Source organism: Hymenobacter aerilatus, from assembly GCF_022921095.1.
Taxonomy (GTDB): Bacteria; Bacteroidota; Bacteroidia; order Cytophagales; family Hymenobacteraceae; genus Hymenobacter; species Hymenobacter aerilatus.
Map to the genome: position 1 here is coordinate 4350998 of NZ_CP095053.1, position 57671 is coordinate 4408668.

Annotated in this window: 51 protein-coding genes, 3 rRNA genes and 1 pseudogene (2 of these 55 running past the window's edge); 33 read left to right on the top strand and 22 right to left on the bottom strand. The window is 53.6% G+C overall.

Translation table 11 applies throughout. The features are described 5' to 3' along the window. The 4 genes from MUN82_RS18210 to MUN82_RS18225 all read right to left on the bottom strand — a co-directional run. A protein-coding gene (locus MUN82_RS18210; protein WP_245092720.1) for a DUF4175 family protein crosses the window boundary here: on the bottom strand, positions 1–164 show its 5' portion. It extends 3235 nt beyond the left edge of the window; the window shows 164 of its 3399 coding nt (coding positions 1–164); the start codon lies at positions 162–164; the stop codon falls past the left edge of the window. Positions 165–261: 97 nt separating this feature from the next. After that, positions 262–1026, bottom strand: coding sequence for an exodeoxyribonuclease III (locus tag MUN82_RS18215; RefSeq protein WP_245092721.1), 765 nt, complete (start codon positions 1024–1026; stop codon positions 262–264). Positions 1027–1156: 130 nt separating this feature from the next. Further along, entirely contained in the window at positions 1157–1510 is a 354-nt protein-coding gene (locus MUN82_RS18220; protein WP_245092723.1) for a hypothetical protein, read from the bottom strand. Then, entirely contained in the window at positions 1510–1872 is a 363-nt protein-coding gene (locus MUN82_RS18225; RefSeq protein ID WP_245092725.1) for a carboxymuconolactone decarboxylase family protein, read from the bottom strand. Before MUN82_RS18225 ends, MUN82_RS18220 begins: the two co-directional genes overlap by 1 nt. A gap of 85 nt (positions 1873–1957) precedes the next feature. Here MUN82_RS18225 and MUN82_RS18230 point away from each other — a divergent pair, with 85 nt between their 5' ends. Both MUN82_RS18230 and MUN82_RS18235 read left to right on the top strand, forming a co-directional pair. Continuing rightward, complete coding sequence (locus MUN82_RS18230; RefSeq protein ID WP_245092727.1) at positions 1958–2659, top strand: ComF family protein; 702 nt, start codon at positions 1958–1960, stop codon at positions 2657–2659. Positions 2660–2709: 50 nt separating this feature from the next. Next, on the top strand, positions 2710–3747 hold the full coding sequence (locus MUN82_RS18235) for a hypothetical protein (RefSeq protein WP_245092728.1): 1038 nt from the start codon (positions 2710–2712) through the stop codon (positions 3745–3747). Here the strand turns inward: MUN82_RS18235 and MUN82_RS18240 are convergent. Then, positions 3740–4270: an RlpA-like double-psi beta-barrel domain-containing protein gene (locus tag MUN82_RS18240; protein ID WP_245092729.1), complete on the bottom strand. Its 531-nt coding sequence runs from the start codon at positions 4268–4270 to the stop codon at positions 3740–3742. The two genes, MUN82_RS18235 and MUN82_RS18240, sit on opposite strands and share 8 nt — an antisense overlap. Before the next feature lie 496 nt (positions 4271–4766). Here MUN82_RS18240 and MUN82_RS18245 point away from each other — a divergent pair, with 496 nt between their 5' ends. From MUN82_RS18245 to odhB, 3 genes are all read left to right on the top strand, one after another. After that, positions 4767–5969 (top strand): SMP-30/gluconolactonase/LRE family protein, encoded by a 1203-nt coding sequence (locus MUN82_RS18245; protein ID WP_245092730.1) that lies wholly within the window; start codon positions 4767–4769, stop codon positions 5967–5969. A gap of 228 nt (positions 5970–6197) precedes the next feature. Further along, positions 6198–9125, top strand: coding sequence for a 2-oxoglutarate dehydrogenase E1 component (locus MUN82_RS18250; RefSeq protein ID WP_245092731.1), 2928 nt, complete (start codon positions 6198–6200; stop codon positions 9123–9125). Between the two features lie 89 nt (positions 9126–9214). Further along, a complete protein-coding gene (odhB, locus tag MUN82_RS18255; RefSeq protein ID WP_245092732.1) occupies positions 9215–10876 on the top strand; it encodes a 2-oxoglutarate dehydrogenase complex dihydrolipoyllysine-residue succinyltransferase in 1662 nt (553 codons plus the stop codon). An 81-nt stretch (positions 10877–10957) separates the two neighbouring features. On the opposite strand, the gene MUN82_RS18260 is transcribed toward odhB, so the two are convergent. After that, the gene (locus tag MUN82_RS18260) at positions 10958–11314 is read right to left on the bottom strand and encodes a group III truncated hemoglobin (protein WP_245092733.1); all 357 of its coding nucleotides are present in this window, start codon (positions 11312–11314) and stop codon (positions 10958–10960) included. A 450-nt stretch (positions 11315–11764) separates the two neighbouring features. On the opposite strand from MUN82_RS18260, the gene MUN82_RS18265 reads away from it, so the two are divergent. From MUN82_RS18265 to lpdA, 7 genes are all read left to right on the top strand, one after another. After that, on the top strand, positions 11765–13429 hold the full coding sequence (locus MUN82_RS18265) for a M1 family metallopeptidase (protein ID WP_245092734.1): 1665 nt from the start codon (positions 11765–11767) through the stop codon (positions 13427–13429). A gap of 129 nt (positions 13430–13558) precedes the next feature. Then, complete coding sequence (locus MUN82_RS18270) at positions 13559–14272, top strand: Crp/Fnr family transcriptional regulator (protein ID WP_245092736.1); 714 nt, start codon at positions 13559–13561, stop codon at positions 14270–14272. A 418-nt stretch (positions 14273–14690) separates the two neighbouring features. Then, positions 14691–15071, top strand: coding sequence for a hypothetical protein (locus MUN82_RS18275; RefSeq protein WP_245092738.1), 381 nt, complete (start codon positions 14691–14693; stop codon positions 15069–15071). Positions 15072–15215: 144 nt separating this feature from the next. Further along, a complete protein-coding gene (locus MUN82_RS18280) occupies positions 15216–15656 on the top strand; it encodes a hypothetical protein (protein WP_245092740.1) in 441 nt (146 codons plus the stop codon). A 90-nt stretch (positions 15657–15746) separates the two neighbouring features. After that, positions 15747–16451 (top strand): carboxypeptidase-like regulatory domain-containing protein, encoded by a 705-nt coding sequence (locus MUN82_RS18285; protein ID WP_245092742.1) that lies wholly within the window; start codon positions 15747–15749, stop codon positions 16449–16451. Positions 16452–16642: 191 nt separating this feature from the next. Further along, positions 16643–16945, top strand: coding sequence for a hypothetical protein (locus tag MUN82_RS18290; protein ID WP_245092744.1), 303 nt, complete (start codon positions 16643–16645; stop codon positions 16943–16945). Between the two features lie 225 nt (positions 16946–17170). Beyond that, a complete protein-coding gene (gene lpdA / locus MUN82_RS18295; protein WP_245092745.1) occupies positions 17171–18577 on the top strand; it encodes a dihydrolipoyl dehydrogenase in 1407 nt (468 codons plus the stop codon). Positions 18578–18691: 114 nt separating this feature from the next. On the opposite strand, the gene MUN82_RS18300 is transcribed toward lpdA, so the two are convergent. The 9 genes from MUN82_RS18300 to MUN82_RS18340 all read right to left on the bottom strand — a co-directional run bounded on the left by MUN82_RS18300 (position 18692) and on the right by MUN82_RS18340 (position 28513). Further along, positions 18692–20398 (bottom strand): UvrD-helicase domain-containing protein, encoded by a 1707-nt coding sequence (locus MUN82_RS18300; protein ID WP_245092747.1) that lies wholly within the window; start codon positions 20396–20398, stop codon positions 18692–18694. Then, positions 20386–22440, bottom strand: coding sequence for an AAA family ATPase (locus MUN82_RS18305; protein WP_245092748.1), 2055 nt, complete (start codon positions 22438–22440; stop codon positions 20386–20388). Before MUN82_RS18305 ends, MUN82_RS18300 begins: the two co-directional genes overlap by 13 nt. Positions 22441–22601: 161 nt before the next feature. Then, complete coding sequence (locus MUN82_RS18310) at positions 22602–22775, bottom strand: hypothetical protein (RefSeq protein ID WP_245092749.1); 174 nt, start codon at positions 22773–22775, stop codon at positions 22602–22604. After that, positions 22772–23317 carry an SMI1/KNR4 family protein gene (locus MUN82_RS18315; RefSeq protein WP_245092750.1) on the bottom strand — a complete coding sequence of 182 codons (546 nt, stop codon included), beginning with the start codon at positions 23315–23317 and terminating at the stop codon, positions 22772–22774. Before MUN82_RS18315 ends, MUN82_RS18310 begins: the two co-directional genes overlap by 4 nt. A 55-nt stretch (positions 23318–23372) precedes the next feature. Beyond that, positions 23373–25019 (bottom strand): hypothetical protein, encoded by a 1647-nt coding sequence (locus MUN82_RS18320; protein WP_245092751.1) that lies wholly within the window; start codon positions 25017–25019, stop codon positions 23373–23375. A 113-nt stretch (positions 25020–25132) separates the two neighbouring features. Beyond that, complete coding sequence (rlmF, locus tag MUN82_RS18325; protein WP_245092752.1) at positions 25133–26119, bottom strand: 23S rRNA (adenine(1618)-N(6))-methyltransferase RlmF; 987 nt, start codon at positions 26117–26119, stop codon at positions 25133–25135. Between the two features lie 86 nt (positions 26120–26205). Further along, the gene (locus MUN82_RS18330; RefSeq protein ID WP_187320512.1) at positions 26206–26667 is read right to left on the bottom strand and encodes a cold-shock protein; all 462 of its coding nucleotides are present in this window, start codon (positions 26665–26667) and stop codon (positions 26206–26208) included. Between the two features lie 163 nt (positions 26668–26830). Next, positions 26831–27427, bottom strand: coding sequence for a pseudouridine synthase (locus MUN82_RS18335; RefSeq protein WP_245092753.1), 597 nt, complete (start codon positions 27425–27427; stop codon positions 26831–26833). Positions 27428–27553: 126 nt separating this feature from the next. Next, on the bottom strand, positions 27554–28513 hold the full coding sequence (locus MUN82_RS18340) for an MBL fold metallo-hydrolase (protein WP_245092754.1): 960 nt from the start codon (positions 28511–28513) through the stop codon (positions 27554–27556). Between the two features lie 829 nt (positions 28514–29342). On the opposite strand from MUN82_RS18340, the gene MUN82_RS18345 reads away from it, so the two are divergent. The 6 genes from MUN82_RS18345 to MUN82_RS22560 all read left to right on the top strand — a co-directional run bounded on the left by MUN82_RS18345 (position 29343) and on the right by MUN82_RS22560 (position 36916). Beyond that, a 16S ribosomal RNA gene (locus tag MUN82_RS18345) occupies positions 29343–30857 on the top strand. Positions 30858–31097: 240 nt separating this feature from the next. Then, positions 31098–34004, top strand: a 23S ribosomal RNA gene (locus MUN82_RS18350). An 87-nt stretch (positions 34005–34091) separates the two neighbouring features. Further along, positions 34092–34203: ribosomal RNA gene (gene rrf, locus MUN82_RS18355) — 5S ribosomal RNA — on the top strand. The 16S, 23S and 5S rRNA genes sit together here, the layout of an rRNA operon. A 260-nt stretch (positions 34204–34463) precedes the next feature. Next, complete coding sequence (locus MUN82_RS18360) at positions 34464–34892, top strand: DUF4890 domain-containing protein (protein ID WP_245092755.1); 429 nt, start codon at positions 34464–34466, stop codon at positions 34890–34892. An 82-nt stretch (positions 34893–34974) separates the two neighbouring features. Next, positions 34975–35616 carry an RNA polymerase sigma factor gene (locus MUN82_RS18365; RefSeq protein ID WP_245092757.1) on the top strand — a complete coding sequence of 214 codons (642 nt, stop codon included), beginning with the start codon at positions 34975–34977 and terminating at the stop codon, positions 35614–35616. 10 nt (positions 35617–35626) lie between these two features. Further along, complete coding sequence (locus MUN82_RS22560; RefSeq protein WP_511184979.1) at positions 35627–36916, top strand: TonB family protein; 1290 nt, start codon at positions 35627–35629, stop codon at positions 36914–36916. Between the two features lie 57 nt (positions 36917–36973). On the opposite strand, the gene MUN82_RS18375 is transcribed toward MUN82_RS22560, so the two are convergent. Continuing rightward, positions 36974–37198, bottom strand: a complete 225-nt coding sequence (locus MUN82_RS18375; RefSeq protein WP_245092760.1) for a hypothetical protein — start codon at positions 37196–37198, stop codon at positions 36974–36976. Between the two features lie 290 nt (positions 37199–37488). On the opposite strand from MUN82_RS18375, the gene fumC reads away from it, so the two are divergent. The 6 genes from fumC (at position 37489) to MUN82_RS18405 (ending at position 41909) form a co-directional block, all read left to right on the top strand. After that, positions 37489–38892 (top strand): class II fumarate hydratase, encoded by a 1404-nt coding sequence (fumC, locus tag MUN82_RS18380; protein WP_245092762.1) that lies wholly within the window; start codon positions 37489–37491, stop codon positions 38890–38892. A gap of 105 nt (positions 38893–38997) precedes the next feature. Continuing rightward, on the top strand, positions 38998–39594 hold the full coding sequence (locus MUN82_RS18385; RefSeq protein ID WP_245092764.1) for a GNAT family N-acetyltransferase: 597 nt from the start codon (positions 38998–39000) through the stop codon (positions 39592–39594). Beyond that, positions 39587–39982: a diacylglycerol kinase family protein gene (locus tag MUN82_RS18390; protein ID WP_245092766.1), complete on the top strand. Its 396-nt coding sequence runs from the start codon at positions 39587–39589 to the stop codon at positions 39980–39982. The genes MUN82_RS18385 and MUN82_RS18390 overlap by 8 nt, the downstream gene beginning before the upstream one ends. 108 nt (positions 39983–40090) lie before the next feature. Further along, the gene (locus tag MUN82_RS18395; RefSeq protein WP_245092768.1) at positions 40091–40552 is read left to right on the top strand and encodes a DUF6970 domain-containing protein; all 462 of its coding nucleotides are present in this window, start codon (positions 40091–40093) and stop codon (positions 40550–40552) included. 128 nt (positions 40553–40680) lie between these two features. Next, on the top strand, positions 40681–41175 hold the full coding sequence (locus MUN82_RS18400; RefSeq protein ID WP_245092769.1) for a DinB family protein: 495 nt from the start codon (positions 40681–40683) through the stop codon (positions 41173–41175). Between the two features lie 101 nt (positions 41176–41276). Then, positions 41277–41909 (top strand): thioredoxin family protein, encoded by a 633-nt coding sequence (locus MUN82_RS18405; protein ID WP_245092771.1) that lies wholly within the window; start codon positions 41277–41279, stop codon positions 41907–41909. A 56-nt stretch (positions 41910–41965) separates the two neighbouring features. Here MUN82_RS18405 and MUN82_RS18410 read toward each other — a convergent pair whose 3' ends face one another. Together MUN82_RS18410 and MUN82_RS18415 are read right to left on the bottom strand one after the other, a co-directional pair. Further along, positions 41966–42775 (bottom strand): DUF4382 domain-containing protein, encoded by an 810-nt coding sequence (locus MUN82_RS18410; RefSeq protein ID WP_245092773.1) that lies wholly within the window; start codon positions 42773–42775, stop codon positions 41966–41968. Between the two features lie 122 nt (positions 42776–42897). Continuing rightward, positions 42898–45981, bottom strand: a complete 3084-nt coding sequence (locus MUN82_RS18415) for an AsmA family protein (protein ID WP_245092775.1) — start codon at positions 45979–45981, stop codon at positions 42898–42900. 243 nt (positions 45982–46224) lie between these two features. Here MUN82_RS18415 and MUN82_RS22305 point away from each other — a divergent pair. The 3 genes and pseudogenes from MUN82_RS22305 to MUN82_RS18425 all read left to right on the top strand — a co-directional run. Next, positions 46225–46536 (top strand): annotated as a pseudogene (locus MUN82_RS22305) (type IX secretion system membrane protein PorP/SprF); the annotation flags it as partial. A 62-nt stretch (positions 46537–46598) separates the two neighbouring features. Then, a complete protein-coding gene (locus MUN82_RS22310; RefSeq protein ID WP_262922827.1) occupies positions 46599–47279 on the top strand; it encodes a PorP/SprF family type IX secretion system membrane protein in 681 nt (226 codons plus the stop codon). A gap of 66 nt (positions 47280–47345) precedes the next feature. Then, a complete protein-coding gene (locus tag MUN82_RS18425; protein ID WP_245092777.1) occupies positions 47346–48593 on the top strand; it encodes an SUMF1/EgtB/PvdO family nonheme iron enzyme in 1248 nt (415 codons plus the stop codon). A gap of 113 nt (positions 48594–48706) precedes the next feature. Here the strand turns inward: MUN82_RS18425 and MUN82_RS18430 are convergent, their stop codons facing one another. Continuing rightward, a complete protein-coding gene (locus MUN82_RS18430) occupies positions 48707–49111 on the bottom strand; it encodes a hypothetical protein (protein WP_245092779.1) in 405 nt (134 codons plus the stop codon). 164 nt (positions 49112–49275) lie between these two features. On the opposite strand from MUN82_RS18430, the gene MUN82_RS18435 reads away from it, so the two are divergent. After that, a complete protein-coding gene (locus tag MUN82_RS18435) occupies positions 49276–49611 on the top strand; it encodes a hypothetical protein (protein WP_245092780.1) in 336 nt (111 codons plus the stop codon). 77 nt (positions 49612–49688) lie between these two features. On the opposite strand, the gene MUN82_RS18440 is transcribed toward MUN82_RS18435, so the two are convergent. Further along, positions 49689–51236, bottom strand: a complete 1548-nt coding sequence (locus MUN82_RS18440; RefSeq protein WP_245092782.1) for a hypothetical protein — start codon at positions 51234–51236, stop codon at positions 49689–49691. A 249-nt stretch (positions 51237–51485) separates the two neighbouring features. Here MUN82_RS18440 and MUN82_RS18445 point away from each other — a divergent pair, with 249 nt between their 5' ends. Continuing rightward, entirely contained in the window at positions 51486–51704 is a 219-nt protein-coding gene (locus MUN82_RS18445; protein WP_245092784.1) for a CsbD family protein, read from the top strand. A gap of 239 nt (positions 51705–51943) precedes the next feature. Then, positions 51944–52774, top strand: a complete 831-nt coding sequence (locus MUN82_RS18450) for a DUF1206 domain-containing protein (RefSeq protein WP_245092786.1) — start codon at positions 51944–51946, stop codon at positions 52772–52774. A 92-nt stretch (positions 52775–52866) separates the two neighbouring features. Here the strand turns inward: MUN82_RS18450 and MUN82_RS18455 are convergent, their stop codons facing one another. Then, the gene (locus MUN82_RS18455; RefSeq protein ID WP_245092787.1) at positions 52867–54081 is read right to left on the bottom strand and encodes an NAD(P)-dependent oxidoreductase; all 1215 of its coding nucleotides are present in this window, start codon (positions 54079–54081) and stop codon (positions 52867–52869) included. A 212-nt stretch (positions 54082–54293) separates the two neighbouring features. Between MUN82_RS18455 and MUN82_RS18460 the strand changes: the two genes are divergently transcribed. The 3 genes from MUN82_RS18460 to MUN82_RS18470 all read left to right on the top strand — a co-directional run bounded on the left by MUN82_RS18460 (position 54294) and on the right by MUN82_RS18470 (position 56411). Next, a complete protein-coding gene (locus MUN82_RS18460; protein ID WP_245092789.1) occupies positions 54294–55256 on the top strand; it encodes a helix-turn-helix transcriptional regulator in 963 nt (320 codons plus the stop codon). Between the two features lie 91 nt (positions 55257–55347). Beyond that, positions 55348–55740, top strand: a complete 393-nt coding sequence (locus MUN82_RS18465; protein WP_245092791.1) for a RidA family protein — start codon at positions 55348–55350, stop codon at positions 55738–55740. 74 nt (positions 55741–55814) lie between these two features. Beyond that, complete coding sequence (locus MUN82_RS18470; RefSeq protein WP_245092792.1) at positions 55815–56411, top strand: YdeI/OmpD-associated family protein; 597 nt, start codon at positions 55815–55817, stop codon at positions 56409–56411. A 64-nt stretch (positions 56412–56475) separates the two neighbouring features. Here the strand turns inward: MUN82_RS18470 and MUN82_RS18475 are convergent, their stop codons facing one another. Then, positions 56476–57671: the 3' portion of a S9 family peptidase gene (locus MUN82_RS18475; protein ID WP_245092794.1), read on the bottom strand. 1024 nt of this gene lie beyond the right edge of the window; the window shows 1196 of its 2220 coding nt (coding positions 1025–2220); its start codon lies off the right edge, out of view; it ends in the stop codon at positions 56476–56478.

A 57671-nucleotide genomic window follows, 5' to 3' on the forward strand; every position in this document is an offset into this window, starting at 1 on the left:
TCGAGCAGGTTGAAGACCACGAATAAGGTCAGCAACAGGCCCAGGGCTACCAGCCCACCGCGCACTAGCAGGCTCAGGTAAAACTTGCGCTTAAAAGCTTCCAGCTGAGCCAGCACCCGTTGTAGAGCTGGCAGCGGCGGCGTTGTAGTATCTCTGTTTTCCACTAGCGATAGGCTCAGTTCGGCTCAGGCAAGATACGGATTTGCCCGCCGGTATGAGAACGACAACAATGGGTAGGAAAATTGTTCCGGTTGGGCTCCTCTACAGCACCACGAAGGCCGGGCAGTGGTCAGAGTGCACTACGTCGGGTAGGAGGCCGGCTTCCAAAATGCGTGGCTCCAGCTGCTTGTCTACTAATAAGTGGTCGAGGCGCCAGCCCACGTTGCGGGCGCGGGCGCCGGCCCGGTAGGTCCACCAGGAGTACTGGCCGGTGGCGCTGCCGTGGTGGTGACGGAAAGAATCGGTGAAGCCGTCAGCCAGGAAATCCCGGAACCACTGGCGCTCTTCGGGCGTGAAGCCAGGACTCTGCTGATTGGCCTTGGGATTATATAGGTCGATATCAGTCTGACAGCAGTTGAAGTCGCCGCCGATAATGAGCGGAGGCACGCTAGCTGCTTGCAGTTCGCGCACGTAGCGTCGGAAAAAGTGCAGCCACTCCACCTTAAACGCCTGCCGCTCCGGCCCACTCGTACCCGACGGCATATAGGTGTTCAACACCGAAAAGTCGTCGAAGTCCAGCCGCAGTACCCTGCCCTCCGAGTCGTAGTCGGCGGTGCCGCAGCCAACGGCTACATTGTTGGGTAGGGTTTTGGTGAACGTAGCCACGCCACTGTAGCCCGGTTTTTCGGCCGGGTGTAGGTAGGCATGGTAGCCCAAGTCGGTGAAACCGGCCACGTTCAGTGCTTCCCTACCCGCCTTTATTTCTTGCAGGCATAGCACGTCGGGCTGAGCCTGGGCTACCCAGTTAAGTAGGCCTTTAGATAGGGCCGAGCGTAGACCGTTGACGTTGTAGGTGATGATGTTCATGTAAAGCAAAATAAACGCTTGTCATCCTGAGCTTGCGAAGGACCTTATCACACGAGAACGACAAGCATATAAACGACTTGTTCTTACGTGATAAGGTCCTTCGCAAGCTCAGGATGACAGGTCGTAATGGTTAGTCGTCTTCCAGCGAATCAAAATACTCCACAATATGCCATTGCAGCATGCGCTCCTGCTCCTTCAAGTTGGCGAAGGGCACGGGGCGTACCAGGCGGTAGTGCGGCCAGCCGTCTTCGTCCACACGGTCCAGCTCGTAGTAGCCCGAGATACTGAAGACCCGGCAGGTAGCAATGTGCATGAGGTCTTGCTTTTGCTCTTTGGTGAAAGGCCCCGCTCCTTGTCCTAGTTCTTGCACGCCAATGAGCAAGAGCATGGCGTTCAGATCGGGCTTCTTGCCGAAGCGGGCTTTCATCTCATTGCGCAGCTTCAGCCACCGGTATTCGAAATCTTCCTCAGATTCGTGCTCCATCAGGCGTTGGCAGCCTTAGCGGCTTCTTCTTTCAGCACTTCCCAATACTCCACGGCGCGGCGGAAGTGTGGAATCACGATGCTGCCGCCGATGAGGTTGGCGATGGCGAAAACCTCATAAATCTCAGTATCAGTGAGGCCTTCTTCGTGGCACTTGCCTAGGTGGTACTTAATGCAGTCGTCGCAGCGCAGCACCATGGAGCAGGCCAAGCCAATCATTTCCTTGGTCTTCACATCCACGGCACCTTCCTGGTAGGTGTTGGTATCGAGGTTGAAAAAGCGCTTAATAACCTTATTGTCAGCCGCCATGATCTTGTCGTTCATCTGCTGGCGGTAGTCGTTGAATTCGGTAACGAGTGACATATGGTGAAGTGTGAATTTGTGAAGTGGTGAGTTTTTTGAAGATGGAGGATATATAACCCAAAAGTACTTCCAAACTCCCGCACCCATGCTGCTGGCCCCGCTTGCCGACTTCGTTTCTCTGCTTTTTCCGCGTGTGTGCCTAGCCTGCGAGGAGCCCTTGGCGCGGGGTGAAGACCATATTTGCACCGGCTGCCGCGCCCAACTGCCCTACACCGACTACCACCTCTTACCCCCCGCAGAAAACCCATTGGCTCGGCGCTTCTGGGGCAAAGTACCCGTGACACATGCATTTAGTTATCTGCGGTTTCTGCGGCGCGGCCGGGTGCAGCATCTGCTGCACCAGCTCAAATACCGCGGCCAGCGACAGGTAGGCGTGGTGCTAGGTGAGTGGTACGGCGCCGAGCTGCGCCAGCACGGCCTACACGAGGCCTTCGATCTGATTGTGCCCGTGCCGCTGCACGCCCGCAAGCTGGCTCAGCGTGGCTATAACCAATCCGATTGCGTGGCAGAGGGTTTCGCCAATGGCTTGCAGCTCCCGTGGCATGCCCACGCGCTGCGCCGCACCGAGCATACCAGTTCTCAGACCCGCAAAACACGCCTGGAGCGGTGGCAAAACGTGGCTACCGTATTTGAGGTAGCCGCGCCCGAACTACTAGCCAGCCAGCGCGTGCTGCTAATAGACGACGTGCTAACCACCGGCGCGACTCTCGAAGCCTGCGCCGCTGTGTTGCTAGCCGCCGGCGCCAGCAGCGTCAGTATTGCTACCCTGGCTTGCGCCGATAGGTAGGGCCATGCCGATGAGCGCCGTACTTTTGCGGTTTCGCTTGTTACAGCACTATGGCACTTTCTGATCTGACCCTTTATGACCCTTTCGAGGGCATGCGCTTTGGCCCCGAGCAATGCTTCTTGTGCGGCACACCCACCACGCCCCCTACCGACACAGTGCCGGTATTTGCGCCGTGGCTGATGAAACGTTACCAGTTAGCTGATCGACCTATTCGACTGCTCGATCAAAGCATCACTACCTATCAAAACCTTACCATTTCGTGCTGCGCCCGCTGCCGCACTCAGTACGTAGAGCCGTTGGAGACGCAGGTAGCTGAAGCGGCTGCAGCCGGACTGGACGGCCTGCGGGCGTTGCCCGAGAAAACGCTGTTTCTTTGGCTGGGCAAAATGTTCTACGGGGTGCTAGTCACGGAGCTGCTCACGGAGTTGAATCCTCTGATCAAGCCGCGCTACCCGCTGGCCGAAAACGCGCAGATGTTCCGCCGCTTCCAAGCGTATTTTCAGACGCTGCAAGCCCTGCGCGTGCCCATCGAGTTTGATGATTTTGCGCCGGCTTCAGTATTCATCGTAGAAACCGATGCCGCCCAGCCCGCCCTACCCTTCGAGTACGACGATGACCTGACCACCATGGTGTTCAGCATCAAACTTGATAATGCGGTGATTACGAGCTGCCTGGTAGATAACGGTATCATCCGGCAAGCTATGCGGGGTATCTACCAGCAAGCCCAACGGCCGCTACACCCGGCCCAGATTGCTGAGTTTAAAGCGCGCGTATACTACGCAGCCTACCTGTTCAATGTAGTGCCTGATTACTACACGCGTCCCGTGCAAGCCGGCGACGACCACGTGGTGATGGATACCCTGATAGATGATGTGACGGGGCCAGTGTTTAACCCCTGGGACAACAGCGGCTATGGTCAGGCGCTGCTGGAAATGTGGAAGCCGTGGCATATTCCACTGGCCGAAATCATGCAAGATCCGGCGCAGCCACGTAGCTTTCTGTACGATGAGGCGGGCAATCCGCAGTCGGTGGAGGCCGTAGCCGAGTTACTGGCGCAGCGCCCCGAAGATAAAAGCCGACTTAACTAGCCTGCCACTCGGGTAGGGGCGGCGGGGTATCGTCTACCTTTTTGATGGTCACGTCGTCCCACTTGCCGTAGATTTTTTCGTGGCGGCCCACCAGCAGGTCTATGGTGCGGTGCAGGCGCCGGTTCATGGTGTCGTGGATGACGTATACACCGTCCAACTTCGGTGAAATGCCTTTCACCTGTACCGAATCACCGTACTCAAACTTGCCACCCCACTGCTTCAGCATGTCCCGGGAAAGGGCCATCCAGCGTCGTTTACTAGTGTGATGACGAGAGATGCGAGAGTTATCGGCCGTAATGAACGGGTGATTATCCGTTTGGCTTTTTCGGGCAGAGTACACGGTGGCTGTTACTCGGTACGACGCAATGCGCCGCGGGGCGTGGTACGTAAGGGGTTCGGGCCGGGGCAGCAGTAAGGCTACCGGCCGTGGGCTCAGCTGGGCTACCGTAGAGGGTAGGGCCGCCGGTTGCATCACAACACGGGGTGGAAACAAAAACGTGAGCAGGAATAAAGCAATGGACATCAACGTAGCTTTAGTGGACTCTTGCTTAGCCTGAAGAGGATAGGCAGCCGACCAATTTCGGCTAACAGGAAAGGCATTCTGCACTGTAAGGTGCGTGCAATGCCAGTGTTTTCAGAAGAGAATTGGAAGCCTGGATACAGTAGTTGAGCAGGAAAAGAGGCGGTTTTGCTGCTTGTTGCTGACAATAAACAAGGTGTTTATCGCCTGATTGCTGGCAAAGATACAACTATTTATTAATTGAATCCTGTGACGCTGCCTAACAGGCCTTTGTCACAATGCGAGATGAGGACGGTGAATGACATGCTAAAATAGTTAGTAGCAAAGCATCGCCAGCATTTGTTTCCTTCAAGGTGCCATAGTACGAAGCATAGGCCATAGGGTTGCTGAGCAAGGGCAGAAAATTGCCGCAATCCTATCATAACGCCACTTGCTGCGCACCGTATGAAGAGAAATTCCTGCTCTATCAATCTCTCCCCTTCACCTCCATTTTCTGTCTATGCTTTCGTGCTTTCTCATTACCCGCCGCGTAGGTGCGCCGGTTGGAGTATTGGCCATATTGGCCGCTAGTTGCTCTTCTCCTGCCCCCAATGGTACTGCGGCAGAAGATGCTGCTACCCGCGACACTACAGAACTGGTAGGCCGGGCGGCAGCTCCTAAAGGCTCTGCCAACTCCCCGCTACAGATAGTGGCCACTTTCCGTGAGCCCCAAATCGTGGGGGTAGCCGTGTTGCCTGATGGCCGCGTATTTGGAGATTTTCCGCGCTGGGATAATAACCCGATATACCCCATTGCTGAGGTAGGGGCAAATAATACATTAAAGCCGTACCCCGACGCGGCGTGGTGCACCTGGAACGAAACAGTGCGCAACGAGCCGCAAAAGCATTGGATTTGCCCGCAAAGCGTATACGCCGACCGCGCCGGGTCGCTGTGGGTGCTTGATCCAGCCTCACCCGGCCTGAAAGCCACGGTACCCGGCGGCCCGAAGCTGGTAAAAATTGACCCCAAGACCAATACGGTGGTGCAGAACGTTGCCTTCCCCGAGAGCGTGGCTCCGCGTAAGTCCTACCTCAACGATGTGCGCGTAGACACGCAGAAGAATTATGCCTATATCACGGAGTCGGGCGAGGGCAGCTTGGTGGTGGTGGACTTGAGCTCGGGCAAGGCGCGCCGGCTACTGGTGAAGCATCCATCGATGGTGGGCGATACCACGCTGAATATCAAGGCCGATGGTAAGCTACTGGTAGATCCTACTGGTAAACAAGGCCAGTTCAATGCCGATGGTATTGCCCTCAGCCACGACGGTCAGTACCTCTATTGGAAGCCGCTGACCAGCTACGGTCTGTACCGCATTAAAACGGAAGCGCTACGCAACGCCAGCCTAAGCGATGCGCAGCTAGCCGTCCAAATTGAAGACCTAGGCAAGGTCCCCGCCTGCGACGGTATGATTCTAGACGCGCAGAACAACCTGTACCTGACAGCTTTTGAAGACCATTCTATCAAACGTCGTACGCCAGCAGGCAAGATCGAAACCATCGTGCAGGACCCACGCCTGGAATGGCCGGATACGTTTGCATTCTCAGCCGATGGTACCACGTTATACGTCACTAATTCTGCTATTCACAAAACGCCTACCTGGAGCAAAGGCATTGGCCAGCAAGACCAGCCGTATCACATCTTCAAAATGAGATTACCAAAATAAAGACAGCTGGATGCCTGCGTTTTTTAAGGGCCTTTTCCGTCAGGAAAAGGCTTTTTTTTATTACTTATAGCCTATAACCCCGTAAGAAGATATGATCTGTGGCATGAATTCAGGATAATTATTTGGTAGATAGGCTAATTTGAAAATGCGAATATGAGTTTTTGACTTCTATTCAAGTACTTTACTTTTGCTTTCCACTTACATAGCGCCCTTACCTCACCCCCACCTATGGATGCTTACTCCTATATCGCCAATGCACACGGCGAGTATATCGATCAGCTGTACCAGGCGTACAAGCAGAACCCCGATTCGGTAGATTTCGGCTGGCGAAAGTTCTTCGAGGGTTTCGACTTCTCGCAGCAGTATCCCGCCGACGGCGAAACGCCTGTTGCAACCACCGGAACGGCTACTTCTTCCACGCCGCCTGCTCCTGCTGCGCCTAACCTGGAAGCCATTCCTGAGCAACGCCCAGGATACGGTGTGCTGAACACCAGCGCTTCTACCGATAGCGCCGGCGCCTTGCGCAACAGCAATGAGGCTGCTCCGGACAAGGAGACTGCCGTACGCAACCTGATTTACGCCTACCGCAGCCGCGGCCACCTATTGGCCAAAACCAACCCGGTGCGCCAGCGCAAAGACCGCAAAGCTCGCCTCGACTTGGCTACTTTTGGTTTGAGTGAGGCTGATTTGGATACGTCTTTCCGCAACGGCTCTATCTTGGGGCTGGGGGATGCGCCTACCCTGCGCGAAATCATAGCTGGCTTGCAGTCCATCTATACGGGTACGGTGGGCTTCGAATACATGTACATCCGCGACCCGCAGGTACTGGACTGGTTCCGGACCAAGGCGGAGCACGACGCACTGAACTTCAACCCCTCTGCTGACTACAAAAAACGGATTCTGCGCAAGCTGAACGAGGCGGTGGTGTTTGAGAACTTCCTGCATACCAAATTTCTGGGGCAGAAGCGCTTCTCGTTGGAAGGCGGCGAAACGGCTATTCCGGCCCTCGATGCTATCATCGAGAAGGGTGCCGAGCTGGGCGTGCGTGAGGTGGTGATTGGCATGGCGCACCGCGGCCGCTTGAACGTGCTGGCCAACATCATGGGCAAAACTTACGAGCAGATTTTCTCGGAGTTCGAAGGCACCGCCAAGCCTGACCTGACTATGGGCGACGGCGATGTGAAGTATCATATGGGTTACTCGTCGGAGGTAGATACCGAGTCGGGTCACCGCGTGAACCTGAAGCTGGCACCCAACCCCTCACACCTTGAAGCGGTAAACCCCGTGGTAGAAGGCTTAGTGCGCGCCAAGATTGAGCACGAGTACCAGGACGACTATCATAAGATCCTACCCATCCTCATCCACGGCGACGCCGCTTTAGCTGGCCAGGGTATTGGCTATGAGGTAACGCAGATGTCACAGCTGGAAGGCTACAAGACAGGCGGTACCATCCACTTCGTTATCAACAACCAGGTAGGCTTCACGACTGATTTCGAGGACGCTCGTTCGTCTATCTACAGCACCGATCTGGCGAAGATTATCGACGCGCCGGTGATTCACGTAAACGGCGACGACCCCGAAGCAGTGGTATTTGCCGTGCGTCTGGCTACGGAGTACCGCCAGCAGTTCCACGCTGATATCTTCATAGATATGGTGTGCTACCGCCGCCACGGCCACAACGAGTCGGACGAGCCGAAGTTCACGCAGCCTACCCTCTACAACATCATCTCGAAGCACAAAAACCCGCGCGAGATTTATAACGCTCGCTTAGTGGAGCGCGGTGATGTAGATGAAGAACTGGCGAAGCAGATGGACCGTGAGTTCCGTGACCTGCTGCAGGCCCGCCTCGACCAAGTAAAGCAACAGCCCCTACCCTATAAGTATCAGACGCTAGAGAACCAATGGCGCAACCTGCGTCGCGCTACTGCCCAGGACTTCGAGCAGTCGCCGGAAACGGGCGTGAGCGAAGAGACAGTGCAGAAGGTAGGCGAGGCGCTAACGAATTTGCCCGAAGGCTTTAAGCCACTCAAGCAGATTGATAACCTGCTGAAGGAGCGCCGCAAGATGTTCTTCGAAACGCGGCAGCTGAACTGGGCCGCCGGCGAATTGCTGGCCTACGGCTCGTTGCTGGCCGAGAATCACATTGTGCGCGTGAGTGGCCAAGACTGCCAGCGCGGCACGTTCTCCCACCGCCATGCCGTACTACACGACGCCGAAACCTCGGCCCCTTACAATTCGCTCAACCATCTAAAGGGCGACCACGAAAACCTGCGCATCTACAACTCGCTACTGAGTGAGTATGCAGTGCTGGGCTTCGAGTTTGGCTACGCCATGGCTAACCCTACCGCGCTGGTAGTATGGGAAGCCCAGTTCGGTGACTTTGCCAACGGCGCCCAAACGATGATTGACCAATTTGTGGTGTCGTCGGAAAGCAAGTGGCAGCGCATGAACGGCGTAGTAATGCTCCTACCCCACGGCTACGAAGGTCAGGGACCAGAGCACTCCAACGCCCGTCCTGAGCGCTTCCTGCAATTGGCCGCCGAGAACAACATCGTAGTAGCCAATATCACCACGCCTGCTAACTTCTTCCACGCCCTGCGCCGTCAGCTGACCTGGGAGTTCCGCAAGCCCTTGGTAGTCATGTCGCCTAAGTCGATGCTGCGCCACCCGCTGTGTGTGTCGCCGGTGGAGGATTTCACGTCGGGTCGCTTCGAAGAGGTACTCGGTGATGACTACGCTGACGCCAAGAAGGTGAAACGCGTGTTGCTGTGCTCGGGCAAGGTGTACTACGATCTGCTGGAGGAGCAGCAACAGTCGGGTCGTACCGACGTAGCTATCATTCGGATGGAACAGCTGCACCCCTTCCCCAAAAAGCAGCTGGACGCCGAACTGGCGAAGTATCCGAAAGCGAAAATCTACTGGGTACAAGAGGAACCCGAAAATATGGGCTACTGGAACTACCTGCTACGCTTCATGCGCCGTGAGTTGGAAGATGTGGTGGCCCGCAAAGCCTCGGCCTCGCCGGCTACCGGCTACAATAAAGTGCACGTGAAGGAGCAAAAAGATCTGATAGCCAGAGCTTTCGATAAACCTCGTGAGGCCGTAGCCGATGAGAACATCAAGGAAACAGTAGAAGAAGCCAAGAAGGTCGATTAATTCAACTGCCTACCGGGTAGCTAGTATGCAACTGGCAGCCCGGTAGGTAGGCTTATCCCACCAAGCCATAACCCTTAACTCTCCCACCTATGGGTCTGGAAATCAAAATACCCGCCGTTGGCGAATCCATTACGGAAGTAACCATTGCCAAATGGTTGAAAAAAGACGGTGAAGCCGTAAAGCGCGACGAGATTATTGCCGAGCTGGAATCGGACAAAGCCACCTTTGAGCTACCTGCCGAAGCCGATGGCACGTTGAGCATTCAAGTAGCCGAAGGCGAAACGATTGGTATCGGAACAACGATTGCTGAAATCGGTGGGGCTGATGCCCCGGCAGCAGACGCTACCTCAGAAGCTGCAAAACCAACAGAAGCCGCTGCACCTGCCAACGACCCCATCTCCAAAGGCGAGGAAAATCCCACAGCCAGCAACCAGGCCGGCTACGGTGGCACCCCTGAAAATGGCGCGCCGTCTGCCGAGTCTGCTTCGGCAGAGGCTCCCGCTGGTGGTGCCACCGAAATGAAGATTCCGGCAGTGGGCGAGTCCATCACGGAAGTAACCGTATCGAAGTGGTTGAAGCCCGACGGTGCTCAGGTAGAGCGCGACGAGGTAATTGCTGAGTTAGAGTCGGATAAGGCCACGTTTGAGTTGCCCGCCGAAGCGGCAGGCACACTGCGTCACGCCGTAGGCGAGGGCGAAACCATTGCCATTGGCACTATAGTAGCCCGCATCGAAGGTGGCGGTGGTAGCGCGCCAGCCACTCCAGCCGCGGCTCCGGCCGCCGCGCAGGCGGCACCTGCTGCATCACAGCCTGCTACCAGCAACGGAACTACTTCCTACGCCACAGGCACACCTTCGCCGGCTGCTGGCAAGATTCTAGGTGAGAAAGGCATCGACGCTGCCAATGTGCAAGGCACCGGCCGCGACGGCCGCATCACCAAGGAAGATGCTCAGAATGCGCAGGCCAAGCCTGCTGCTCCTGCCCCGCAGGCCGCTCCTGCGCCAGCAGCATCTGCGCCTACCCCAGCTACCACCGAAACCGCCGCTGGCAACCGCAACTCGCGCCGCGAGCGGATGAGCAACCTGCGCAAGACGGTGGCCCGCCGCTTGGTATCAGTGAAGAACGAAACGGCTATGCTCACCACTTTCAACGAGGTGAACATGCAACCCATCATGGACTTGCGCAACAAGTTCAAAGACAAGTTCAAGGAGAAGCACTCGGTGGGCCTCGGCTTCATGTCGTTCTTCACCAAAGCAGTATGTGTAGCCCTGAAAGAGTGGCCTGCTGTGAATGCGCAAATCGACGGCGGTGACATCGTATACAACGATTTCTGCGACATCAGCATTGCAGTATCTGCCCCTAAAGGTCTGGTGGTGCCTGTGATTCGCAACGCAGAGGAGTTGTCGTTCGATGGTATCGAAAAGGAAATTGTGCGCCTCGCTGGCCTAGCTCGCGACAACAAGCTGACCATCGAGCAGATGACCGGTGGCACGTTCACCATCACCAACGGCGGTGTATTCGGCTCTATGATGAGCACGCCCATTATCAACGCGCCGCAGTCGGCCATTCTGGGTATGCACAACATTATTCAGCGTCCTGTAGCCGAAAACGGACAAGTAGTGATTCGTCCCATGATGTACCTGGCGCTGAGCTACGACCACCGCATCATCGACGGCCGCGAGTCGGTATCGTTCCTGGTGCGCGTAAAGGAGCTACTCGAAGACCCCACGCGCTTGCTGCTGGGAGTGTAGGGTAGGAAGCGCTGTAACAAAACGGCCCCGCATCTAATAGGTGCGGGGCCGTTTCATTTATAATGAAAAGACTAAAGCAAACTAGGCACGCGATGCCATGCTCATCATTTTCAGTTTGGCTTCCTCCGCTTTTGAGCCGGAAAAATGTTCGGCTACTGTACCATAGAATAAATTCACCCAACGCTGAAAATGCGGGCTAGTGACGGGTAGAACCAAATTGTGAGGAATAGCTTCACTGTTAACATCCGTTCTGCCACTCAGCAACGTGCTGCTCCAGTACTGATACATGGAGGTAAGGTGGTAGGGCCAGTGAATGCGTGCCATGGCGTTGAAAGCCGGGGCTAGTACCTCATCATTGTAGAGGTGCTGGCAAAACGAGTCGACCAGGGTCTTGATGTCCCCTTCCGTACGGATGTCGGGCAAAGTGGTAGTAGCCATAGCTTTCAGGGAAGGTTAATTATGGATGATTGTACTTCTGAGATACGTGATTAAGAGGCGGAAGTTGCGGTATCGAAGATACAAATGATTTGACTTAAAAGTTATATATATTATTAATAAAGTTTTATTGATGAAATTATCTGTAAAGTTAAACTCGTTGGGTAATTGTTTGCTCAACAGTTTATTATAGATATAAGTCCCTTTTTGTGGCTGCAAGCAACCGAGGTAGGTTTCTATTTTCTCGTAGTACTACTTTATCCAGTCTCACGTGCCTTTTTCTGTTCCTTTCTAAACGGAGCATCTTAGGCTAGGCAGTGACAGTTTTCGAGTGTAATTATTGAGCCTAAAACAGGGAAACGTAAACTGTATACTGCACAAACGACAAGTGTAGGAAAAGGGCCTGTTATACCATTGATGCGCGGAAACTAGCTTTCTGCCTACCTTGCTCCTATGCGTCCCTTCCTAAGTGTTCTAATAATTGCTGCCCTAGGTCTGTCCGGCTCGGCATCGGCCCAGCTATTGCAACCCAAGCCCTCGGCTTTTACTCGTGCCGATTCTCTGCGCGGCAACATCGACAGCCCCCTGCGCACCTGCTACGACCTGAACTACTACCACCTCGACGTGCGCGTAGACCCCGCCAAACGTTTCCTGAGCGGTAGCAACCTGTTTCGGTTTACGGCCACGCGTGACTTCACGCGTCTGCAATTCGATCTGTTTGCCAACCTGGCGGTGGAGAAAGTAGAGTATAAAGGCAAGGTGGTGCCATTCACGCGCGAGGCAAATGCAGTGTTTGTCACCTTTCCGCAGCCTATCAAGCAGGGTAGCCGGGAAGAGTTTACAGTATACTACTCTGGACAACCTACTGTGGCCGAGCATGCGCCTTGGGATGGCGGCCTGGTATACGCACAGGATGCCGCCGGCAAACCCTGGGTAGCCTCGGCTTGCCAAGGGGTAGGGGCTAGTATCTGGTGGCCTACTAAAGACCAGCAGGCTGATGAGGTAGATAGCATGCTCATTAGCGTGACGGTGCCGAAGGGGCTAAAAGACATATCCAACGGCCGCCTGCGCAAAGTCACTACCCTAAAGGACGGCGCTACCCGCTTCGACTGGGCCGTGCGCAACCCCATCAACAACTACGATGTGGCCCTGAATGTGGGCGACTTCCAGCACTTCGGCGACACCTACCAGGGTGAGAAGGGCAAGCTGACGCTCGATTATTGGGTGCTGCCCGAAAACCTAACAAAGGCTAAAAAACAGTTTGCGGCCAATGTCAAGCCCATGCTGAAATCGATGGAAAGCTGGTTTGGCCCCTACCCTTTCTACGAAGACGGATATAAGCTCGTCGATGCGCCGCACCTGGGTATGGAGCACCAGAGCGCCGTGGCTTATGGCAACAAATACCTCAACGGCTACCTTGGCCAAGACCGCTCGGGTACGGGCTGGGGAAGCAAGTGGGATTTTATCATCATCCACGAAAGTGGGCACGAGTGGTTCGGCAACAACATCACCACCAAGGACATTGCCGACATGTGGGTGCACGAGTCATTCACTACCTATTCTGAGTCATTGTTTGTGGAAAGCCTGTTTGGCAAGCAAGCGGGGCAGGAATACCTGCATGGCCAGCGCCGCAACATTCAGAACGACAAGCCCATTATCGGTCCCTATGGTGTGAATACGGAAGGCTCCAGCGACATGTATGATAAGGGCGCCAACATGCTGAACATGCTGCGTACCATCCTCAACGATGACGCCAAATGGCGGCAATTGCTGCGTGGTTTGGGGCAGACGTTTTATCACCAAACCGTTACGACTCCACAAATCGTCAGTTATTTCAATCAGCAAATGGGCCGCGACCTCACGCCCGTTTTTGACCAATACCTGCGCCACGCCACCTTACCTGTGCTGGAACTGCGGATGACCGAAAATCAACTGTTGGCTCGCTGGATTGCCGATGCCCCTGATTTTACTATGCCTGTGCGAATCCGTACCAAGGGTAGTGAGTACCAATTCATCACGCCTACTACCCGTATGCAACCCGTGGCCCTACCCGGCGCCACCCGCGACAACCTAGAGGTAGACACATTCAATCACTATGTAGGCGTGCTGATCGAATAAGGGAAAAGTAGTAGGATGCTTTCTATTGATTATGAAATAGTTACATGGGTGGTATCATTTTAGCTGTTTAGCTTCTGCGGATAGCCCTGGTACGGGCGATGTATGAAGTTTTGCACAACGTGATTTCCTATGGCAGCACCCTATAAAACAGCTCCTACCAGCTGTCAGAATTGCCCGTATCTGAGTCAGTCCTTAATGGGCACGTGCCAGAAGGAAGAGCTGGAATTAATTTCTACCAGCAAAATATCACAGTGCTATAAGAAGGGCCAGACTATTTTTCAGACTAATAATCGTTTGTCTGGTCTGTACTGCATTCATCAGGGTAAGGTGAAAGTGTCTCGCATCAGCAGCGACGGCAAGGAACAGATTATGCGTCTGGCACAGGAGGGCGATGCTTTGGGCTACCGTTCTCTGATGGTCGGAAACGTGGCCACTACTTCCGCCATTGCCCTCAACGACTGTGTAGTTTGCCTTATCCCACGGCCCGATTTTTTCAGCGTTATCAAGCAAAATTCGCAGTTCTCAGCGGCGCTCACTACGTTGTTAGCCAAAGACTTGGGTAGGTTGGAAGAACGAATGATGCATGCCGCGTTCAAGCCTGTACGTGGTCGACTGGCCGAGGCATTACTACTGCTATACGAGCTGTTTCGGCCTGCTACCGACACGCGTTTCAGTATTCCCATCACGCGCGAAGACTTGGCTGCCCTAACGAGTACTGCCAAAGAAACGGCTAGCCGGCTCCTGTCGGAATTTAGAGAAGAAGGTCTAGTAGCAACCCGGGGTAGCCGCATCACCGTGTTGAACTTGGAAAAGCTCATGCACCTATCTTCACTCTACGAATAAGAATATTTTTTAATTTTTCTGATTTCACGAAACTATATCCCGTTTCTTCTCGTAAGTGTCCCCGGTAAACATAGTTGCCGGGGATTTTTTGTCTAAAGGAGTAGGCAAATAGTGGAGTTCTGACACCTTTTTCCCATATTGGTGTCCCATAATCGAACGGGCGGGAAAAAGATGATAACAATCATTTCTTAAGCTGATAACTATCATTTTTTAGGCAACAGAATCGGGGGAGTTTTGTAGAGCAAGTCAGTCTGCTTTTTTGGTGTTCAACATCATACAGACAGTTCTTCGGCTACTTTCCTTCTGCTTCTGATTATCAGCAACTAGGCCAACGCGTGGGCCTGATCAGGATGTTCGAACTAGGGTGGAGGTTGACCGAAGTGGATTGTTTCCCTTCCCCTCTTATCCGTTTGTTTCAATGGCTTACTCAGTCAATAATCCCGCAGGAAAAGTAATACAAGACGTTATCGATGATTTGCCCTCCCTACTGGCCGTAGCCGTGGTGGACGTAAACTCGGGTATGAGCTTGGCCTCGCACTCCAACGTGCAAAACATCAACCCCGATACGGCCGCCGCTTATAATACGGAGGTGGTGAAGCAGAAGCAGAAGGCTATGGCTGCGCTGAAGCTGAACGGTGAGAAAATAGAAGATATTCTCATCTCCCTCACCAACCAGTTGCACTTGCTGAAGCTGACAGAAGCCGGCAATAAGTTTATCTACTTGGTTGTAAACGCCCGCGACACCAACCTAGCTATTGCCCGCGAAGTACTACGCCAGCACGCCGCACAGCTCAATTAGTTTTCCTCCTCCTGCTGGCGGCATGGGAAGCGCACAGCCACGTATGTGCTCAGACCAACTCTTCAGCTGCGATAAGCCAGCAGTGACCTGTGTACAAGTTGTTCGTATATAGAACGACAACACAGTGAGTTTTCGCAGGCCATCATGCAAATTCCTTTCCTTAATCGTCTTCAGTCTCTTTCCGGCGCAACCATCAACAAAGTAGTACCGGCCGGCAACAACCCAGAGCACCAGGAAGCCGCCCAGATACTGCAGCGCGTACTGGAAGGCCTACCCGAACTGGTAGCGGCGGCCGTGGTGCAGATAGAAACGGGCCAGGCCATGGCAACCTACATGACCTCCCGGGACTTCAATCCCACCAAGGTTGCAGGGTACAACGCATCGTTGGTGCGCGAGCAGTATAAAGTATTGACTGCTTTGCAACCTGGCTCTGACGAACAACTGGAGGAAATCGTGATTACCCTGCCTACTCAGTTGCACTTGCTGCGCATACTAACCAATCAGCAACAGTTTCTCTACGTGGCTGTCGAAAGCCGCGACACCAACCTGGGTATTGCCCGCGAGGTTATGCGTTCCTGCGAGTAATAGCCCCTCCGCCTACACCTTTATTCTATTTCTTATCCTTTTTCTAACGATTTCAATTTCCCTATTTCTCACCCTAATACATTTTATGGTATGAAACTTACCGCATCTCCCTTCGACCCCCAAACCGGTGAGCTGCTGCCGGTATATCGGGATGCTTATCTGAACGGCGACCTGAGCCGCTCTTCTGCCCGGGCCGTAGAAAACTATCTGCGTCGGGATGCCGACGTGGCGCACGATACCATTACGCGTTGGCAGGAACTGCAAGCCACCGACGAGGTGGAAGTTGCCCCTACCTGGGTACAAAAACAGATTCAATACATCCGGGCCGAGCCCGTACGTTTCCGGCGCCGTGCCACCTCTATGGTAGCTTCCGCCGTGCTAGTAGGCTCCATGGTGTTTGCCGGTACCAGCTTACCCGGTGTACGCACCAGCAACTCTACCTTTTCGGCTGTGAATGAAACAGCTACCGCCGGAGCCACTGCCGAGGCGCTGGCCAGCAACACTGCTTCTATGGCGGCCGCAGCATCGTCCAAGCGGATGATTATGGTACAGGGCCGTATCCTGAACGAAAACGGCAAGCCCCTACCCGGTGCTACCGTGATGCAGCCTGGCAGCCGCCAGATTGCCGTTACCAATGCCGCTGGCGAATATGTGCTGCACGTGCCAGTCGGCACCAGCTCGCTGAAATATGGCTACGGTGGCTACCAGGACGAAGAGATAAAAGTATCCGACGCCAGCGCCGACGTAACGCTGCTACCCAGCGAGAAAACCAAGCGCCACTGGTGGTCTTTCTAAGCGCTGCCCAACGTCAATTCTGCGGGAGCTAGTAGTATCTTGTTCGAGTGAAACCCAAGAATTACCGCAGAAAAGCTTCCCGTCAATCCGGGCTATCGAAAATAAACAAACTAGCTGCTCCGCCTGATTTTCTGGCGGAGCAGTTAGTGCATCAGGTCCTGGCGGCCTTGCCATCATTGCGGTTAGCAGCCGTGGCTGACATAGCCGATGGCCGTTGCCGGGCTGGCTGGTCAGGTCTCGACGATGTTGTGCCACAGGTAGCTGCTTCGCATGGTGCTACCCTGTTTCGGTACCAACAATTGGCCGTGCACCACTTAGAGGAGGAAGCAGTGGAAGAAATTTCTTTTCTGCTAACCACACAATTACACTTGGTGCGAATGCTACCCGGTCGGCAACAATTTTTATATCTGGTAGGAGAAAAAGATTCTATTAACCTGGGCCTCGTGCGCGAACAACTGCGCGGGCAATTACAGCCATCGGTGTTGTCGAATTGATAGGCTCTATTCAACTACTGATTATAGTTAAGCGCCTCTCCCACCAACGGGAGAGGCGCTTGTATTAGGAGGGCCTACTTCAAGTGCAACAATTATCAACTGACTGTAAATGATAGCGGCTTGCCCTACCCTGCGCAATTGGTGCGTTTCCGGTAGGCAGCTGTTTCTGCCTCCGGTTTCTTCCGTACCTTCGCCTCTGTTGACTACCAACGAATTCACCGCATCATGAATCAATACGACGTTACCGTTATCGGCTCCGGACCGGGGGGCTACGTGGCTGCCATCCGTTGCGCTCAGCTAGGGATGAAAACCGCCCTCATCGAGAAGTACCCTACCCTAGGCGGTACCTGCCTGAACGTGGGCTGTATTCCCAGCAAAGCCCTGCTCGATTCGACGGAACATTACCACAATGCCCATACCACCTTCAAGGAACATGGTATTGAGCTGAGTGACTTGCAGATCAACATGAACCAGTTGATTGACCGCAAGAACGGCGTGGTGAAAGCCAACACCGACGGCATTCAGTTCCTGATGAAGAAGAACAAAATCGACGTTATAAAGGGCGTCGGTTCATTTGTCGACAAAACCCACATCAAGATTACGCCGACGGAAGGCGGCGAGGAGCAGCAGATTGAAACCAAAAAGGTGATTATTGCCTCGGGTTCCAAGCCTACCGTCCTACCCTTCATCAAGCAGGATAAGCAACGCATCATCACCAGCACCGAGGCCCTGAACATCCGCGAGGTGCCCAAGCACATGATTGTGATTGGCGGCGGCGTAATCGGGCTGGAAATGGCTTCTGTATATGCTCGTCTGGGTGCCAAAGTATCGGTAGTAGAGTTCCTAGACTCGCTGATTCCGACCATGGACCGCGCCCTCGGCAAGGAGCTGAAGCGTATCCTGGGCAAAATTGGCATCGAGTTCTACCTCAGCCACAAAGTAACCGGCGCTACCCGCGAGGGCGACGCCGTGACCGTAACTGCCACCAACCCCAAGGGTGAGGAAATTAAGCTGGAAGGCGACTATTGCCTGGTAGCCGTGGGCCGTGCACCCTACACCGAGGGCCTGAACCTGGAAGCCGCTGGCGTGCAACTTGAGGAACGCGGCCGCATTAAGGTAGATGAGCACATGCAAACCACCACGCCCGGCATCTACGCCATCGGCGACGTGGTGCGCGGTGCTATGCTAGCCCACAAGGCCGAGGAAGAAGGCGTGTTCGTGGCCGAAACCATGGCCGGCCAGAAGCCTCACGTCAACTACCTTCTCATTCCGGGGGTAGTATATACCTGGCCCGAAGTGGCTGGGGTAGGCTATACGGAGGAGCAACTAAAGGAGCAGGGCAAGGCCTACAAAACCGGCAATTTCCCCTTCCGTGCCTCGGGCCGCGCCCGTGCCTCCATGGACCTCGACGGCTTCGTGAAAGTGCTGGCCGACAAGGAAACCGACGAAATCCTGGGTGTGCACATGATTGGCCCCCGCATCGCCGACCTGATTGCCGAAGCCGTAACGGCCATGGAGTTCCGCGCCTCCGCCGAAGACGTAGCCCGCATGAGCCACGCCCACCCCACCTACGCCGAAGCCATGAAGGAAGCCTGCCTAGCTGCTACGGAGAACCGGGCTATCCACATGTAATCCTGCGCTTGCGATAGAAACTCAAAAGAGGCTGCAGCTCCTAGGAGTTACAGCCTCTTTTGGTTTTATAAGATAAGGAAAATAGGGCATGTAGTGTTGCGTTTAATATTAAGTTTAAGTGAGTGTTTCAATATCAAGTCCCATTTTGGATAATATTAAACTGTTTTCTTCTGATAATGTAGGCACTGTAATAAAAAGTCTGTTTTTAGCTCTGCTGACTGCTACGTATCTGACACGGTGTTGCTCCTTCGTTAAATCTGGATTTGTTATAAATGTTAAATTGCTTTCAGTGTCGAGGATTAGTAATACATTGTCGAATTCTGCGCCTTTAGACTTATGTATTGTTCTAAATAATCCATTGTCATCTGGAATATTAACACATAGTGCTAAATCCTTATATGTATGACCATCATAGAAGTCTCTTGCAATTCCGCCTTCTCGTAAATTAGACATATTAATTCCTATTTCATTTTTTATAAAAAGATAATATTCGTATAAGGTTTTGTTTTTAAATTCTTCGTATCTATTTAGTAGATGTATTATATGGATTATATTATTGCCTGTGGCTTCTAGATCTGGCTTTGCTTTGAACGCTTTTTCTAATATTCTAATGCTATCTTTAAATCGACCTTCAATGGCTAATTCTGTTGCTTTAATGAGGGCTGTAATTGACGAACTTCTATACTTGTTGCTCGAACTTGGCCTGTCTATTTCCATGAGCTTATCAAGGAGCTCTTTGTCGACTGTGGTTTCGTTAGCCTGTTTTTTTATAGTGTTTGCTACTATATTTCGATAAGTTAATGAGTGAATCAATTCATTGCTGCAAATGGCTTGTGCACGTGTCAAAGCTGATTTCATGCTGCCAACTAAAATAACTGGTACTGGTCCGCTTTGGTTTTTGAATTTTGATTGGTTTATGTCTTTTCTAATAGTGTTGAGTAAATCAATAATCTGGTTAGTGCTTCTTCTATTTGTAAGTATTTGATAGTTGACAATTCCATTCAAATCAAAAGAGTCAAAGGTGTCGTAATTTGCTCCCTGAAAGCCATAAATTGACTGTGACTTGTCGCCAATAACTCCTATTATTGATTCTTTGTTACCTATGAGTTTTAATATTTTAGTTTGAATAGGATTTGTGTCTTGAAATTCATCAATAAAAAAATAGGGGAATTTTGCTCTTAGTACATCTAAAATGAACGGATGTTTGATAACTAGGTCATAACTAAAGAATAATACATCATCGTGATGTAATACGCCTTTGGCCCACGCCATTGTTTTGTAATCATAATATGATGAAGTTTTAAGATAATGAGTTCCAACTTTTTGTTGAGAAGCGCTTATCACCAGTTCGCCGTTAGTGTTTAACTTCCATTGAGCTTTTTGAAGAGCATATATTAACTCAAGGTTATCTTTTGGGGGTATTCTGGTTTGCTTCGTTTTTATTTTCCATTTATCTAAAAATCCATAATTACGTATTATCTCGTCGTCATGGCCTCTGACTCTTTCAATGCATAAACCATGAGCAGTATCAATAAAACTGAGATATGGTTTTAGGACATGTTCATATAGGAAACTGTGTATAGTATCTACTTCTACTTGTATAGATGCTATTCCAAGCCGTGCTTTAATAGTTTCAGCACCAATATTAGTATAAGTAATGCATGCTATCTTTCTAGTCTTTTGGAGCCTTTTTGACTCATGTAATACGTTCTTTATATGGTTGATTAACCAGTGCGTCTTTCCTGCGCCGGGACCCGCACTCACACGGAAATGTTGTTCGATGTCAATCGAACTATTTGAATCAATTGTTATGGTTGGCATATCCAGTCAATAGCATCTTTTATGTACGTGGGAACAACAAATGCTTCAGGTGTGCTCTGTTGAAAGTTTTTATCTAGGATGTGCGCCAATTCAAGAGCATTCTCACCTTTGCCAATAGAGTTTAAATATCTAGTAGCAATTATTGCCTTTTTCTTCTGGTCGTCATTCCAATTCATGTTTGATGCTACGCCATCTTCTAATCTCTTATTTTCTACACTGCTTCTTAAACAGGATATGTAATCGGCTAATGGTTTGTTTTGCTTATAGCATTGCATTAAATTGATGAGCTCTCCTTTATTGTTTGTTGAATCAGTTATTAACAACTGTAGGCTTGGATTGTGTAAAATTAAATCATATTCAAATGTTTTTCCGATATTAGCGTCTTGGCTAAAAAAACGAATATTAGCATGAGATTGGTATTTGGTTAGGCTTTGAGACGAATGTTCTCTGTATTCGTACTTGGTATTATCAACGTTGAATTCAATAGGGTAGCATGCGGTGAAAGTAGATTTGGTTTTATCCTTTCTTATAGGATCTCTATCTGTTAAACATGCAATCTTCTTATTGATTGTGGCTGTATTTAAGCTATTAAACATAGTTAGGAAGTGCTCAAAATACCTGCCTCCTACATTGATAACAGCTACGTGGTTGTCCTCTAATGACTTGCCTAAGTAATCTGCTAATATGGACAAAATAAGCTGTTCTGCAATTCCTTCGACTAAAATCACCTTGTTTGCAAATAGCATGTCTGATTTAGTTGCATCAAAAAATCTTTGTACATAAGCTTTAGATTTGTTGCCTTCACTGTTATTGGGAAATGCTTTTCCTGGATAACCTATTTTTGTTTCATTACCATGGCTGTATATACAAATTATTTCATCTAATGAAATAGCCGATGCTATTTGTGTGGAATGCGTTGTAATGAATATTTGTCTAGCTTTTTTAGTGTCTTTTAAATTATTTTTCAGAAATTTTAAAAATTTGTATTGCATGGCTGGGTGTAGATGTGCTTCAGGTTCTTCTATTGCCAAAACAGGAAAAATCTTTGCATTACTTCCTAAATAATTTCCATCAGAATTAATTTGCATTTTTGCTAATAAGAGAGAAATATAAATCAAATTGTTGTATCCTAATCCATTGTGAGTTGCTGGTATTTTGAGCCCTGTGTCATGTTCTATAATTAGCTTCAATGCGGTAAATAATTCGATATCTGATATGCTTCCATCAAAGTTGGGCTTTGATTTGTTAAAAGATGCTCCCGTTTCTTCTGCGTAGGAAAGCATGTGTTGCTTTCCTGCAACCATTCTGTCTTGCAGCTCTAGTATTAGTGCAGCTGCTTTTGTAGAAAAGTCCTTTTTGCGTTGTTTTATTTCGCCTTTTTTGTTATCATCGGTTTTGTTAATATCATTCTTAATATCATAGTCAATAAAAAATGCTAATACTTCTCGTAAAAGCGCGCTTTTACCTGTTAACATATCTCTTTCTACATCTCTAATAGCGTCTAGAAAATGAAAATCAAATTTTTGCAGTGATTCGTTATCTGCGACAGTATTGAGTCGTGGATCACCACAAAATATCTTTGCAGTGTAAAGTCTAAGAAAATCATGTCTTATTATCTGCCAAACTGTTTCAATGTCAGTTGCGCTAGATACTTCGTTAATGTAATTTGCTCTCTCTTTCTCGGGTAGAAAAAATTTGTATGTTAGCTGAGCTTCATATGGGCTATTAATGTTTGTGAGCCATTTCGATACTGTCACTAAGTCGTCTGAGTTTAAGGTCTCGTCTTGACTCTGTGATATAGTCAATGATATAATTATTTCAGGTGGACTAGTTTTTAAATCAGATAGACTGCTGTTATTATAAAAATCGTCAAGCTCTAATCTTTTACTGCTTTGACAGTCTAGTACCAAGAATAAGGCTTTTAGTAAGTTGGTTTTTCCTGCATTATTATGTCCAATTATTATATTGAACCCGTCTTTGAATTGGACTTCTGTTTGATTAAAATTTCTGAAGCCTTTTATGTTGATCTTAGAAATAAACATGGGTTTTATCTTGAAGTTTAATGTGAGTTGTTAAAAGTGAGTGCTGCTAGTTTAGTGTAGAATTTATTAGAGCCAGCTTAGAGAGGTTACTCCCAGCAAGCGCTGATTCTCCACAAAAAAGAGCCACCCCGAAAGGCAATTTTGTTAGGTAGTGCGAGTTTCTACGTCTTCTGCACGAGCTTAAAGCCATCTTTGGTCACTTGGTATTGCTGGCCCTGGATGGTGATGGTTTCGCCTTCCAGCAGCTTGCTTAGGTTCTCGATGTCGCCCTCGATGGTGTGCAGGGTGAAGCCGTGCTGGCGGGCATTAGGTCTACCGCTGACTTTAAGGCTCACACTAAGGCAGAGGGTTCGAAAATTGGCGGTAAGGGCGAGTAACCTGTTCCCAGCACCTGCTTCACTTTTTGCTCGCTCAGGCAATTGTCAACAAACTCATCCAGATTGGCCCCTCCATAACTTATTCCCGCTAGGCGCGACGCAAGGACATAGATGGGCAGTTCCTCATCCGGTCCGCGCTTGCTCATGTCCCAGGCTAAGTATTCGCCGTTCTCACTCATGGCAAAAGGCAGCAGCGATTTCTCCAGGCCAACGTAACCGTCGGGCTCTAATTCGAATGGGTCGTCATATTCTATTTCTGCGTAGAACTCATCCATTCCTTTCTTAATCCAGGGGCTGCGCACCTGCCAAGAGTCGGGGTAGTCGCCCAGAGGTACGTAGATGAGGAATAGCTCCCCCAAGCGGCCCCAGCCAAACTCCTTGGCGAACGTTTGGTAGGAGGGCGGAAACCCCAGGCTGTCCGGCAACCGGTGGGTGGCGAGGTATATGAGGTCGGCGGCCACCGGCGAAACGGGCCGGGGCAGGTGTTGGAAAAGCGGCATGTGGGTTAATCCGGGGTTAGGTAAGCTTATAATATATACCAGCTAAAAATAATGCTTACGTCTTCTGTACCAGCTTAAACCCATCCTTGGTCACTTGGTACTGTTGGCCCTGGATGGTGATGGTTTCGCCTTCCAGCAGCTTGCTTAGGTTCTCGATGTCGCCCTCGATGGTGTGCAGGGTGAAGCCGTGCTGGCGGGCCAGGGCAAGGTACTTGGGGTTGATGTAGTCGCGCACGCCGCAGAGGATGATGCGGACGTGGGCCGAGGTGTTTTTGAGGAGCTTGGCGTCGCGGGGGAAGGTGTAGTTGTCGGCAATCAGGATGAGGTCGGGGGAGGAGTCAGGTCCAGTGAGGTGCTGGGCGTAGAGCAGGGCTTCGGCGTCGTTTTCGGGTGCGTCGCCGCCCCCGCCGGCCTTCATGGTTTCAATGAGCTTGTTTTTGATGGCCTCGTAGCTGTCGGTGCGCACGTGGAAGAGGCCGCCGGTTTTGCCCACGCGCTTGTCTTTGTCGGGCTGGTCGTTGCCATCGTTGAAGAACACGAAAGTTTTCTCGTCTTCGAGCGCGCTGAGCTGCAGCCAGGCCAGCAGGTCGTAGGTGTAGGGGAACATGCTGCCGGTGGCATCGGTCACCACCACTTCCTTGCTCCACTCAGGGTGGCGCTGCATCACGCGGGTAACCACGTTGGCATCGGGCGGCAGGGGAAGCTCTTCGGCGGTGGTATCCGCGGCGGCCAGCAGCCCGCCTTTCTTGGTGATGCGCGCTTCGCAGTAGTCGTTTTTGTGCTGCTTGTTCTTCTTTTTCAGGAAGACGCGGTAGAGTCGGGCCGCCGAATCGGGGAGGGCGAAGTTGGTGAAGCCCATATCGGCTTCGCCCAGCAGCTGGAAGGGCCCGATGGGCAGCCGTATCACGCCTTTGGCACTAAAGGGAAACATCTTCCGATCAATAGGAAAGCCGGAGTTGAACGCCACGCTCTGCCGGATGGCCTCTTCCAGCTCGGCGGTGCAGACTGGCCTAGCGGTAGGCAGCACCTTCACCGTCTGGATGGTGCCATTGGCGGCTACCGTCAGCTCAAACTTCACCACCTGGGCGTCGCGCTGGGGGCAGTGGTAGAGGCGGCGCAGGCTGCGAGCCATCTGGCGGTTGCTGAAGCGGCTGGCGGGCAGGTTGCAGGCCACCTTTTTGCCGGGAGCTTTCTTGCCGGCTTTGGGGCGCTTCTTTTCCAGAATGCGCAGCTTGCGCGTGAGGCTGTCGAGGTCGGCGCGGCTGGTGGCAGTGGTGGCGTGCCGGGCCACGTACACCACAAACCCATGGAAAAACGGCTGGCACTCGGCGGGGCTGTTGCAGCCGGTTTGCTCCACCAGCGTCCAGGTCACGGACTCGTCCTGCAGCAGGCCCGGCACCCCTGCCGCCAAGTTGCGGATGCGGCTGAGGTTGAGCTGGCGCTGGTTAAAGGTGGGGTTGAGGCGGAAGGCTGTGTACACCAGATCAACCCGCACAATGTGGCGGTCCGTGAGGTGCAGGGCTTGTAGGTCGGCGCCCGAGAAGGTAGAGGGTAGTCGCAGGGCCTCTAGGTCGGGAAGGGGCTGGTAGCGGGCAGTGCGGTAGGCGTTGAACTGGTCGTAGAAGATATTCAACTCCGCTTCAGAAGGGGAAGCCTGGGCACAGGCGCTACGGACAATCAGCAACAGAATAATACTACACAATAGGGCCCGAAGAGATAAGCAAAACATAGAAACTCGTATAAGCACAATACAATGCAAAATACGAGTTTGCTTCAAAGCATTGCTTCCTTCGAGTATAGCTACAACCCAAAATGTTAGCTATGCTTGTTTGTATGGTTTTCCTGTCCCCGCTTTTCCCGCCACGCCTGTTGCTGCGCCGCGTCCAGAAACGTCCAAGCCACGATGCGGCTCACCTTGTGCCCTTGCGCCATTGGGATGGTGCGCACCTCCACAGCCCCCAGCTTCTGCAGCGACTTGTACAAGCCCGGCAAGGTTTCCTTCTTCGATACGAGGGTAGTAAACCAGTAGCAAGACTCCCGGAACAACGCGCTTTCCTCAGCCATGCGCCACAAAAACGTAGCCTCGCCACCGGGGTACCACAGCTCACGGTCCTGCCCACCGAAGTTTGGGGTAGGCTGAGCACCACGACTAGTGCCCAGGTTGCGCTCTTTGCGGCGCGTGCTGGTTTCGGCTTCGGCCGCCGAGCTATGGAAGGGTGGGTTGCACATCGTCGCATCAAAGACCTCACGCGGTTTTAGGACACCACTGAATATAGCATTGTGGTCGGGTTGGTGCCGTAGCTCCAAGGCGCCTGTGAGGGTAGGGTTGCTGGCCACCAGCTGCTTGCCTACACGCAAGGCTGTAATATCTACATCGGTACCCACAAAGCGCCATCCATACTCGTGGTGCCCGATGATGGGGTAGATGCAATTGGCGCCCACCCCCACATCCAGCACGCGGATACTTTTACCCGTAGGCACCACGCCGGTGTGGGGGTCGACCAGCAGGTCGGCGAGGTAGTGCAGGTAGTCAGCGCGGCCAGGAATAGGCGGACACAGATAACCAGCTGGAATATCCCACTGCCGGATGCCGTAGAATTGCTTGAGCAACGCCCGGTTCAGCGCCTTCACGGCAGCTGGATCGGCAAAATTCAAGCTAGCATCACCCGACGGGGTAGGGACTACAAAAGCCGCTAACTCCGGCGAAACCTGCACGAGCTGTACAAAATCATAGCGGCCGTGGTGGCGGTTGCGCGGGTGTAGCGTGGTGGGAACAGTGGCAGAGTGGGATGGCTGTGGCATACGTAGTGTGTAGAGGGTAGGGGCCAGAAACAGAAAGCGGCTGAAGCTACGGGAGCTTCAGCCGCTTGGGCTTATCGAGAGTAAATTTACGCAACGGCGGCCGCTTTCACGTCGGTAGCGCTGGGGCCTTTGGGTCCCATTTCCACTTCAAAGGTCACACGGTCATTCTCCTTGATTGGATTGCGCAAGTTGTTGGCGTGCACAAACACGCTTTCCTGCGTCTCCGAATCCTTAATGAAACCGTAGCCCTTTGACTCATTGAAGAACGTCACGGTACCAGTACGAATTAAGTCGGCCGGATCCATATCTTCCCGGCGCACCACGCCAATCTGAATGTCCTCGGTCTTGATTTCTTTCTTCTTCTTCGGATCTGGCGGAGTATCTACAATATTGCCATTCTCGTCCACGTAGGCCATCATCTCGTCCAGGCTTTGGCCTTTCTGGGCATTAGCTTGGCGCTCCTCCTTTTTCTCGGCTTTGTCTTGCCGCTTCTTCAGGCGTTTTTTCTCGTTTTCTTTCTTTCCAAATGTTGCTTGGGATCTACCCATGTTTTTTACCAGCTTTATAGGGTGGATGCATTGGCCGAAAAGCCAAGCATTAGTAATCGTGAATACAATAGTACAGGTAACTTTCCGGTAAAGTTCAGCGGAACCCTACAGAAACTACTTGCTAGCCTGCTGACTAGATATGAAAAGCCGAAACGGGCCTATTTCACCCGTTATTCAGTTCTGACTCCTGATAATCTAGCGCAAAGGAAATCACTTCTCGCACCTCACCCGCCGCTAAATCCCCCAACCATATATCCCCTACCCGCACGCGCACCAAGCGCAGGGTAGGAAACCCCGCCGCCGCCGTCATCTTCCGAATCTGCCGGAACTTGCCCTCCGTTACTGTAATCGACACCCAGCTGGTAGGGCCATGCCGGTCGTCGCGGATTTTGCGGGTACGAGGCGGAAAGTCTGGGGCAGTTTCCAAGCGGCGCACCGCGCAAGGCAGCGTTTGGTACCGCACATCCCGGATGCCAATTTCCACGCCTTGTTCTAGTTGAGTTACCGCTTCATCGGTAATCAGACCGTCTACCTGAGCGTAATACTCCTTTTCTACCTTCCGGCCGCGCACCTGCTCACTCACACGACCGTCGGTAGTTAGCAATAAGAGTCCTTCACTGTGCTCGTCGAGGCGCCCAATGGCCATGGTGCCCTCCGGAAAATCGTACAGTTCGCCAAGCAATTTCTTCTTCTTTAGCTCGCATACAAACTGGCTGAGGTAGCCAAACGGCTTATGAAGTAGAAAATGCTGATGCGCCATATATTATACAAGTAAAGTAGGAGCAACAACATTCGATGCTCTCTGCGCAATAGCTCCTACATAAAAAACGGCCAAAGCTACGAAGGCTTCGACCGTTTTTAAAGATAGAGCGACAGAGCAGAGCTATTACGCCTGCTTACGTCGGAGTAAGGTAAATAGAAGACCGACTACACCGACTACGGCCAAGCCTTTTACCCACGGGCTTACAACGGGTGGCGGTACTGATACTACCCCCGAAGCATCGGCCACTGCGGGTTGTTTCACATACCGACCATGTGCTGGTACCGCTTGCGTTTGAAAATTATCTACTAATCCCTGGAGTTGCTGGCGCAACTCATCTCCCATCATGGCAATACCATGCCCTGTAGCTGCCACTTCCGGCTCCAGCTTCGCCAAACGCTCTACCGAAAGGCGCGACGCTTCCCAATCGGGGGTGAAGTAAGCCGGCGGGCCGTGTACTTCCTGCTTCTGCGTCCAGGTAGCTAGCATCGATTCCCCTTTTACCGTCGTAAAAGCGTCGCCTGCTAGAAGGACGCGGTCATTTTCGCGAAAGAATGACACATGACCAGGTGTATGGCCTGGGGTATGGAACCATTGCCAGCCTGGTAGACCTGGTACTGTACCATCGTCTGGCAACGCTTCTACCCGGCTGCCTAAATCAAGTGGCTTTTTAGGGTAGAGGAAAGACAAGGTGGCCATGCCACCACCTCCCACAGTTGGGTCAGGCGCGGGATAAGAAGAGCGACCCGTAAGATAAGGCAGCTCCAAGCGGTGGGCGTACACCTGTACCTTAGGCCAAGCCTTCAGCAAATCAGGCAGAGCACTTACGTGGTCAAAGTGACCATGCGTAAGCACAATAGCCTGTGGTGGATTGTCCGAGCCGAATAGTTCCGCTGCGTATTGAAGGATATAATCAGCTGAGGCTGGTAGGCCGGCATCTACCAATACCCAAGATGCTCCCATACCCTCTTGTTCTTGTGGCCATACATAGTATAGATTCACAAATACGTTGCGCCAGCCCGTTACGCCTGGCACTATTGCTTGTAGAGCAGGAGTGGTCGATCTAGTTGCGTCGTTAGAAAGCATACCTAATAAGTTAGAGTGAACAAAAGGATTAAGTCGTAATGCCTTTACGCACATGTGAACCAGCCGTTCTCGACAGTAGCAGATTAACTCTACAGTACAGGCTGTTCACAAGCACTACCATCTACTCTACTTAGGATCTTATATCTATAACAGCAGGCCATACTATGCACCTAACCACTTCTACTACCTGTGTTTACGGATATAGAAGCTAATCTCTGGATTTTTCAGTCAGATTATCAGCGTGTTATTCCAAAGAATAAAGTTTTTTATTCTCTTCTCATTGCGCAGCAAAAAAGCTTTTATACTTTTGCAACCCACTTCAGAAGGAAGGGGCGAAAACAACTTGAGTAATACGGATTAGCAGAAAAAAAGTTTACCACCGTATTTTGTATTTCGAAAAACATTTCTTACTTTTGCACCCCGCTTCACCCGGAAGCGGTTGCTACGAGGACACTGAAAAAAAAGTTTTCACCGAGTAGTTGCAACGAGAGAAAAGTTGCTTACCTTTGCAGCCCGCTTCAACCGGAAGGGGTGACGAAGAAAGCCGGCCAGAAAAAAAGTTTTGCAAAAAGCTTGCTTCTAGCGAAAAGCTGCTTACCTTTGCAGCCCGCTTCGAGAGAAACGGAAAACAGGAGCCACGGTTTAGGTGGCACACGGTTTCACCAACAGGGTGAGGCACACGTTCTTTGAATGACAGGAAAAGACAAATGGTAAGGGCCGCTTTCGAGCGGCTCACGACAAGCGTAACAGACGAAAGACAACTCGTCACAAAGCGAGTCGGATCAGCACTTGACATCGGTTTACCTGCGGGTAAGCTTAAAGTATTTATACAATGGAGAGTTTGATCCTGGCTCAGGATGAACGCTAGCGGCAGGCCTAATACATGCAAGTCGAACGGACGGTAGCAATACCGTTAGTGGCGCACGGGTGCGTAACGCGTAACCAACCTACCCGAAACTGGGGGATAGCCCGCCGAAAGGCGGATTAATACCGCATAAGACCATAAGCTGGCATCGGCTAGTGGTTAAAGATTTATTGGTTTCGGATGGGGTTGCGTGTCATTAGCTAGATGGCGAGGTAACGGCTCACCATGGCGACGATGACTAGGGGAGCTGAGAGGCTGATCCCCCACACTGGCACTGAGATACGGGCCAGACTCCTACGGGAGGCAGCAGTAGGGAATATTGGGCAATGGCCGAGAGGCTGACCCAGCCATGCCGCGTGCCGGATGAAGGCCTTCTGGGTTGTAAACGGCTTTTCTCAGGGAAGAAAAAGGGGATGCGTCCTCAACTGACGGTACCTGAGGAATAAGCACCGGCTAACTCCGTGCCAGCAGCCGCGGTAATACGGAGGGTGCGAGCGTTGTCCGGATTTATTGGGTTTAAAGGGTGCGTAGGCGGCCCGTTAAGTCCGGGGTGAAAGCCCACTGCTCAACAGTGGAACTGCCCTGGATACTGGCGGGCTTGAGTCCAGACGAGGTTGGCGGAATAGATGCTGTAGCGGTGAAATGCATAGATAGCATCTAGAACCCCGATTGCGTAGGCAGCTGACTAGGCTGGCACTGACGCTGAGGCACGAAAGCGTGGGGAGCGAACAGGATTAGATACCCTGGTAGTCCACGCCGTAAACGATGGATACTCGCTGGTAGCGATAGAGTGTTACTGGCTTAGCGAAAGCGTTAAGTATCCCACCTGGGGAGTACGCTCGCAAGAGTGAAACTCAAAGGAATTGACGGGGGCCCGCACAAGTGGTGGAGCATGTGGTTTAATTCGATGATACGCGAGGAACCTTACCTAGGCTAGAATGCGCGTGACCGGTTCAGAGATGAGCCTTTCCTTCGGGACACAAAGCAAGGTGCTGCATGGCCGTCGTCAGCTCGTGCCGTGAGGTGTTGGGTTAAGTCCCGCAACGAGCGCAACCCCTATGTTTAGTTGCCAGCGGATTATGCCGGGGACTCTAAACAGACTGCCTGCGCAAGCAGTGAGGAAGGCGGGGACGACGTCAGGTCATCATGGCCCTTACGCCTAGGGCTACACACGTGCTACAATGGGCGGTACAACGGGTTGCTACATAGCGATATGATGCCAATCTCGAAAAACCGTTCTCAGTTCGGATCGGAGTCTGCAACTCGACTCCGTGAAGCTGGAATCACTAGTAATCGCGTATCAGCAATGACGCGGTGAATACGTTCCCGGGCCTTGTACACACCGCCCGTCAAGCCATGGAAGTTTGGTAGACCTGAAGCTGGTGCTCGTCACAGAAGCCAGTTAGGGTAGAACAAGTAACTGGGGCTAAGTCGTAACAAGGTAGCCGTACCGGAAGGTGCGGCTGGATCACCTCCTTTCTGGAGCAGATCTGACTCGGTGACTGAGTTACTACGCGTCTGGTGCGCTTGTACACACCATTTGTCTTTCCTGCCGTTCAATGGTCTTAGAAAATAGCTTCGATAACGAGCTGTTTTCCCTTTGATCTCAAACGCGAGATCAGACGTTCTTTGACGTAGTGTAACGAGTAAGAAGAAAAAGAAAGTCAATGTGCCAAGTGCATATCTGACCGGAGCTCAACTACCTTTTAGGTAGTTGTTACAGAAGTAACAAAGGGCACACGGGGGATGCCTAGGCTCTCAGAGGCGATGAAGGACGTGATAAGCTGCGATAAGCTACGGGGATGGGCACATACCAATTGATCCGTGGATTTCCGAATGGGGCAACCCACTAGCATGCAGTGCTAGGGCCTATACTTTTAGTAGTATAGGGGCAAACGCGGGGAACTGAAACATCTAAGTACCCGCAGGAACAGAAAATAACATATGATTCCCCTAGTAGTGGCGAGCGAACGGGGAGGAGCCCAAACCGGGTTGGTTACGGCCAGCGCGGGGTTGTAGGACTTCAACATCCGATTGAGTTACTTTAGCCGAACGACGTGGGAAAGTCGATCAGAGAGGGTGAGAATCCCGTAGGCGAGCTGGTAATTCACGGTAGAAGATTCCTGAGTAGGGCGGGGCCGGAGAAACCCTGTCTGAATCCAGCGGCACCATCCGCTAAGGCTACATACTCCTGAGAGACCGATAGTGAACTAGTACCGTGAGGGAAAGGTGAAAAGAACCGGGAATACCGGAGTGAAAAGAACCTGAAACCGTGTGCTTACAAGCAGTTAGAGGGGATTCGTTCCCTGATAGCGTGCCTTTTGCATAATGAGCCTACGAGTTACTCCTCTCTGGCAAGGTTAAGTGTCTGAAGGCACGGAGCCGCAGCGAAAGCGAGTCTGAATAGGGCGCAGAGTCAGAGGGGGTAGACGCGAAACTTTGTGATCTACCCTTGGGCAGGTTGAAGGTTGGGTAACACCAACTGGAGGACCGAACCAGTTTCCGTTGAAAAGGATTTGGATGACCTGAGGGTAGGGGTGAAAGGCCAATCAAACTGAGAAATAGCTCGTACTCCCCGAAATGTATTTAGGTACAGCGTCGGTGTAGAGTTACGTGGAGGTAGAGCTACCGATAGGACTAGGGGGTGTCACAGCCTACCGAATCCTGACGAACTCCGAATGCCACGTAATATAACCGGCAGTGAGGCCTGGGGTGCTAAGGTCCCCGGCCGAGAGGGAAAGAACCCAGACCATCCGCTAAGGTCCCTAAATTCGGACTAAGTTGAACAAAGGAGGTCCACTTGCTTTGACAGCCAGGAGGTTGGCTTGGAAGCAGCCATTCCTTTAAAGAGTGCGTAACAGCTCACTGGTCGAGCGAGAGGGCATCGATAATACGCGGGCATCAAGTCCGGTACCGAAGCGATGGATTTGCATTATGTGCAAGTGGTAGGGGAGCATTCTAGCCGCGGTGAAGGTGACCTGTCAGGGTTGCTGGAGCAGCTAGAAAAGCAAATGTAGGCATGAGTAACGATAAGGCGGGTGCGAAACCCGCCCCCCGATAGACTAAGGTTTCCTGCTCAACGCTAATCGGAGCAGGGTTAGTCGGGACCTAAGGCTACGCCGAGAGGCTACGTCGATGGACAGCTGGTTGATATTCCAGCACTTATTTTATGGAGTGATGTAGTGACGCAGGAGTGAAAGATGCGCGGGCGGACGGAAGTGCCCGTTAAAGTGCGTAGGTATAGGGTTGGTAGGTAAATCCGCCGACTTTGCCGAAACATGATAGTACCTGGCGGCTTCGGCCAACGGGATAGTCATCCTAATCAGACTGCCAAGAAAACCTACTAAGCGTTTACTGTAAGATAACCCGTACCGCAAACCGACACAGGTAGTCAAGGAGAGCATCCTGAGGGGCTCGAGTGAATCACGGCCAAGGAACTCGGCAAAATGGTCCTGTAACTTCGGGAGAAGGGACGCTTCCTTGCAGCAATGCAAGAAGCCGCAGTGAAAAGGCCCAGGCGACTGTTTAACAAAAACACATGGCTTTGCGAACGCGTAAGCGGAAGTATAAGGCCTGACACCTGCCCGGTGCCGGAAGGTTAAGAGGGGGACTTAGTCGCAAGGCGAAGGTCTGAATCGAAGCCCCGGTAAACGGCGGCCGTAACTATAACGGTCCTAAGGTAGCGAAATTCCTTGTCGGGTAAGTTCCGACCTGCACGAATGGTGTAACGATCTGGGCGCTGTCTCAGCCGTGAGCTCGGTGAAATTGTAGTCTCGGTGAAGATGCCGAGTACCCGCCACGGGACGGAAAGACCCCGTGCACCTTTACTATAGCTTGCCATTGACGCTGGCTAACACATGTGTAGGATAGGTGGGAGACTGTGAACCGGTATCGCTAGGTATCGGGGAGTCAACGTTGAAATACCACCCTTGTGTTCGTCGGTGCCTAATCTGGAAACGGAAACAGTGGCTGGTGGGTAGTTTGACTGGGGTGGTCGCCTCCAAAAGAGTATCGGAGGCTTTCAAAGGTCCGCTCAGGCCGCTTGGTAACCGGCTGTAGAGCGCAATAGTAGAAGCGGGCTTGACTGTGAGGCCTACAAGCCGAGCAGGGTCGAAAGACGGATATAGTGATCCGGTGGTTCCGCATGGAAGGGCCATCGCTCAAAGGATAAAAGGTACGCCGGGGATAACAGGCTGATCTCCCCCAAGAGCTCATATCGACGGGGAGGTTTGGCACCTCGATGTCGGCTCGTCACGTCCTGGGGCTGGAGAAGGTCCCAAGGGTTCGGCTGTTCGCCGATTAAAGTGGCACGCGAGCTGGGTTCAGAACGTCGTGAGACAGTTCGGTCCCTATCTGTGGTGGGCGTTGGAGATTTGACAGGACCTGTCTTTAGTACGAGAGGACCGGGATGGACCAGCCGCTCGTGCACCGGTTGTGGCGCCAGCTGCAGCGCCGGGTAGCGACGCTGGGATGAGATAAGCGCTGAAAGCATCTAAGTGCGAAACTCACCTGAAGATGAGATCTCCCAATAGAAGAGTCGTGGTAGACGACCACGTGGATAGGCGCCAGGTCTAAGGCTAGAAATAGCGAAGCTGAGGCGTACTAATGACTCGAGCGCTTCTGCAAAGCAAGCTCACCTGTTTTCTTCTTACCCGTTACCTGCGTCAACGATTTTGTTGTTGTGCTCACTGAACACGAGCCAACCACACCAGCAATGGTGGCTGTAGCCCGGGTGTTCACCTCTTCCCATTCCGAACAGAGTCGTTAAGCCCCGGAGCGCCCATGGTACTGCCTTCACCGGCGGGAGAGTAGGTCGCCGCCAACTTTATTTACTGTCGCGAGGCCCCGGCCCGCGTCCTGACTAACAGGATGCGGCCGGGGCCTCCCGCATTTTAGCCCATCGCTCCTCTACCACCCGTGGTTATTCTCTTGGGCTAGTGACTCTGCGTCTGCCGCGTGTCGAGTGAAACTAAGCTCCAAGATGTGCTTGTGTATATGGGATAAGACATTGGCTGCCTAAAAGAATAAGAAATAACCACGAGTAGGCTCTTTCACGTATGGGGGACACACTCCCAATTATTCTGTATGTCTGTTTCTCGTATTTTTCTGTCCTTGGCACTTCTTTCATCATTGACGTTTAGCTGTGCCCGCCGCAATAAAGCAAAGACTGCTGCTGTAGTTGAAGCGGCACCTACTTCGGCTGCGCCTGCGACTTCTACTGGAGTGTCGGTGGCACGGGCACGTGATCTAACAGATGTGATGACGGAGGAGCTGAAATTGCGGCCTGATCAGCAAGTACGTGTTCGAGCTATTCTTTCGTCTACGGTGGAGCAGGTGAAGGACGCACAACAAAAAAATACGAATAACCGCACAGCACTCCTGACAGAATTAAAACGCATCAATACTTCTTCTGAAAGTCAACTAAAGGCAGCTTTAACACCTGAACAATTTCGACAGTACCAATTGAAGAAACGTTCGATGCAAGAGCAGATGCGAGCACGACAAGCCCAATAAAGTCACTTATTACAAGTTAGCTGGCGTTCCTTCTATATATGATGGAATGAGGTAGCTTAGAGGTTTAGTACGCCTTTCTTGTATGTTTTTTCGTCGTCGTTCTATTTCGCCTGCTGCGCTATCCGATGAGGAATTGCTGCGACGTTACAGGCTACATGGCGATGTTGCTGATTTGGGAACGGTATATGACCGGCATCTTACAGAAGTATTCGCTGTATGCCGTCGCTATCTCCAACCCGATGAAGAGGCAGAAGATGCCGTGATGCAGTTGTTTGAACAACTTGTGATCAAACTGCGTCAACACGAAGTGAGTAACTTTCTGGCGTGGCTACATGCTACGGCGCGTAATCATTGTTTGATGATTTTACGTGCTAAACAGCGCGCTGGACCTGCAGCTGGAGGAGCCTTGGTCGTACATTTTCCGGATGCGGCTGATGTGGAATCGGCCGCTCATTGGCATCTATTGGAAATAGAAGACGCCGATTCATCCCTAACTGAGCAGCGGCTGCAAGCATTAGAGCAGGCTTTGGTAGAGCTACCTTTGGATCAGCGTCGTTGTTTGGAGCTATTTTTTCTGGAAAAGAAATGCTACCGTGACATTGCTGAGGAAACGGGTTTTGATCTGAAACAAGTGAAAAGCCACTTGCAAAATGGTAAGCGCAACCTGAAACGTTACCTGGAGTCTACGGCTCCGCCTACTGCTACCCCCAATGTCCGCCGCTAACTTGCCTCCTATGCAGCACTCTGGCCCACGGGAGGTACACTTATCACTGCCCTTGTTGCAGCAGTATGCTGCCGGTACATTATCGGCTAGCGAGCAGTATAGGGTAGAAAGGCACACGTCGGTATGCAGCCGTTGTGCTGATATTTTAGATGGGCTGATGCTATCTGATGCCGCTACTACGAACCACGCTGTGGCTGGACTGCGGCAGCGTTTACAAGCGCGAGTAGGGCAGCCAGAAGCTACTACGCGGGTGGTATGGCCCTGGCGACCGATGGCAGCAGCAGCGGCGCTACTTGTGATGCTGAGTGTAGCCCTTTGGTTTGGTATGCAACAACGACAACCAGCAACAACAGTTGCTCCAGCTATTACCAGAATACGATCTATTACACCAAAGGCAGCCCTACCTGCCATAGCGTCGGCGGAGAAGGCTGTGGCTAGCCCATCTTTGGTCGTTCCAGAACAATTGCAGAAAGCGAAAACACCAGGGCAGCCGTTGCGCCGTGCCGCAGTGGTAAGAGCAAAGCGTCGCAGCGCTATTGTTGCTGGTAGTATGAAACGTGACGATGAGGCGCTAGCTATGTCAAGTTCGGTAAGTTCATCCGAATTGGAGGTGGCTGGAGCCCCCGCACTTGCTCGTTCGGCTCAGAAGCTGCCGAATATGGATGAGCAACAGGTAGTACAAGCCGATTCGGTGGCAGAAGCAATGCGCTTGGTGCGTGGCCGCATCCTTGACACGCAGGGGCAGCCCCTACCCGGCGCTACCGTGCGGGCTATTGGCGCTGCCGCTAGCACGGCTACCGCCGCTGATGGTACGTTTGCCCTGCGGCTACCCGAGCCAGTCACGCAGATCAATGTATCGTCTTTGGGGTTTCTAACTCGTCAGCAACCCCTGAACCGGGATACGGCTACGCACATCACATTGGCTCTAACACCCGATTCTCAGCAGTTAAATGAGGTCGTAAAGGTGCGTCGCGAAAAGGCACCTGCTCCAGCAGCCGTCGATGCCCTACCCGCGGGTGGGTACCCGTTGTTCAGGCAGTACTTGAAAGACTCGCTGGACTACCCCACTAAAGCTTTAGAAGACCGAAAAGAAGGCACTGTGCAATTGAGCTTCACGGTAGCCACTGATGGCACGGTGCAGGATGTTAAAGTACTACGCAAAGTATCGGAGGAAATTGATAGCGAAGCCATACGGCTGCTGCGCGAAGGACCGAAGTGGTTTCCAGCCATTCGAAATGGTCGCCGGGTGGCACACCCTGTCCGTATCAGTATTCCCTTTCGACTAGAAGATCATCTGTAGACAAAAGCCGCCTGGAAGAACCTTCCAGGCGGCTTTTGTCAAAAAACGCAGTTATATCTAGCCACTGTAGCCGCCGCCGTTTTCGGGCGTAGTGGCGCTGCCAGGCGTATGGGTTTCGGGTAGGTCTCGCTTTTCTACCTCTACGTCGCTATAATCGCTCAGTACACCTTCGGGCGCTTGAATATAGGAATCGTCTTCGTGAGTGGTGTTGCCTACTATGCCGTTGGCAGCAGCAATGGATTTTTCGTTTTCTTGATCCTTGTTGGTGGGGTGCTGGCTCATGGATGTTGTACTTGATGTGAGTTTGATACTGATCTGGTACATGGCTGGCCTCTAGTGCAGAAGCCCAAGCTGTTAAAAAGTAGTGTTGCGCTAGCTGACAAGGGCGAGTTGCTTACTATTCTTTGATGCTTTTCCGGAGAATAGCAGTTGGTACGCGCACTCGGCAGCTAGAGGCCGCTGTATGCTTGTACGCAGCTTTGTGGCAAATGGTCGGGGTACAACCGTGGTGGGTAGCTGTCGTTGCGTACTTTTACCGCGTAATCAATTCTCCACCTAGCTCTTCAGCTTTTATGCAGTTTCGTACCGAGAAGGATACCATGGGCACTGTGCAGGTTCCCGTTGATGCCTATTGGGGCGCTCAGACCCAGCGTTCTATCGAGAATTTTCAGATTGCCCAGGACATCAACCGGATGCCCAAGGAAATCATCCGCGCGTTTGCCTACCTTAAGAAGGCCGCAGCTCTCACCAACCGCGATGCTGGTGTACTACCCGCCGATAAAGCCGAACTGATTGGCAAAGTCTGCGACGAAATTCTGGCTGGTGAACTGGCCGATCAGTTTCCGCTGGTGGTATGGCAAACGGGCTCGGGCACGCAGTCGAACATGAACATGAACGAGGTAGTGGCCTACCGTGGCCATGTGCTGCAGGGTGGTAGCCTTACCGACGAGAAGAAAGTGCTGGCTCCGAACGACGATGTGAACAAGTCGCAGTCGAGCAACGACACCTTCCCGACGGCTATGCACATTGCTGCCTACCAGATTCTAGTCGAAACTACCATCCCCGGCATCGAGAAGCTGCGCGACACGCTGAAGGCGAAGTCGGAGAAGTTTATGCATGTGGTGAAAATTGGCCGCACGCACTTCATGGATGCCACGCCGCTCACGCTGGGCCAAGAGTTTTCGGGCTACGTATCGCAGCTCGACCACGGCCTGCGGGCTATCAAGAATACACTGGCCCACCTCTCGGAGCTGGCACTGGGCGGTACGGCCGTAGGCACGGGCATTAACACGCCCGCTGGCTATTCCGAAAACGTGGCCAAGTACATTGCCGACCTCACGGGCCTACCCTTCGTGACGGCCGAAAATAAGTTTGAGGCCCTGGCTGCCCACGATGCCATTGTGGAAGCCCATGGTGCCCTAAAAACGGTGGCGGTAGCGCTGATGAAAATTGCCAACGACGTGCGCATGCTGAGCAGCGGCCCCCGCGCTGGCATTGGTGAACTGCATATCCCCGACAACGAGCCCGGCTCCAGTATCATGCCCGGCAAGGTGAACCCAACCCAGTGCGAGGCTATGACGATGGTAGCCGCACAGGTGCTCGGCAATGATGTGGCCATTTCGGTGGGTGGCTCCATGGGTCACTTCGAGCTGAATGTGTTCAAGCCGGTGATGATCTACAACTTCCTGCATTCGGCCCGCTTGATTGGCGACGTGTGTGTGTCGTTTAATGATAAGTGCGCCGTGGGTATCGAGCCCATTGAAGCCAACATCAAGAAGCACGTCGATTCATCACTGATGCTGGTGACGGCCCTAAACCCGCACATTGGCTACTACAAAGCCGCCGAAATTGCCCAGACAGCCCACAAAAACGGTTCTACCCTCAAGGAAACCGCCTTGCAACTGGGCTACCTCACGGCCGAGCAATTCGACGAGTGGCTGAAGCCTGAGGATATGGTAGGCGACCTGCCGAAGTAATACAGCGTATTTTAACATGCGTCAGAAAAGCCGCTCTGCCTACCCTGGCGGGGCGGCTTTTCTTTTTTCGGCATCTTTACAAAACCATCCTTGCCCTACCCGCCTATGGAGTATTCCCGCGACGTCATCCTCGAAAATAACCGCGTACGGCTGCGCCCCCTCGAATCATCAGACTTTGAGTACCTCAAGCGCATCGCTTTTGAGGACGAAATCTGGCGCTATATGACTACGCTAGCCCCGCGTAACAACGTAGAATTGGCTGCCTACGTGGCCCAGAGCATTCGGGCGCGAGTCGACAAACAGCGCTACCCCTTCGTGATTATCGACCGCGAAACCGGGCGTATTGCGGGCTGCACCAGTTACGGCAACATTGTGCTGGCCGACCGCCGCCTGGAAATTGGGTGGACGTGGCTGGGCACGGAATTTCAGCGCACCGGCATCAATCGGGCCGCTAAGCACCTGCTGCTGCACTACGCCTTTGGCGAGCTGGATTGCGAGCGGGTAGAGTTGAAAACGGATGCCCGCAACCAGAAGTCGCGTGAGGCAATGGTGCGCATGGGTGCCACCGAGGAAGGCACGTTGCGTAGCCATATGGCCCTACCCAACGGCCAGCGCCGCGACACGGTATACTACAGCATCTTGCGGCCGGAGTGGGACGAGCTGCGCCAAACCGTTTTTCACGAGTTCGATAGCCGTGGCTGAACCATCTGCTTCTGATCAGGCACAGCGGCAGTCTATGCTACGCAAGCGCATTGCCAGCTTTGGGCACGCCTTTCGGGGGGTAGGGGCGGCGTTGCGCTCCGAGGTGCACTTGCGCTTTCATGCCCTGGCTACGGTGGTGGTAATAGGGCTGGGGCTCTACTTTGATATCACGCGCATAGAGTGGGCTTTGGTGGCCGCCGCCGTGGGCACCGTGTGGAGCGCCGAGCTGGTGAATACGGCCGTAGAAGCCGTAGTAGACCTGGTTTCGCCGGACTACCACCCGCTGGCGGGCAAAGCCAAAGATGTGGCTGCTGCCGCGGTGCTGCTAGCCGCACTAGGCGCGCTAGTAGTCGGGCTGCTGATTTTTGTGCCGCGGCTGCTACCCTAAAAGACGCATAGGGTAGGCCGCAGGACGAACCATTGCATCACATTGGCGTAAATCCAGCAGTGGCATGCCTACGCATGCTTTTCCTCACGGCTCGTTGCGTATCGTCCTATGCGTCTTTCCTACACACTGCTGTTAGCAGCTACTCTTCTTTCTGGCGCGGCATGCAGCCGGGTTGATGTGAATACTCCCACTGCCGACCCTAATAACGGTTTGGCGCAGCCGTTTTCAACGCCGTCGCCCACCAGCGCCAATACAGTGGTGCCCGTGCCAAATAATGATATGCCGCTGGACACCGCCCGCCGCCCTGGTTGGCTCGATACGCGTATTCAAAAAATTCAGTCGACGAAGCAGCTGAATCCGCCTGCCCAGGTATACCGCTACAAATACCGTGGTCAGACGGTATACTATGAGACCAGCAGCGGAGCCGATCAGTTCAGCACGTTGTACGACACGGACGGTAAAGTCCTGTGTCACCCCGACGGCGGCCTCACCGGCAAAGGCGACGGCAACTGCCCCGACTTCGAAAAGCGCCGCACCGGCGGTGTGCTCGTCTGGACCGACCAGCGGTGAAATAATGAGATAATGAGTAATGAAGTTGAGGTTCTGTTGGCGTGCTTTGCAAAAAATAAAACAAGAACTGCTCAACTCCACTCCCCACTTCACCAACTCACAACTTCAAAAATTCACAACTTCACCTCATGATCAATACCAACGAAAAGCTCGCCGTATACAATGTGTGGGCCAACGACACGCTGCTGCGCCATCTCGATAAAACCGTTGCCGAAACCGGCCAGCCTATTCCCGCCAACATCCTACGCCTGTTCAGCCACGTGCTCAACGCGCAGTATATCTGGATTGGCCGCCTCACCAACACGCCCAGCCCCGTGAAAGTATGGCAGGAGCACCCGTTGGAAGAGCTGCACCGCATGCACGAGCAAACCTCGGAGCGCTGGCTGGGTATGGTGCGCGCTGCCGACGAGGCCGAGCTGAGCCGCACCATCACCTACACCAACTCGGCCGGCGACGGCTTCACGAGCGTGGTATCGGACATCTTCACGCACATGCCCGTGCACGCCAACTACCACCGCGGACAGGTAGCCATCAAAATGCGCGATGCGGGCCTCGAGCCCATCAATACTGACTTCATCACCTATTGCCGCCAGCTCGACGCTGGGCAGGTAGTAAGTCTGTAACCAACTGATCAGCTATTTTTTGCCCCTTCTGCTCATCCCGGAAGGGGCTTTTGCTGTTTAAAGGGTAGCAATTCCGTTTTTCATCTCTCTTCTATCTCGCAATGTCTGATTTCTCACCACCCACGCCTACCCCCGTTCTTCCGCTCGAGCGCCTGGAGGCCTCTTACTCCTACACTGCCTACCGCCAGTTGGTAGACGACCTACTGGCCCAAGGCAAAACCACTGGCCCGCAGCAAACCGAGGAGCTGGTGCAGTATACTAAGCTGAACGAGCAGCGCATGTCGCGCCTCGACAAAACCACCCACGTGTTGCCTGCCCTGGCCGATGCTGCCGTACACGTGCCCTACCCCCTGGTATGGCTGATTTTAACCGAAGGTTGGTGTGGCGATGCGGCCCAAATTGTGCCCGTACTAGAACATGTGGCTGAGGCCTCGGCCGGCAACATCCGCACCCGCTACCTACTGCGCGACGAAAACCTAGACCTGATGGACCGTTACCTTACGGGTACCAGCCGCGCTATTCCGCGGCTCATCGTGCTCCGCGCCGATACGCTGAAGGAAGTAGCCCAATGGGGCCCGCGCCCTGCACCAGCGCAGGAGTTGCTGCTCCGTTTAAAAGCGGAAGGCCTTTCGCATGAGGAATACGTTACGCAAATCCATACCTGGTACGCCCACGATAAAACTCAGACCTTGCAACAGGAAATGCTGGAGCTGCTGCAAAGCCTACCCCGATAACATAAAAGGCCGTTGTGCAGTGCACAACGGCCTTTTATGTTGGAAAAGACAAAGAACTATTTTAAATCGACGTTGCCCAGATTGGTAACCTGCGTATTGGTGACATTTATGCCAGTGCGTACTACATTTTTCAGAGGCAAAGGCGCAAAGAATTCGACGCGGTAAGTACCAGCCGGTACGCCACGCAGCAGGAATCCACCCGAGGCGTCGGCGAAGGTGCTGAGTGTGTCGTTGGGCACCGTAGAGGTGCGGATGGCCAGTACTTGCGGCTGTGCTGTGGTAGGCGTTACGCTACCCTTGATGCCGCCTGCCACAGCCGTGGTGATGGCCCGGATAACAGGCTTCAGCAAAAAACGGTCTTTGTCGGCCTTGTTGCCGTTGCCGCGCTCCACAATGGACTTGGCCACATCAAAATCCAGGAGGACAGTGTACGTGACATCCTGCGTTAGGTCCGCGTCTATTTTCAGCTTGAGCCCTGAGGTTTGCGCGCTTGGCGTTTTCAAGGCGTAGCGCGTACCGTCGCGGGTAACCACGTAGTTGTTGGCACCCAGCACCAGTCGGATCTGCGAAACACGGCCGGGCGGGAAATCGGCACTGGCCAGCAAGGCCGAGCGGCCATTCACGAAATCCAATACGTTGTACTGACCAGCCTTCAGCATGGGCAAGGTTTGCCAGCCGTTTTCATCGTTGGTATCAGTCGCATGGATTTGTACTTGCTGCACGTCCAGCACTACGGCGCTGAAGTCGCCAGGAGCATCTGCCAGAAGCACTTCCATCTTGGCCATGTTGCTGCTAGAGTCCTTGCTACAACCTCCTAGCGCCAAGAGCGCCGCTACAGCCAGCGGAAACAAACGAGTTGCCTTCATACAGTAATCAGGTAAGAAAGTAGGATAAAAGAAAAGCGGTAAGCACTTCCGGAGAAATGCTTACCGCTTCAGAAGTTGGCCGATTTACGACAAAAATCCAGCCACGGTTTTGGGCTAAAATCCTATTTCTGAGCCTTGGTCGTATCCGCTGCGGCGGGGGTAGGCGCCGGGGTGGCAGCAGGCTTCTTCTTACCAAAAATCAGGTTGTTGAGTCCCTGCGTGGCTTTTTCTTTTAGCTTAGCTTCGGCTTCCAGGCGGCGTTTTTCCACTTCCTGTTGGGCTTTGGTTTGCAGTTCCTGCTGACGCTTAGCCAGCTCGGCGCGGGCGCTGTCTTGGTTGAGCAGGGCTTTGGCAGCGGCGGCCTGCTTGGCATTGGTCAGCTTGCTATCCACTAAGCCGCCCACCAAACTCTTAGCTACATCCACGGCCTGGGTTTTCACGCTGCCGGTCGTCAGCTTCACTTTGGGGTCTTTCACGGTTCCGCCAATGTTCAGGCCGAGCGTTACGCGGTCGGTGCCTTTGATGTTGGATACACCCGTGAGCGAGGTGAGCTTGCTTTGCAACGCGTTACCTACCTGCCCAGTGGGCATGTTGATAGCCGTCACGTATTCCAGGTTACCGTTCACGTTGTTGGAGCCGCCCACGGTCATCTTAATATCGCCCACGTTCACGTCGAAGGGCTTCACAATGAAGTTGCCGTTCAGGATTTCGGCAGCCACATCTTTGTTCTGTACTGCAAACTTCTTGAGCGCCTGTACTTGCGTGAGCGAGCTGATGGTATTCAGCACCGGCGAATTGTTCACGGCAGCGCTTACTACCTCAAATAAGCCCTTGCCCGTGAGCGTGCTGTACACCGGCATCATATCCTTGCCCATCTCGCCGCTCACGTTGAAGTTCGTAGAAAACACGCCCTCCAGGTTATTCGCCAGCGGCACCAGCGTTTTGATGGAGTTGAAAGCGTTGAAGGCATTCTGGAAATTCAGGTTTTTGATATTCAGACCCAAATCAAACTTGGGGTGTTGGAGGTCTTTGCTGCTGTAGCTGCCTGTGGTAGCAAACGAACCGCCGAGAGTGCTGAAATTCAAATTGTTGAGTCGCACGGCCTCGTCGCGCACCACTACCTGGCCTTTCACATCATTCAGCTTCAGGTTATCGTACACCACTTGGTTCACGTTGCTGTTCAACGTCAGGTCGAAGTACTTCGGGATTTGCAGTACGCCATCGGCCTGGGTGGCAGTGGTAGGGGCTTTGGTGGCCGCTACGGCGCCGGTGGTCGGCTTCTCGCTCACCTCATCCACCATCCACTCATTCACGTTGAAGCGGTTGCTGTTCACCGTTAGGTTGCCTTTCAGCGACTGGCCCGGCGTGAACAGGTAGCCTAGGTAATTGCTGATGGTGCCCGAGGCCGCAATATCCGACGAGCCCACAAAGCCGGCCATGTCCTTCAGCACAATCTGGTCGTTGTTGAAAGTAGCCGTGGCTTTGGTGATGCGCATGCCCTGGGGCAGGTCGGTGCTCTTGTAGGTCACGTTACTGGCATTCACCGTGCCCGAGGCCTTCACGTTCTGGTAGCGCTCGGCCTCCACATCGGCCATACTACCCTTAGCGGCTACATTGCCGGTCAGGCGGCCCGTCAAGGTCATGCCTTCCAGCGGGAAGATTTTGGTGATTTTGGTGAGATCTACCGTGCCGTGAATGTCCGCGTCAAACACCGGCTTATCGATGTTCTGCGCCGCTAAGCGGCCCTCTAGCGGTTCACCGTCGAGCAGCATCTTAAACTGCGGAATGTTGATGCGCGTGTCGTTCACCTGGCCGGTGGTGTTGGTTACAGTACCATTTAGCGTCAGGTTCTGAATTGGGGCAGGGAATTGCTTCGACTTTACGTAACCGTTCGTGAGGTTCATCTTGGCATTTACCACCGGCATTTGGGTCTTGGAGTATGTGCCCTTACCTACCGCATCTACAAACAGACGCCCGCGTAGCGTCAGATCTTCTACCGGGTATACTTTGGTCATCTCGGCTAGGTCCACGTTGGCCTTCACGCGGCCGTCTACCTTCATCGGTTCCAAACCGTCAATGGCCACGTTACCGTCGATGGGGTTCTTGCCGAGGTCGAGGTGAAATTGCTTCACGTTCACCTTCACGTTGTTGGTGAAGCCCGAAGGGTTATCTACCACCATGTCTACGTTGATGTTGCGGGCGGCTTCGGGCAGCTGCGGATACTTAAACATGCCGTCTTTCACTTGCAGGTTCACGCCATAGCCCGGCATGCGTAGGTCATTCTGCACGCCTTTTAGGTAGCCATCGAAGGCAATCTTGCCCGTGGTGTTGATGTCCTTGAACTGCTCCGAATACATACCCGGCACCACGCTCAGCACATTCTTGAAGTCCGTTTCCAGTGCCTTAAAGGTCATGTCGTAGGTGATGTCGGTGGCGTTGGGTAGGCCCACGCTACCGGCAAACTGCGCCGGAAAGTCATTCAGCTTCACCTTGTTGTCTTTGAAGGTGAATAGCATCTTGTCCAGGTCCATGGCCATCGTTACATCAGCATCAAGTTTGGCGTTGCTGATATAGTTGGCCCCAGCGTATGTCATCCGGAAGCCGTCGGCTGTCGTCTGCGAGGCCATGTCGAAGATGTTTTGCTCGAAGTCGCCGGAACCGGAGTGGTTCACGTGGCGCGCTTCCATCGCAAACGGAATCGACTGGTCGTTGTAGCGCAGGTGGCCGTTGTTGATCTGCCAGCCCTTGATGGCCACGCTCACCGCTGAGGTGTCCACGTCAGTCTTCGCCGCAGCAGCCGAGTCAGATAGGAAAATGTCCCAGTTAGCGCGGCCGCTTTTCAGCACTCGCAACGAAATGTCGGGCTCATCGAGCACCACCGACTTCACCTTGATCTGGTCGCCGCTCACCACGCTCATCAGGTCCATCCCTACCCGCAGGGCTGGTAGGTAGGCCAAGGTGTCGCGGGCGAAGGAGTCCTGCCCAATGATGCGCAGATTCTCCACGCTTAAGGCCAGGTTCGGAAAGTCGCGAAACAGGCTCACGCTGATCTTACTGGGGTCGTACTCTACCTTGGCGGCCACGTGCGCGGCCAGTTGCTTGTCAAACGCTGCTTGAATCTTGTCTTTAAATAGAAACGGTGCGGCGGCCAGCGCCGCTACCAGCACCACCACAAAAATCAGCAGGCCAATCAGAAATTTACGCATAGAAAGAAAGGACTAGGAGGAAAGTCTAAAGTCTAGTAACTAGTTGGCAGCGAATCCGGTGCCAGAGCACCCAGACACGCAAAAGTAGCACAGAACCAGTGGCTGTTTTTTATCGTCTACTGTGCTGCTACAACGCTTCAATCAAACAAAACGGATAAAGCGCCAAGAATTTGGCATTTTCGGCGGGCGTTTCTGGCGCAGCGCACCAAATGAGATAGGGCCAGCGTTTAGGGCAGCAGCAGTATGGCAACAACAACTACACGGCAAAAAGGGCAGTGGGCAGGACGAATTGGCGCCGCGACGGTGGCCGTGCTAGCCAGCGTGACCACCTTGCAGGCGCAGGACCTGTACTTTGCGCAGCCCTACGCGTCGCGTCTGCATACCAACCCGGCGTACACGGGGCTGCTCGATGACTATAGTGTTACGCTCAACTACCGCAACCAGTTCCCTACCCTGGCCGGCACCTTTCAGACCAGCCAGCTCGGTGCCGACTACCGTTTTGCCGACCAGCGCAGCGCCGTGGGCCTGCTCCTGAACGTAGACCGTACTGGGGCGCTAGGCCTCACCAAGTTTCAGGTAGGGGGCTCTACGCCTACCACCTGCGCCTCACTAAGCAGGTGGCGCTCAGCGCTGGCGCCAGCGTCAGCTACGGCCGGCAGACTGTCAGCTACGGCAACCTGTTGCTTGGGGACCAGATTTCCGACGACGGCACTATTTCGGGCAGTCCCTCAACCGATCCGCTGTTGTTGCAGTATAACCCGGTGAACTATTTTACCCTTGGCACGGGTATGGTACTGTATACCGAGCATGCCTGGGTAGGCGTAGCGGCGCATCACCTCAATCAACCCGACCTGGGCTTCGTGGAGCAGAGTATTTTACCCATTCGCCTGAATTTTAACGCGGGCTACAAATATTTTTTTGCAAAAAGCGTTATCAAGGGCGAAGCACGCGAAATTAGCTTGACACCGACGGTTAGTTACACCCGGCAAGGTAGTTTGCAGCGCGCAGAGGCCGGTTTTTACTTCACCACCACGCCGGTTACGGTGGGCGCCGTGTACCGCGGCGTGCCGTTGCCGGGCTCAAATCACCCACAGCAGCTACTTACCGGAATTGTTGGCCTGAGTTTTGGTGCATTTCGGCTCGGTTATAGCTACGACGCTAGTCTGAGTCGACTAAGTGCCGATTTGGGTGGGGCCCACGAGGTGTCCCTGGCCCTGCGAAACTTCGACCGGCTGGAAGCGGCTTGGCGGCGCCTGAAGCGGCGCAACTACCCCGTAGCGCCTACCCCGGCGTTCTAGCTTTTTGTAAACTGTACCGAATTGCCTTTCATAAAATCTTCTATCACAGGTAGTTTTTACTCGATCATGAATTTCTCCAAGTACCTGCGTTTCGCCATTGTAGGAGCCTGTGCGCTGGCTTCCTGCAAAAGTGGCCCACGCACCGCCACCAAGCCGGGTAAGTACAGCTCCACCACAGGTATTGAGTATAATACCGAGGAAGGGATGAAAGTGGCCGACTATGCCGGTATTCCGGAAGGTCCAGGTCTGATCTTCATTGAAGGCGGCCGTACGGTGCTGGGCTCGGCAGAAGAGGACATTGCCATGACCCATGACAACATGGAGCGTACCGTTACCATCGCCTCGTTCTACATGGATGAAGCGGAGGTAGCCAACATCCACTGGTTGGAATATCTGCACTTTGTGCGCAAAGACTCGTCGGAGGAGTTCTACCAGTCGGCGCTGCCTGATACTACGGTATGGGCGCGCGAGCTGTCATTTAACGACCCATACGTAGATTACTACCTGCGCTACCCCGGCTTCCGCTACTTCCCGGTAGTAGGCGTAAGCTGGCTACAAGCCAACGACTACTGCACGTGGCGTACGTCTAAGGTAAATGAAAACCTGGCTGGCCTGAGTGGCGATGGAGAGAGCAGTGGCGGTAAACGCGGTCTGTTTGGTCGTAAGAAAAACGCCCCCGCTGCTGATGCTGCCGAGGGTGGTGAAAGCAAGAAACCATCTATCGAAGATGGCAATACGCTGCCGAACTACCGCCTGCCCACCGAGGCCGAGTGGGAATACGCTGCGCAGGCACTCGTTGGTACGCAGGAAACCGGCAACGAAAACCAGGAAAACAAGCGCATCTATCCTTGGGATGGTCGCCAGGTGCGGAACTCCTACGGCAAGACCCAGGGCCAGTTCCTAGCTAACTTCAAACGCGGTCGTGGCGACTACGCCGGTATTGCTGGTGCTCTGAACGACGGCGCTATGATTACGGAGTACATCTACAACTACCCACCCAATGACTACGGCCTCTACAACATGGCCGGCAACGTGAACGAATGGGTACAGGATATCTACCGCCCGCTATCGTTTGAAGATGTGGAAGACCTGAACCCCTTCCGTCGTAACGGCTTCCTCGACCCTGCTGAGAAGTACGATAAGAAAGGCTACCAGTCCCTCATCGACGACCACGTGCGGGTGTATAAAGGCGGTTCTTGGCGCGACGTAGCCTACTGGCTCTCGCCCGGTACGCGTCGTTTCATGGCAGAAGATTCGGCTACTGCTACCATCGGTTTCCGCTGCGCTATGATCAACGCTGGCTCAAACAAGTAAAATCTCGGATTGACGCAGATAGTTAATAGAAGAGGCCCAACCATCTGGTTGGGCCTCTTCTATTTGTTGGCTGGAGCTAACAGCTGTGTTTCTTTATATAAAAGCTAGCTACTTTATTTCGACAGGGCGTTGCCAAGTTGGATAAGAAGCTTTGCCAGCTTCTTCAGCGGATTGGTGTAGTTGTTACTGGCTTCCTCCGCTACTTTGATGGTTTCGGCGCCCAGTACAGCCAGGGTTTCGGCAATATCGTGGGTTTGACGCTCGGGAGCCGTAAGCTGCTCGCGTAGAGCTGCCAGCTCCTGAATGATTTTAGCTAGGCCCGGGTGGTCGGAGGCACGCAGCACTTCTTCCCAGCGGTCTATTTCAGCCAGGCCATGTCGCTGGTCTTTTTGCTTCGTAACGTCGGCATCCAGTAAGTGGAGCGTGTCATCGAGAAGCACTTCTTTTTGTTGCTCCGTTACGTCGAGCGGTATGGTGGGGGTAGGGGGCGTTTGGGGGGTGGAGGCGGTAGAATCCATAAAGCAAGCGATGAAGTCAGTGGAAAGTCGAAAGCGACACTATGCTGTCTATACTGCCTTTGAAAAAGAAAAGTTAACGCGCATCGCGAAGCGGGTTACTTTTCTACCTCACCATGATTAAGAGGTAGTTCTATATCTCACCTCACTCCTTCGTACTCATGAAAATGTCTTTCAACACCCTGCTGCTGGCTGCCAGCTTCGCTACCTTCTCTGTAGCTTCGTGCACCCAGGCAGAGCAAAACCGCGCTGAAGCCAACACCGAAGCTGCCGCTGACAATGTAGAAGCCAGCACCGAAGCTGCTGCTGCCAACACAGAAGCCGCTGCCAATGAGGCAGGCAATGCTGTTGATGATGCTACCGAAACGGCTGGTCAGAAGATTGAAAATGCCGCTGAGAAAGCTGGCGACAAGATGGATGCCGCTGCCAACAAGGCCGACGCTAAAATTGATGCCGCTGCTGCTGATGCCAAAGCTGAAATGAACGCCGCCAAGCGCGACTAGAACAACGGCCTAACATTGCAAAAGCCGCTTTGCCAACACTTGGCAAAGCGGCTTTTGTTTGGCTACTGTTCGCTTTACTACGCAGTTTGGCCCATGGGTGGGGCGCTGGCTACCTCCAGCAATACTTCGTAGTAGGAACGACTCATCATGCGGGCGTGCAGCCAGCTGTAGAAACTAAGGGCCTGTAAATCTTCGCGCACCAGGGGTAGGAAGGTAGGCATCTGTCGTACTTGCTCAGCAAAGGTGGGCTGCATGGCTACTGTCGGATCAGCAATAATGTCGCGGACGCGGGCCAGGTAGCTGAGCACGTAGGCGTAGGGGCCTGCTTCGGCTTCGGGCGAACGTTCGCGCACGATACGCTCGATGGCGCGGAGGCGGTTGAGGGCTAGTTCGGCGTGGCCTAACTCCAGCAAGGTCAGCATCTCGCCCAGGTTCTTGTTCAGCATCCACTCCAAGCCCATCTGCTGCTCGCACCAATGGTCGGAGCGGCCAATGCTGATGAGTACCTGATTGGTTTTCTGAAATTTGCCTTCGGCGAAATAGTGAAAGGCAAGGCCTAATCGGGCCGTTAGCTCGTTGGCTAGAGGTAGGGGCTGGCGAGTGTCGTGCAGGGCCGCTTCCAATAGCTGAATACTCTCGTGGTTGCGGCGCAAAAAAGCATAGGTAGCAGCCAGCAGCAGGGTGTGGCGGGCACGCATCTCCATATAATGACTGCGTGGGCTTTCGGCTAGTAGAAGCTGCATCTGGTTGAGGTAGCCGATAACCTCTTCGAAGCGACGCGAGCGGTACAGCGCGTGCGCAATCATGTAGAGCAGGCGCAGCTGATACTGACGCTGGGCCGGTGCAAAACCGTGTCGCTTTTCCATGAGATGGTAGCAGCGCAGAATAAACGGCGCAAACGACACAAAATCGCGGCGCACTAGCATAGCGCTGCGCGCAATAGACACCAGTCGGCACAGTAGCGCTGGCCGCCGGGCAAAGGCTTCCTGCAAGTCGTACTCACGAAGGGTATCGGCCAGCACGGCATCAAACGACTCACCAGCCCTACCCTTGGCACGCAGCTGGCGCAGGCGCTGGCGCATTAGGCTGTCCACAATGTTGGCGCGCTCCTCCTCATCGGCGGCCTTTTTATTGAGGTTGCGGCGCCGAATCAGGTCCGCCAGGTCGTCGGCGCAGGCGTGGTGGGCCTGGGCAATCTGTAGATTGTATACTGTATTGAGGGCCTCGTACTGGTCGTTTTGCAGCCCTAGCTTTTCGGCTTTGCGCAGGGTGCTCCAGGCCAGGCGCGGCACGCCAGTTTCGAATAGGTATTGCGCCAGGATGAGCAAGCCACGGACCGAGGAGGCTGCAGTGGCATCTTGTTGGCGTTGGCGCAACAGTAGAAAATCGGTGAGGCTACGTAGCAGGCGCTTGCGCAGGGCATAGTAAGCTACGGCGTTGGACTCCGTGGGGTAGAGGCGCGTAAGTAACTCGGGGGTAGAGTAGGCCCGTGGGTGCAGTAGCAATTCACACAGGCGCGTATCGAGGCGACCCTTCTGCTTACGGCCCTGGCGCTGCAAAAAATGCAGAAAATCCTTGCGGTCGTCGGGCGCGAAGGTGAGAAGCGTCGTGCGAAGGTCGTCCATGGCTAGCGGGTAGGCGGGGTAGCTGGCAGACCAGTAGCTGGGTAGCCTATCAGTACATAAAAAATAAGCGGGCACTTCCGTAGCGTATAGAAATACAGAAAGTGCTTTTTAAATATACTATTTCGGCGAAGGCCGCACAAACCGCCCGCTTGGATTGATAAGCTCGACAACTACAGCCGCGGGGCTGCGTATAAACAGGCAGGCCTAGCGCCTACTCTTTCTCTCCCACCTATTTAACTTTTTTCACTCATGGACCTCAACGATAATAAAATCAACGACCAAACCGAACTGCGCACGCGCGGCAACTGGAACCAGATCAAGGGCGAAGCCAAGCAAAAGTGGGGCAACCTCACCGACGACGACTTGGACTATGCCGAAGGCAAGCAGGACGAGTGGTTTGGCCGTCTGCAAGAGAAAACTGGCGACGCTATTGATGACATCAAAGCGTGGTTCCACCGCACTTTCTAGGTTGCTGCAAATAGGGTAGGAGGCTTCTTGCTTTCCTACCTGTACCATATAAAAGCCCTGCACTAGCTAGTCTGGTGTAGGGCTTTTGCTATTGGTGCAAGGCGGTATTAGTATAGGCGTAGTTCTGCCTAATTATCCTCGGTAAGAAAGACAAGAAAGAGGCACGATATAAACTAATCTTTAACAGAGTGTCAGGCGTATGCAAGGGGCAATAAACCTGTCTACTTATCCCTACCCCTATGTCTGCCACTGATACCCTTCGGGCTACGCTGCCCACTACTCCCTCCTCCGGTATCCGGATGCTGGCCCGCTTTGGCTTTGCGGCCAAAGGTATTGTATATGGTCTGATGGGGCTGCTGGCGTTGCTGGCAGCCACAGGTCAGCAAAATGGCCAGACTGCTGATAAGCAGAAGGCCGTGCATACGCTGCAAGAGCTGCCTGGTGGCCCTGTGTTGCTGGGGCTTATTGCCTTTGGCCTGCTAGGGTACATTGTGTGGCGGCTGGTGCAAGCCTTCCGCGATACGGAGGACAAGGGCCACGGCGCGAAAGGCATAGCCCGGCGCGTAGGCTATGCTGGCAGCGGACTCCTCTATGCTAGTCTGGCGTGGTACGCCGCACAGCTGGCCATGCACAACCCAACCGACAACAATGGCAATGCCCGGCAAACGCTTACCGGCAAGGTGTTGGGCTGGCCTGGCGGGGAGTGGATTATTATGCTAGTGGGGTTGATTACGATTGGGGTAGGCGTCTATCAAATCTATCGAGCCTATTCCGGCACTTTTCATAAACATGTGAAGAGCAGTGATATTCCGACCGGACAGCAGAACAAGGTCTACCGCCTGGGGCAGGTAGGCTACACCGCCCGCGGTATTGTGTTGGGCATTACGGGTTACTTTTTTGTGCAAGCTGGCCTACAATCCCGCGCTACAGCCATCGGCGATACAGAGCAAGCATTTGACCTCTTGGCTAGTATGGGGCCCGTTGTTTTGGGCATTGTAGCCCTGGGGCTGATAGCCTATGGGCTCTATATGTTGGTGCAAGCCAAGTATCCCGTCCTCAAGAAAGTTTGAGGACGGGATACAGCAAAGCCAACAGTGGCCCGCAGCAGGTAGACTAATTCTCTGTTGCGGGCCTTTTTTCTTAGAGCTGTTGTAGTGTCGTGTTAATCAGCTACGTAGTCCTGTAAGTACTGATACCGCGCCGTGAGCTGTCCACCATGCGCAATAGTAGCCCGCTCTAACACGCCCTGCGGGTCACCGCCAAGCAAATGGGGTAGCACGTTGTCGATGAGCTGGCGTCCGAAGTCGCGGCTGGCGTTTCGGGGTAGCTCGCAGGGCAGGTTGTCTACGGCCATGATGGTGAGATAGTCTAGGCCAGAGTAGGGCGGTTGTAGCTCGCCGGTGGCTGGGTCGTAGTCGAAGGTGGGGGCCGGAATGGTGGTGCTGCGCTTGGTGGTAGGGATGGAGCCGTTTACGTCGCAGGTGACATCGGCAATAACGCGGGGGCGGAAATTGGGCCGACGGGTATCTTCTTCCGAGAACAGGCGCGGCGCAGCCGGGTGCCAGTAGGCGCAGGCAATCAGCACATCCGTGACGGGTAGGAACTTGTCGAAGGTGCTCACGTACTCTTCCGGCTGTTGGTGAAAATTGGGCGTGTCCCACACGCGGCCGTCGCGGCGGGCATTGTAGTCGGAGGAGCGCAACTGCGTGAATACCGGCTCGTTGAAATCAAGATAGAGGTAATCATACACGCTCACCTGTCGGATGCCCATACGCCGCAGCACCTCCAGGGCGCCCTGTGCTACCCTTCCCGAACCGGTCACGGCCAGTTTGATGGGCGGCAGGCGCTTCACCTTGAAGAACTCCTCCTCCATATCTTCCATATCCTGGCACTGGTAGGCGGGCTTCAGTTGGTAGAGGCCATGCTTGCGCCCATAGGTGAGCAGGCCATTATAAGCGCCCACAATGCCCGCCCAGCGCCCAAAGGCAATAATCCGCTCCCCTCGTGCATTAGTTAGCAATTCATAGTCAATCAGCGTGATGCGCTTTTGTAGCACTTGCCGCAGCAGCTCGCGATTGGCAGGTTGCTTTTTCACGGTGTGCGAGAAAAACAGGTAGGTTTTGTCGGGGATGAGCTGCTCAACAGGCACCTCTTTCACACCCAGCAGCACGTCGCAATCGGCTACCTCAGGCTGCACCGTGATGCCCAGCGCGCGGTATTCGTCATCGGAGAAAGCGCGGATGTCGCTGCTTTGCACCACCAGGTCTAGGTTGGGAAAAGTGTGCAAGGCTTCGTCGCACTTGTTAGGCGTGAGCGGTACGCGGCGGTCGGGCGGGGTTTTGCCTTCGCAAATGATACCGAGTTTGACTTTTTGCATGGATGGAAGCTGAACGGGTGGGTAGGGGCAAGTAGGCAAATTATACTGTCATTCCGAGCGCAGCGAGGAATCTGGGCAAGAAGTTATTTGCAGGCAAGCGGCCTGTTTTTCTGTTCCGTCTCCAATTAGTAAACAGCTTCTCACTGAGATTCCTCGCTACGCTCGGAATGACACGAGTAGGTACCCAGTAGTCCTCGTATTTTTGGAACGCTATGAATCGATTTGACCGCATCACGGCTATTCTTATCCAGTTGCAAGCCAAACGCGTGGTGAGTGGCCCAGCCCTGGCCGAGCGGTTTGACGTGAGCCTGCGCACCATCTACCGCGACCTGCGCACGCTGGAGCTGGCGGGGGTGCCGCTCTACGGCGAGCCGGGGGTAGGCTACTCGCTGGCCGAGGGCTACCGGCTGCCACCTGTGCTATTCACACGCGAAGAAGCCACCGCCCTACTCACCGCCGAGAAGCTGGCAGCCCGCCTCACCGACGCGCCTACGGCCCGCCTCAGCGGCGCAGCCATGGACAAGCTGCGCGCCGTGCTGCGCCGCACCGACCGTGACTACCTCGAAACCCTGACACCCCATATTCAGGTGCTGGGGCCGGTGGGCCAGCCCACCCACCAAAACATCTACCAGCAACTAGTGACGGCCGTGGCCACGCAGCACGTGGTGCACCTACGCTACCAGGGCGCCGAAACCGACCAGCCTACCCTGCGGGCGGTGGAGCCCATTGGGTTGTACCTAAGCCGGCAGTGGCATGTGGTAGCCTACTGCCGGTTGCGCCACGCGTTCCGCAACTTCCGCCTCGACCGCATTCAGCAACTGGAAATCAGTACTGAAATCTTCGCGGCCCGCCCCGAAACATTGCAGCAGTATTGGGCCGCCGAGGCCGCCCGCCGGGGTAGGGAAAAAGTGGTACTTCGGTTTCAGCCGGCAGCCGCCTCGTCCGCTTTGATACAACACCTGCACGACACCAAGCGCCAGTACGGCTGGATGCAGGAGGAGCCTCTGCCCGATGGGAGTGTAGAAATGACGTTGCTCATCGGCTCGCTTCCCTACCTTGCTACATGGCTGTTGCCGTACGCGGGTGCCCTTACGGTGCTAGAGCCTCCTGCCTTGCGGGAGCACCTGCGGGAACTAGCCCAGCGGGCCTATACCTTTTTTTGCGCCTCCGAATAAGATGCTGACATAGGGCTGTCAGTAGGCGCGCGGACCTTTGTAGAGTCAAGTGACAAGTAACAGTTTCACCCACACTCAACACGCAAAGAAGATGCAAAAGCGCACTATCGACCCCTGGAAATGGGGCGAGCAAACCAATTCGGTACAGGCCGTCGAAATTAAGCAGGCCGAGGGCACCCTCTACTGCTCTGGCCAAGTAGCCATCGACGCAGCCGGCCAGCCCAGCACCGCCGATATGAGAGCCCAGCTTATACAGATCTTCCAAAACCTGGAGCACCTCATTGGCGAGGCCGGGTACGAGTGCCAGGGCATTGTCCGGTTGAACGTATTTACGACCTCGATGATGGAGTTTTTCACTACCTGCGGCGATGTATATCAGGGGTGGATTGCCAAGCACGGCATCAGGCAGGCAACTACTATGTTCGAGGTGAAGGGCTTGTACGCCAATTTGGGGGTAGAGCTGGAAGCCACTGTGGTGAAATAAGCAGCAAGGTAGGCGGAGCATTTCGTGATACTCCGCCTACCTTACACTTAGCCTTCCTACCCAACGAAAACGCAATGGCTGAAAAAGAACTACCCATTTTTCGCCCAAGCAGCCGGCAGCACTGGCGCGAGTGGTTGCACGCGCACCACGCCGAGCAACAAGGTGTGTGGCTGGTGTATAGCAAGAAGAAGTCAGGTATACCTTCCCTAACCTGGTCTGAAGCGGTAGACGAAGCACTTTGTTTTGGGTGGATAGACAGCAAGGCCGAGTCCATCGACGAACACACGTACCAGCAGTTTTTTTGTCCTCGAAAACCTAAAAGTGGCTGGTCAAGAATCAATAAGGAGAAAATAGAGCGTCTGCTGGCGGCCGATCTGCTGGCTCCGGCCGGCCTGGCCAGCATCGAAACCGCTCAGCAAAACGGCTCCTGGACACTCCTGGATGCGGTAGAAGCGTTGCACATTCCGCCCGACCTAGCGGAGGCACTGCAGCAACGCCCCGGCGCAGAAACTTACTTCGCCAGCCTGAGTCGCACCGACAAACGCAATATGTTGCAGTGGCTGGTGCTGGCTAAGCGGCCAGAAACCCGCCAGAAGCGCGTCACCGAAATAGCAGAATCGGCTGAGCAGCAACTGAAGCCGGAGCAGTTTCGAGGACGGAAGCAGTCCTAACGCAAACGCCCCGCGCAGTCAGCTAAAACTGCGTGGGGCGTTGGTTTTCCTACCCTGCTTGGGCCTACCGCCGCGCCGTGCGCGGGTCGGGTTTGGGCTGCATCTGATAGTCGTGGGGTGGGGTGGCGCCGGCTAGGTACTGCACAAAGTAGTCCCAGCGGCGGCGCGTCATGTAGGGCGAGTCCTGACCAAACCCGTGCGTAGCATTCGGAAAAATGACCAGGTCGTAGCTCTTATTGGCTTTGGTGAGAGCCTCTACTACTAGCATGGTGTTGTAGGGCGGCACGTTGTTGTCCATCATACCGTGGGCCAGCATCAGCTTGCCTTTCAGATTTTTAGCATACGTGGCATTGGCCTGGTTGTCGTAGTTGGACGCGCCGTTGTCCTGTGTGGTGAGTAGGCCGATGTACCGCTCGCCCCAGTCGTCCTCGTAGTTGCGGTTTTCGTGGTTGCCCGATTCCGAAATGCCTACCTTGAAGAAATCGGGGTAGCGGAAGAGGGCCGCGGCCGTGGCATACCCGCCGCCCGAGTGCCCCCAGATGCCCACGCGGTCTAGGTCGAGGTAGGGATATTTTTGAGCCAGCTGCTTGATGCCGGCTATCTGATCGGAGAGAGTGTTTTCGGCCATGTTGCCGTAGCAGGCATCATGAAAGCTTTTGGAACGCAACGGATTGCAGCTCCCTTCTAGCACCACTACCACAAACCCTAATTCGGCCAAGGCCTGGTTGTCGCCGCGTGCCGCCGAAAACGACCAGTTGCCCACGCTTCCGCCCTGCGGACCGGGGTAGATATAGTCGATAACCGGGTATTTCCGATTCGGGTCCAGTTTGGTGGGCGTAAACACCAAGCCGTACAGATCAAACTGTCCGTCGTGGCTTTTCACGGTGATGGGGGTAGGGGCTTTCCAACCGGTGGCGGCGAGGCGCGAAATGTCCGTCTTCTCCAGCGCCACCAAGGTTTTGCCGTCCAGGTTGCGCAGTACGCTCACGGGCGGCACGTCGGGTTGGGAATAGGTGTCGATGAAGTAGCGGCCCGAAGGCGAAAACTCAATGCGGTGGTTGCCTTTTTCGGGCGTGAGCAGCGTGAGGCCTTTGCCATCCAGCCCAATGCGGTAGAGGTGCGTGAAGTAGGGGTTGCCCGGCTCCCGCCCATCAGCCAGGAAGTAGAGCTGGCGCCGCTGCTCGTCTACCTTCACGAGTTGCGTTACCACCCAGTTGCCTTTGGTAATCTGGTTCTTGACTTTGCCTGTAGTGGCGTCGT

Bases quoted from the DNA above. Each gene is read 5' to 3' on its own strand.
- MUN82_RS18215 (WP_245092721.1), bottom strand. From the start codon at position 1,026: ATGAACATCATCACCTACAACGTCAACGGTCTACGCTCGGCCCTATCT.
- MUN82_RS18220 (WP_245092723.1), bottom strand. From the start codon at position 1,510: ATGGAGCACGAATCTGAGGAAGATTTCGAATACCGGTGGCTGAAGCTG.
- MUN82_RS18225 (WP_245092725.1), bottom strand. From the start codon at position 1,872: ATGTCACTCGTTACCGAATTCAACGACTACCGCCAGCAGATGAACGAC.
- MUN82_RS18230 (WP_245092727.1), top strand. From the start codon at position 1,958: ATGCTGCTGGCCCCGCTTGCCGACTTCGTTTCTCTGCTTTTTCCGCGT.
- MUN82_RS18235 (WP_245092728.1), top strand. From the start codon at position 2,710: ATGGCACTTTCTGATCTGACCCTTTATGACCCTTTCGAGGGCATGCGC.
- MUN82_RS18240 (WP_245092729.1), bottom strand. From the start codon at position 4,270: ATGTCCATTGCTTTATTCCTGCTCACGTTTTTGTTTCCACCCCGTGTT.
- MUN82_RS18245 (WP_245092730.1), top strand. From the start codon at position 4,767: ATGCTTTCGTGCTTTCTCATTACCCGCCGCGTAGGTGCGCCGGTTGGA.
- MUN82_RS18250 (WP_245092731.1), top strand. From the start codon at position 6,198: ATGGATGCTTACTCCTATATCGCCAATGCACACGGCGAGTATATCGAT.
- odhB (WP_245092732.1), top strand. From the start codon at position 9,215: ATGGGTCTGGAAATCAAAATACCCGCCGTTGGCGAATCCATTACGGAA.
- MUN82_RS18260 (WP_245092733.1), bottom strand. From the start codon at position 11,314: ATGGCTACTACCACTTTGCCCGACATCCGTACGGAAGGGGACATCAAG.
- MUN82_RS18265 (WP_245092734.1), top strand. From the start codon at position 11,765: ATGCGTCCCTTCCTAAGTGTTCTAATAATTGCTGCCCTAGGTCTGTCC.
- MUN82_RS18270 (WP_245092736.1), top strand. From the start codon at position 13,559: ATGGCAGCACCCTATAAAACAGCTCCTACCAGCTGTCAGAATTGCCCG.
- MUN82_RS18275 (WP_245092738.1), top strand. From the start codon at position 14,691: ATGGCTTACTCAGTCAATAATCCCGCAGGAAAAGTAATACAAGACGTT.
- MUN82_RS18280 (WP_245092740.1), top strand. From the start codon at position 15,216: ATGCAAATTCCTTTCCTTAATCGTCTTCAGTCTCTTTCCGGCGCAACC.
- MUN82_RS18285 (WP_245092742.1), top strand. From the start codon at position 15,747: ATGAAACTTACCGCATCTCCCTTCGACCCCCAAACCGGTGAGCTGCTG.
- lpdA (WP_245092745.1), top strand. From the start codon at position 17,171: ATGAATCAATACGACGTTACCGTTATCGGCTCCGGACCGGGGGGCTAC.
- MUN82_RS18300 (WP_245092747.1), bottom strand. From the start codon at position 20,398: ATGCCAACCATAACAATTGATTCAAATAGTTCGATTGACATCGAACAA.
- MUN82_RS18305 (WP_245092748.1), bottom strand. From the start codon at position 22,440: ATGTTTATTTCTAAGATCAACATAAAAGGCTTCAGAAATTTTAATCAA.
- MUN82_RS18315 (WP_245092750.1), bottom strand. From the start codon at position 23,317: ATGCCGCTTTTCCAACACCTGCCCCGGCCCGTTTCGCCGGTGGCCGCC.
- rlmF (WP_245092752.1), bottom strand. From the start codon at position 26,119: ATGCCACAGCCATCCCACTCTGCCACTGTTCCCACCACGCTACACCCG.
- MUN82_RS18330 (WP_187320512.1), bottom strand. From the start codon at position 26,667: ATGGGTAGATCCCAAGCAACATTTGGAAAGAAAGAAAACGAGAAAAAA.
- MUN82_RS18335 (WP_245092753.1), bottom strand. From the start codon at position 27,427: ATGGCGCATCAGCATTTTCTACTTCATAAGCCGTTTGGCTACCTCAGC.
- MUN82_RS18340 (WP_245092754.1), bottom strand. From the start codon at position 28,513: ATGCTTTCTAACGACGCAACTAGATCGACCACTCCTGCTCTACAAGCA.
- MUN82_RS18360 (WP_245092755.1), top strand. From the start codon at position 34,464: ATGTCTGTTTCTCGTATTTTTCTGTCCTTGGCACTTCTTTCATCATTG.
- MUN82_RS18365 (WP_245092757.1), top strand. From the start codon at position 34,975: ATGTTTTTTCGTCGTCGTTCTATTTCGCCTGCTGCGCTATCCGATGAG.
- MUN82_RS22560 (WP_511184979.1), top strand. From the start codon at position 35,627: ATGCAGCACTCTGGCCCACGGGAGGTACACTTATCACTGCCCTTGTTG.
- MUN82_RS18375 (WP_245092760.1), bottom strand. From the start codon at position 37,198: ATGAGCCAGCACCCCACCAACAAGGATCAAGAAAACGAAAAATCCATT.
- fumC (WP_245092762.1), top strand. From the start codon at position 37,489: ATGCAGTTTCGTACCGAGAAGGATACCATGGGCACTGTGCAGGTTCCC.
- MUN82_RS18385 (WP_245092764.1), top strand. From the start codon at position 38,998: ATGGAGTATTCCCGCGACGTCATCCTCGAAAATAACCGCGTACGGCTG.
- MUN82_RS18395 (WP_245092768.1), top strand. From the start codon at position 40,091: ATGCGTCTTTCCTACACACTGCTGTTAGCAGCTACTCTTCTTTCTGGC.
- MUN82_RS18400 (WP_245092769.1), top strand. From the start codon at position 40,681: ATGATCAATACCAACGAAAAGCTCGCCGTATACAATGTGTGGGCCAAC.
- MUN82_RS18405 (WP_245092771.1), top strand. From the start codon at position 41,277: ATGTCTGATTTCTCACCACCCACGCCTACCCCCGTTCTTCCGCTCGAG.
- MUN82_RS18410 (WP_245092773.1), bottom strand. From the start codon at position 42,775: ATGAAGGCAACTCGTTTGTTTCCGCTGGCTGTAGCGGCGCTCTTGGCG.
- MUN82_RS18415 (WP_245092775.1), bottom strand. From the start codon at position 45,981: ATGCGTAAATTTCTGATTGGCCTGCTGATTTTTGTGGTGGTGCTGGTA.
- MUN82_RS18425 (WP_245092777.1), top strand. From the start codon at position 47,346: ATGAATTTCTCCAAGTACCTGCGTTTCGCCATTGTAGGAGCCTGTGCG.
- MUN82_RS18430 (WP_245092779.1), bottom strand. From the start codon at position 49,111: ATGGATTCTACCGCCTCCACCCCCCAAACGCCCCCTACCCCCACCATA.
- MUN82_RS18435 (WP_245092780.1), top strand. From the start codon at position 49,276: ATGTCTTTCAACACCCTGCTGCTGGCTGCCAGCTTCGCTACCTTCTCT.
- MUN82_RS18440 (WP_245092782.1), bottom strand. From the start codon at position 51,236: ATGGACGACCTTCGCACGACGCTTCTCACCTTCGCGCCCGACGACCGC.
- MUN82_RS18445 (WP_245092784.1), top strand. From the start codon at position 51,486: ATGGACCTCAACGATAATAAAATCAACGACCAAACCGAACTGCGCACG.
- MUN82_RS18450 (WP_245092786.1), top strand. From the start codon at position 51,944: ATGTCTGCCACTGATACCCTTCGGGCTACGCTGCCCACTACTCCCTCC.
- MUN82_RS18455 (WP_245092787.1), bottom strand. From the start codon at position 54,081: ATGCAAAAAGTCAAACTCGGTATCATTTGCGAAGGCAAAACCCCGCCC.
- MUN82_RS18460 (WP_245092789.1), top strand. From the start codon at position 54,294: ATGAATCGATTTGACCGCATCACGGCTATTCTTATCCAGTTGCAAGCC.
- MUN82_RS18465 (WP_245092791.1), top strand. From the start codon at position 55,348: ATGCAAAAGCGCACTATCGACCCCTGGAAATGGGGCGAGCAAACCAAT.
- MUN82_RS18470 (WP_245092792.1), top strand. From the start codon at position 55,815: ATGGCTGAAAAAGAACTACCCATTTTTCGCCCAAGCAGCCGGCAGCAC.